This is a genomic window from Streptomyces sp. SID12501, from assembly GCF_010550245.1.
Classification (GTDB): domain Bacteria; phylum Actinomycetota; class Actinomycetes; order Streptomycetales; family Streptomycetaceae; genus Streptomyces.
In genome coordinates, this window is sequence record NZ_JAAGLU010000003.1 from 57183 (window position 1) to 113145 (window position 55963).

The following is a 55963-nucleotide window of genomic DNA, read 5'->3' on the forward strand; positions in this document are numbered from 1 at the left end:
TCAACTCCCGTAATTTTCAGCTCTGTTGATGACTTGTTGTTGATGACTTGCTGTTGCTGACCGCCCTTGATGACCTGCTCCTGAACGCGCACCGCTCGCGTCATCCACCACCCCCGCCCAGCAACCCGTCCGCCAGCCCGATCACCACGGGCAGTACGCCGACCGCGATGAACGCGGGGAGGAAGCACAGCCCCACCGGCGCGGTGACCATGACGGCCGCCCGCCGGGCCCGTTCCGTCGCCGTGCGACCCCAGTCGGCGCGGGTGTCCGCGGCCAGGCGTGCGACGGGCCCGGCCGCCGGTACGCCCGACTCGTCGGCCCGCTCCAGCAGCCTCGCGAGGGAGCCGGCTCCCGGTATCGACGCCAGCCTCCGCCAGGCTTCGGCCGGTTCGCCGCCGAGCCGCACCTCTGCCGCACCCCGCGCCAGCGCCTCCCCGACCGGTCCCGCCAACGCCTCGCCCACCGCCTGGGCAGCGACCACCGGGCCGGCGCCGGCCGCGATACAGGCGGCCAGCAGATCGGCGGCGAGAGGGAGTTGCCGGGCCGCCTCGGCACCGTCGACGTCCGGCGCCGCACCACCGGCCGCCCGCTGCAGTCGCCACCGCCACAGCCCGACCCCGGCGACCAGCCCCACCAGGACACCGGCCACGCCGCCGACCAGCACCCATCCGGCACTCACCGCACCCGCCACGGGCAGCCACTGCCGTACGGCACCCCTCGCCGCGAACCACCGTCCCGCCAGACCGCGTTCCCGCTCCCCCTCCAGCGCGAGCAGCCGGGCCAGCCGCCGGCGCACCCTCCGTTCACGCCGTACCGTCTCGATCCACCGCAGCAGCCACCCGAGGGTCAGCGCGACCCCCAGCACCACCCCCAGCCTGTGGAAAACCTCCGCACTCACGCCGACTCCCTTCTCCAGCCACGCTCGACAGCCGTACCGCGACGGCCTCCGTCATCCACTCGCCCGGCCCTCATGCCGCCTCAGCTCCCCGCACGATCCGCAGCGCCCACCACAGGCCCACGCCCTCCAGCACCCCACCGACCAGCAGGCAGCCCAGTCCGGCGCCGGTGTGCAGCAGCACGCGCAGGGGGTCGGCGCCCAGTGCCGTGCCCAGGACGAGCCCCAGCACCGGCAGGCCCGCGAGCATCACCGCCGTCGACCGGGCGCCCGCCAACTGGGCGCGCAGGTCAGCACGCTGGTCCCGGTCGGCACGCAGGGCTCCTTCGAGGCGGTCCAGTCCGGCCGCGAGTCCGGCGCCCTGGTCCACGGCCACCCGCCAGCACGCCGCGAGGCCCAACAGCCCCTCAGCACCCGGTTGTCGGGCCGCCGCTGCGAGCGCCCGGGGGACATCACCGCCGAACCGTGCCGCCGCCAGCACCGACGCCTGTGCCTCACCGAGGCCGGCGGAGTCGCGTGCCGCCCGCAGCAGCGCCTCCCCCGGCTGCCGCCCGGCGCGCACCTCACCGGCGAGCGCCCCGCACAGCGCGATCACCTCGTCGCCCCGCCGCTCCTCCGCCCGCCGCACCTCAGCGGCCAGCCTGACCCGGCGCAGCAGCGGCACCCCGGCGGCGCCCACCAGCGCCGGTACGACGGAGGCACCCAGCAGCGCCACCACCAGCCCGACGGCCACCGACCACCACTCGGCCCGCAACCTCCGGCGCAGTCGCCGCAGTTCACCGGCCGCCCGTTCCCACGGAGGCGGCCCGGTCCCCATAGCTCCGCCCCCGGCGAGCAGCAACTCCGCCCGCCGCGCTCCCGGATACCGCCCGCCCAGCAGCCAGCAGACCGCCCCGACGCACATCCCGGCCGCGCCCACCGCCAGCCCTCCCATCCCCGTCACGAGCCTTCACTCCCCTGCCTCTTGTCGCCGCCGACGCGGAGCAGCCCCCGCAGCCGCTCCCAACCCCGCTCGTACGCGAACGCCTCTTCGCCCCACCGCAGGGCCGGCACCGTCACCACCAGTCCCGAGGGGTCCCGCTCCAGCACATGCACCTCGGCGATCCGGCGCCGCCCGGCCCGGTCGCGGACGAGATGCAGGACCACCGACAGCGCCGCCGCCAACTGGCTGTGCAGTGCGGCCCGGTCGAGCCCCGCGGCCGTACCCAGCGCCTCCAGCCGCGCCGGTACGTCCGCGGCGGCGTTCGCGTGGACCGTCCCGCAACCGCTGTGACCTGTATTCAGGGCAGCAAGCAGATGCACGACCTCGGGCCCCCGAACCTCCCCGACCGCCAACCGGTCGGGCCGCATCCGCAGCGCCTGCCGCACGAGGTCCTCGAGCGTGACCAAGCCCGCGCCCTCCTGGTTGGCGGGTCTGGTCTCCAGTCGCACGACGTGCGGATGGTCTGGCCGCAGCTCCGCCGAGTCCTCGGCGAGCACGATCCGCTCGCCAGGGCCGACCAGCCCCAACAACGCGCTCAGGAGAGTTGTTTTGCCGCATCCCGTGCCGCCGCTGATCAGGAAGGACAGCTGGGCGTCGAGCAGTGCCCGAAGTACCCGGTCGCCACCCGGCGGCACCGTCCCCGCGGCCATCAGCTCGTCCAGGGTGAACGCGCGCGGCCGTACCACCCGCAGCGACAGGCAGGTGCAGCCGACGGCCACCGGGGGCAGTACCGCGTGCAGACGGGTCCCGTCGGGCAGCCTGGCGTCGACCCACGGCCGGGCGTCGTCGAGCCGCCGTCCGGCCACCGCGGCGAGACGCTGCGCGAGCCGTCGTACGGCGCCCGCGTCCGGGAAGGAGACGGCGGTCAGTTCCAGTCCGCCGCCCCGGTCCACCCACACGCGGTCGGGGGCCGCCACCAGCACATCGGTGACCCTCGGATCGGCGAGCAGCGCCTCCAGCGGGCCGGTGCCGACCAGCTCCGACCTCAACCGCTCGGCGGCGCCCAGCACTTCGGCGTCCCCGAGCACCCGCCCCTGCTCCCGCAGGGCCTGCGCCACGCGCGCGGGTGTCGCCTCGGCCCCGCTCTCGGCCAGCCACTGCCGTACGCTGTCCAGCAGCCCTGTGGACGCCCCCGGCCCCTCGTCCCGGCGCACGCCGTTCATACGCTGCCCGCCTCGGCCAGCGCCCGCTCCCAGAACATCGTGCAGAACCGGGCAAGTGGTCCGCGTGCGGCCGCTCCCGGCGGCGCCTTGCCCTCGTGCGGGCGTGACAGGGCCGATTCGACGGGTACCTCGCCGGCCAGGGGCAGGTTGAGCAGCCGGGCCACCTCGTGGTCGTCCAGTCCCGGCGTGTACGGCCCCCGTACCGCCACGCGCAGGTCGCGCAGGACCATGCCGACGGCGGACGCCACCCGGCCGGCCGCCGCGACGGCACGCAGTTCGCCCGGGACCACCAGGATCCCGACGTCCAGTTGGGCGAGAACTTCAGCGACGCCGTCGTCGATGCGCCGCGGGAGGTCGACGACGACCGCGCCGCCGCGCCGTCTGGCCGCGGCCAGCACCGCCCGTACGGCCTGGGGCGGGACGGCCACGCAGTCTCCGCGGTCCCAGCTCAGCACCCTCAGGGAGTGCAGTTTCGGCAGTGACTCCTCCAGGGCGCCGCCGCCGACCCGGCCTCGTGAGGCGGCGAAGGCCGGCCAGCGAAGTCCGTCGGCCGTCTCCCCACCGAGGAGTACGTCGAGTCCGCCGCCCAGTGGATCCGCGTCCACGAGCAGGGTGCGCAGTCCCTCGCGCGCCGAGGTGACCGCGAGCGCGCAGGCCAGCGTGGACGCTCCGGCCCCGCCCCGGCCTCCGATGACGCCGACGGTGAGCGCGGGCCTGCCGACGCCCTCGGCGACGTCGGCGATCCGGTCGACGAGCCACTGCTCGCCGTCGGGCAGCATCAGGACGTGGTCGGCGCCGATCTCGACGGCCCGCCGCCAGACCCCGGAGTCGTCCTGGTCCCGCCCGACCAGTACCACTCCACGGCGGCGCGCGGCCCCGCGCACCCGCCGCACGGCGTCGTCGCCGACGAGGACGAGCGGTGCGGCCTCCCAGCCGCCGCCTCGCTCGGGCACCCCGTGGTGCACTTCGGGTGTGGCACCGGCCGCCGCGCACAGGCGCAGCAGGTCGTCCAGCAGGTCTGCGTCCTCGGTGACGATCAGCGGTCCGCTCTGCCGTCCCCCGGCCGCGGGCTGATCGTTGTCGTGTGTGATGGCTCCCGCCATGTTTTCCGGCCCCCTTCGCTATATGAACGGCCGACAGAAACCGGCCGAACGCGTCCGGCAAACGGAACCGGCCACGAACTGGCCGCCGACGGGACGCGCTGGAATCACGGTGCAGCGAGGACGGAAATCGTGTGGATCTTGGTCGAAATCTGTGGACAACTCGGCGGTTGTGAATATCGCTCTCACCCAAACAGGTGACCGCTGTACGACTTTCCACAGAGCAGCACTTCAGTTACCCACAGTGACAGGAGGCGGGCATGCGAAAGAGGCGGCCGGAGCCGCCTCGGACGGCACCACGGCCGCGAAGATTATGCTTGGGGAGAAAGAAAACCCACCCGGACATGCGACGACCCCCGCCGGGGGGGAGAGCGGGGGTCGTCCCCACGGTTCGACTCGGGGGGGAGGAGCCGGACCGGGTTAGCACGGTCGCGAACGATCCGTGACTTCCATGGTGTACCCGAGGGCCCTCTCAGGCAAACCCACGCGCAGTACCTTACGCCGAATGGTGGGCGCCTATGCTCAGCCTCGTGGAAAACCACTCCTTGCCCCGCACAGCCGCCTTCTTCGACCTGGACAAGACGGTCATTGCGAAGTCGAGCACGCTCACGTTCAGCAAGTCGTTCTACCAAGGCGGCCTGATCAACCGCAGGGCCGTCTTGCGTACCGCATATGCCCAGTTCGTGTTCCTGGCGGGCGGTGCCGACCATGACCAGATGGAGCGCATGCGCGAGTACCTGTCCGCGCTGTGCCGCGGCTGGAACGTCCAGCAGGTCAAGGAGATCGTCGCCGAGACACTGCACGACCTGATCGACCCGATCATCTACGACGAGGCGGCCTCCCTCATCGAGGAGCACCACACCGCCGGCCGTGACGTGGTCATCGTGTCCACGTCGGGCGCGGAGGTGGTCGAGCCGATCGGCGAACTGCTCGGCGCGGACCGGGTGGTGGCCACACGCATGGTCGTCGGCGACGACGGCTGCTTCACGGGCGAGGTGGAGTACTACGCGTACGGGCCCACCAAGGCCGAGGCGATCAAGGAACTGGCCAAGTCCGAGGGGTACGACCTCGCGCGCTGCTACGCGTACAGCGACAGCGTCACCGACGTCCCCATGCTGTCGTCCGTGGGCCATCCGCACGCCGTGAACCCGGACCGCGCACTGCGCCGGGAAGCGATCGCCCGCGGGTGGACGATCCTGGACTTCCACCGCCCGGTCAGGCTGAAGCAGCGCCTGCCCGCGCTCTCCGTACCGCCGCGTCCGGCCCTGGTGGCGGCCGCCGCCATAGGCGCGGCGGCCGCCACGGCGGGTCTCGTCTGGTACGCGAGCAGGCGCCGCCCGACGGTCGTCTGAGCCGCCCATCCCGCCCCACCCAGGGCCATCCGGCACACCAGCGCCCGATTCACTCCCGTTTGAGGACAAAAGTAAAGAAGTGCAGTCAGGGCTTCCGCTTGCCCGGGTCCAGGAGTAGAAAGGACTCAACGGCCCGCGAGACCAAGGACATCCGAAAGGATCACCCTAATAACGCATTTGGCCCCACGGACCTAGCATGAGCACTGGGCACCCACGCGACGTCGACCCGTCGATTACGGGCCAGCCGCACCAGGTGACGGGCCTTGTTCCCGACCTGATGGGCAATACTCCGAGGACGCTTGGTAACCCGGGTGGACATGCTGGCGGCGGTACGAATCCTCGTACCGCCGCATCCCGTTGAAGGCCCTCCGCGGAGGGCCTTTTCGCTTCTCTTCGCCGCCTTTTTCTACGCCGCCCCGCGTTGCAGTGCCTCACACACGGCCACCGATTCACGCGCGCCGAGTTCGATCGCCCGGCCGCAGTGGGTGATCCACGCACCCATGCCCTCCGGAGTACCGGAGACATAGCCGTCGAGTGCCGCCAGATAGGCCGCGCGGCCCGGTTCGGCGTGGCCGACCTCGGCCGGGCACACGGACTTCGGGTCGAGGCCGCTGCCGACCAGGACGATCCGCTCGGCCGCGCGCGCGACGAGGCCGTTGTGGGAGCCGAAGGGGCGCAGGGCGAGGAGTTCGCCGTGCACGACGGCGGCCGTGACCGGGGCGGGGGCCGAGCCTCCCGCGATGATCAGTTCCGCGAGTCCCTCCAGCCGTCCGGACACCTCGGCCGCGCTCGGCAGCGGCAGTTCGACCATCGGTTCGTCGACCGGCTCACCGTCCTGCCGCGGGCGCCCCACCTCGTCGCCCGTGCCCGCGGCGGCGACCAGATGCAGCCGGGCCAGCACGCGCAGCGGCGACTGGCGCCAGATGGACAGGAGTTGGCCCGCCTCCGCGGTCAGCCGGAGGGCCGCGCCGACGACCCGGGCCTCGTCGTCACCGCTGAAGTCGGTGCGCCGGCGTACCTCTTCGAGGGCCCAGTCGGCACCGGAGAGGGCCGCGGAACCTCGTGCACCGCGCAGTGCCGCCTCGCCGGTGATCTCGTTGCTGCGCCGCCGCATGATGCGATGCCCGTAGACCCGGTCCACGGCCTTGCGCACGGACTCCACGGTGTCGGCCACCCCGGGCAGCGACCCCAGGGCCGCGAGCGGGTCGGCGGTCGCGCCTGTCGTACTCATGAGTACGACCCTACGCACTCCGCGAAGCCGACCCACGAAGGAGTGGACTTCCTCACGCCACCTGGACACCCATGGCGGTCACCCCACTACCGTTAGTGAACATGAAAATTGCTTTCGTCGGGAAGGGCGGCAGCGGCAAGACCACGCTGTCCTCCCTGTTCGTCCGCCATCTCGCGGCCTCCGGGGCGCCGGTCCTCGCCATCGACGCCGACATCAACCAGCACCTGGGCGCCGCACTCGGCCTCCACGACGCCGAAGCAGCCGCGATGCCCGCGATGGGCGAGCGGATGGAGCTGATCAAGGAGTACCTCCGCGGCACGAACCCCCGCATCGCCTGCGCCGACGCGATGATCAAGACGACACCATCCGGCGAGGGCTCACGGCTGCTGCGGATCCAGGAGACCAATCCGGTGTACGACGCCTGCGCGCGGCCGGTGGAACTCGACGGCGGCGCCGTCCGTTTGATGGTCACCGGCCCGTTCACCGAGGCCGATCTCGGAGTGGCCTGCTACCACTCCAAGACGGGAGCGGTGGAGCTGTGCCTGAACCATCTCGTCGACGGCCCGAGCGAGTATGTCGTCGTCGACATGACCGCGGGCTCCGACTCCTTCGCGTCCGGCCTGTTCACCCGCTTCGACATCACGTTCCTCGTCGCCGAACCGACCCGGAAGGGAGTCTCCGTCTATCGCCAGTACAAGGAGTACGCCCAGGACTTCGGGGTCGCCCTGAAGGTCGTCGGCAACAAGGTGCAGGGGCAGGACGACCTCGACTTCCTCCGCGCCGAGGTCGGGGACGATCTCCTGGAAACGGTCGGGCACTCGGACTGGGTGCGCGCCCTGGAGAAGGGCCGGTCCTCCAGGTTCGAGTTCCTGGAGGACACCAACCGCCGTTCCCTGCGCCGGCTGCACACGGCCGTCGACGCCACGTACGAGCTGCGCGACTGGGAGCGCTACACACACCAGATGGTCCACTTCCACCTGAAGAACGCCCACTCCTGGGCCAATGCCCGCACCGGGGTCGACCTGGCGGCCCAGGTCGACCCCGGCTTCGTACTGCGTGAGGAGCTGGCGGCAACTACAGCGCCCCGATAGGGGCGCGGGGAACTGCGCGACCAGCCCCCACCCACCCGCACTCGACGAACCGCCCCGAACGCCGCGCCCAGAACGACCCGCACCCGGCGGAGCGCTACCGCTTGGCCGCCGGAGCCCCCGGTACCCCCTTGGGCGCCGGCGCCGGGCGCCCCGCCAGGAAGGTCTTCCAGCCCTCCTTCGGAGCCTCACCGACCCCGAGCGTGCGCATCTTCGCCAGCGTCTGCGGATCCTGCACGTCCAACCAGTCGGCCAGCTGCCGGAAGGAGACGCACCGGACGTCGGCCTTCGTGCAGACGCGTTCGATGACCTCCTCGACGGCACGCATATAGACGCCGCCGTTCCAGGACTCGAAGTGGTTACCGATGAGCAGGGGCGCGCGGTTGCCGTCGTGGGCGCGCTCGAAGCCCTTGAGGAGGCCGTCGCGGAACTGGTCGCCCCAGTACTCGTGCCGGCTCTCGTCGCCCGCACGCGCACCGGACTGGTTCATGTAGAAGTTGTAGTCCATGGTCAGCGTCTCGAAGCTGCGGCCGGGGACCGGGACGAGCTGCATGGACAGGTCCCACAGGCCCTGCTTCTTCGCGGGCCAGACCTGGTCGTTGACACCGCTCGTGTCATAGCGGAAGCCCAGTTCGCGGGCCGCGCTCATGAAGTTCTTCTGCCCTTCCAGGCAGGGCGTACGGCCGCCTACGAGTTCCTTCTCGTAGTCGAAGGGCAGCGGGGACGCCTTCTTCATGCCCGTGGTGGTCTTCCAGGACTTCACGAAACGTTTCGCCTGGGCGATCTCGTCCTTCCAGTCCTCCACCGACCACTCGCCGACCCCGCCCCCGCTGCCGCAGAAGTGGCCGTTGAAGTGGGTGCCGATCTCGCCGCCCTCCAGCCAGGCGAGCCGCAGCTGCTTCACGGTGTCGGCGATGCCCTGCTCGTCGTTGAAGCCGATGTCGGAGCTGCCCGGCGAGTGCTGAGGCGGCTCGTAGAGGTCGCGCTTGTCCTCCGGGAGCATGTACACGCCGCTCAGGAAGTACGTCATCGTCGCCTTGTTGGCCTTGGCCACCTTGCGGAAGCGGGAGAACAGCCGCTGACTGTCCTCACCCGCGCCGTCCCAGGAGAAGACGACGAACTGGGGCGGCTTCTGGCCGGGCTTGAGGCGTTCGGGCCTGGGCTGGTAGGGCTGGGCTCCGGTGTACGCGGTGGAGCCGTCGCCGATCAGCCGGACCGCGCTCTTGGGCGCCGGGGCCGGCGCCGCCTTCTTCGCGCCGTGCGCGCCTTCCTTCGCACCGGAGGAGCCGGTGGTTCCCGCTCCGCAGCCGGCGAGTGACGCGGCACAGGCCGCGACGGCCACGACGCCCGCGGCGATCTTCTTGGTGACGGCCATGTCCGCCCACCTCTTCCTTGGTTCGGGCCGGCGCTTTCGGGCGCGGCGCCGTCAAGGTCACACGAAGACCAAGAAGGAATTAGTACGACAAGCCGATCAAAAGTTCAGTTCACTCACCAGAGTGATCTATTAACCCATTTGCCCCGAAAATACATACACGTACTTTACTGTGCATTACGATCCATTTACCGAGCGTTGAAAATCCCGCCGCTTGCACGCCGTGACCCACGGCCGCGACCCGACCCCCCGCCATCGACGGGGGGACCACCTGTTCCGCGACCGCGCTGCCCCGGAGGAGACGGGAAACATGTCTGCCTGCGTCCCCACTCGCGCCCCCGAACCGACTCGGACGGAGCGCATGCACCAGCCCCACAGCCCCCCACCGTCACCGCCACCGCCGACCCCGCCCCGCCGCCTCCGTATCGCGGGCGCCGATGTGTCGGCCTCGATCTCGGTCTTCCTGATCGCCCTGCCCCTCTCCCTGGGCATCGCCCTCGCCACCGGCGCCCCGCTCCAGGCCGGACTGGTCGCCGCCGCCGTCGGCGGACTCGTCGCCGGACGGCTCGGCGGCTCCCCGCTACAGGTCAGCGGCCCCGCCGCCGGGCTCACCGTCGTCACCGCCGAACTCATCCAACGGTACGGATGGCGTACGACCTGCGCCATCACCGTCCTCGCCGGGCTCGCCCAACTCGGCCTCGGCTGCCTGCGCGTGGCCCGCACGGCACTCGCCGTCAGCCCCGCCGTCGTCCACGGCATGCTCGCCGGGATCGGCGTGACCATCGCCGTCGCCCAGCTGCACATCGTCCTCGGGGGTACGCCGGAGAGCTCGGTCCTCGACAACGTCCGCGCACTGCCCGCCCAGTTGGCCGGCCTGCAGCCCGCTGCCGTGTCGATGAGTGTGCTGACCCTGACCCTGCTGCTGACCTGGCCGCGGCTTCCCGGCCGGGCGGGGAGCGTGCTGCGCAAGGTGCCGGCCGCACTCGTCGCCGTCAGCGGCGCCACACTCACCGCCTCGCTCGCCGGGCTGACCCTGCCCAAGGTCGACCTGCCGTCCTGGCGCAGCCACGCGCTGGCCGGGCTGCCCGAAGGGCCCGTGCTCGGCGTCGCCGCCGCCGTGCTCACCGTCACGCTGGTGTGCAGCGTGCAGTCGCTGCTCGGCGCGGTCGCCGTGGACAAACTGGTGGCCTCCCGCCCCGACCTGCTGGCCGGAGGGGCCGGGCGGCCGGGAGCCTCGGCCCGCGTCGGCCGCTCCGACCTGAACCGTGAACTGCTCGGCCAGGGCGCCGCCAACGTCGTGTCCGGGGTGCTCGGCGGACTGCCGGTCGCGGGTGTGGCCGTGCGGAGTTCGGCGAATGTGCAAGCCGGTGCCGTGAGCCGGAACTCCACGATGCTGCACGGCGTTTTCGTAGTAGTCGCCGCGCTGCTGATGGTTCCGATCCTGGAGCTGATCCCGCTCGCCTCACTCGCCGCCCTGGTGATGGCCGTCGGCATCCAGATGGTGTCCCTGAACCACATTCGCACGGTGACCCGCCACCGCGAGGTTTTGGTCTACGTGGTGACGACCCTGGGCGTCGTCGTCTTCGGCGTCCTCGAAGGAGTGCTGTTGGGCGTCGCGGTCGCCGTCGCCGTCGCCCTCAACCGCCTCGCCCGTACCCGGATCACCTATGAAGTGAGAAACGACGAGACCGAGACAGGGGGAATCCATTACGTACACGTCCGAGGACAGTTGACGTTCCTCGCGGTGCCCCGGCTCAGCCGCACCCTGCACCTCGTACCCCCGGGGGCCCACGCCGTCGTGGAGTTGGACGGCTCGTTCATGGACCACGCGGCGTACGAATCCCTGCACCACTGGCAGAACACGCACACCGCGCAGGGCGGCACCGTCGAGGTGACCGGCCGGGCGGGGACACGTATCGCCGAGCCCGCCGACGCCTCCGACTGCCGTTGCCGGCCCTGGACACCCTGGCGCAACCACCAGTGCGAGGGCCCGGAGTCCGGACCGGGGCGCGGGGAGACGGCGGACAGGTTCGGCGGGGAGAGCGGGTGGACCGGTTCCTTCGGCTCGCCCGACCCGGCAGGCCCGGCCGACTCCGCGGGATCGTCCGGTGCCGTCGAGCCGAGCGGGCAGCAACTGGCGCGCGGTATCAGCGCGTTCCAGCGGAACACCGCGCCGCTGGTGCGCGGGGAGCTGGCCAGGCTGGCGCGTGAGGGGCAGCAGCCCTCACAGCTGTTCCTGACGTGTGCCGACTCGCGCCTCGTCACGTCGATGATCACCTCCAGTGGTCCCGGCGACCTGTTCGTCGTACGGAACGTCGGCAACCTGGTGCCGCGGCCCGGCGAGCAGAGCGGGGACGACTCGGTGGCGGCGGCGATCGAGTACGCGGTGGACGTGCTGAAGGTGCGGTCCATCACGCTGTGCGGGCACTCCGGGTGCGGGGCCATGCAGGCGCTGCTGAACATGGAGCCCGACGGGGCGCAGACGCCGCTGAGGCGGTGGCTGCGGCACGGGCTGCCGAGTCTGGAGCGGATGGCCGCGACGGACCGGCCCTGGACGCGGCTCGCCGGGCGGGCGCCCGCAGACGCGGTCGAGCAGCTCTGCCTGACCAATGTGGTCCAGCAGTTGGAGCACCTGAGGGCGCACGAGTCGGTGGCGCGGGCGCTGCGGGAGGGCGCGCTCGATCTGCACGGGATGTATTTCCACGTGGGTGAGGCGCAGGCGTATCTGCTCACCGGGGCGGTGGGCGGGGACGAGGTGTTCGATCATGTGCGGGCGGCCGGACTGCCCGCCTGACGGGGAGGGGTGAACCGGGCGACCATCACGTACGTGACCTTGGCTGTGCCCCTCGCGAAGAGGGGCACCGACGGAGGAGACCTGAGAAGGACTCAAAGGTCTAAACCAATTTTCCGTCGGCCCTTGTCAGCGGACCCCCCGGTCTGATGAGCTGTGGCCTGGGACACAACGGCCGCCCCGGCAAAGCACCGCAAGGGAGATGTCGTGAGCAACGAAAGCCTGGCCAACCTGCTCAAGGAAGAGCGCAGGTTCGCGCCACCCGCCGAGCTGGCCGCAAACGCCAACGTCACGGCGGAGGCGTACGAACAGGCCAAGGCTGACCGGCTCGGCTTCTGGGCCGCGCAGGCCCGCCGCCTGACCTGGGCCACCGAGCCGACCGAGACGCTGGACTGGTCGAACCCGCCGTTCGCCAAGTGGTTCAAGGACGGCAGCCTCAACGTCGCGTACAACTGCGTCGACCGGCATGTCGAGGCGGGCAATGGCGACCGGGTCGCCATCCACTTCGAGGGGGAGCCCGGTGACAGCCGGGCGATCACCTACGCCGAGCTCAAGGACGAGGTCTCCAAGGCCGCCAACGCCCTGATGGAGCTGGGAGTCGAGAAGGGCGACCGGGTCGCCGTCTACATGCCGATGATCCCGGAGACGGCGATCGCGATGCTGGCGTGTGCCCGGATCGGCGCCGCGCACAGTGTCGTCTTCGGCGGGTTCTCCGCGGACGCGCTGGCCACCCGCATCCAGGATGCCGACGCCAAGATCGTCATCACCACCGACGGCGGCTACCGGCGCGGCAAGCCGTCCGCGCTCAAGCCCGCCGTCGACGCGGCCGTCGAGCGTGTCGACAACGTGGAGCACGTGCTCGTCGTCCGCCGTACCGGGCAGGACGTCGAGTGGCACGAAGGCCGGGACGTGTGGTGGCACGAGGTCGTCGAGCGGCAGAGCTCCGAGCACACGCCCGAGGCGTTCGAGGCCGAGCAGCCGCTGTTCATCCTCTACACCTCCGGTACGACGGGTAAGCCCAAGGGCATCCTGCACACCTCCGGCGGCTACCTCACCCAGGCCGCCTACACCCACCACGCCGTCTTCGACCTCAAGCCGGAGACCGACGTCTACTGGTGCACGGCCGACGTCGGCTGGGTCACCGGGCACTCGTACATCGTGTACGGGCCGCTGGCCAACGGCGCTACCCAGGTGATGTACGAGGGGACGCCGGACACCCCGCACCAGGGGCGCTTCTGGGAGATCATCCAGAAGTACGGGGTGACGATCCTCTACACGGCGCCGACCGCGATCCGTACGTTCATGAAGTGGGGCGACGACATCCCCGCCAAGTTCGACCTCTCCTCCCTCCGGGTGCTGGGGTCGGTGGGCGAGCCGATCAACCCCGAGGCGTGGATCTGGTACCGCAAGCACATCGGCGGCGACGTGACGCCCATCGTCGACACCTGGTGGCAGACCGAGACCGGCGCCATGATGATCTCTCCGCTGCCCGGTGTGACCGAGACCAAGCCGGGGTCCGCGCAGCGGGCGCTGCCCGGGATCTCGGCGACCGTCGTCGACGACGAGGCGCGCGAAGTGCCCAACGGGGGCGGCGGCTACCTCGTGCTGACCGAGCCGTGGCCGTCCATGCTGCGCACCATCTGGGGCGACGACCAGCGGTTCCTCGACACGTACTGGTCCCGGTTCGAGGGCAAGTACTTCGCGGGTGACGGCGCCAAGAAGGACGACGACGGCGACATCTGGCTGCTCGGGCGCGTGGACGACGTCATGCTCGTCTCCGGGCACAACATCTCCACCACCGAGGTCGAGTCCGCCCTTGTCTCGCACCCGTCCGTCGCCGAAGCGGCCGTGGTGGGTGCCGCCGACGAGACGACCGGGCAGGCCATCGTCGCCTTCGTCATTTTGCGCGGCACCGCCACCGAGACCGACGGCCTCGTCGGCGAACTGCGCAAGCACGTCGGTGACGTCCTCGGCCCGATCGCCAAGCCCAAGCGCATCCTGCCGGTCGCGGAGCTCCCCAAGACGCGCTCCGGAAAGATCATGCGCCGCCTGCTGCGCGACGTCGCCGAGAACCGGGAACTGGGTGACGTGACGACCCTGACCGACTCCACCGTCATGGACCTCATCCAGACGAAGCTGCCCTCGGCCGGCAGCGAGGACTAGAAGAGGACCGGAAGAGGACCAGAGACCGACAAGAGGTCGACGAGAGATCTGCGAGAGGGGTTCCTCTGGGCGGCGCATCCCGCGCACCTTGGGTAGGCTAAAGATCGCGTCAAAAACGCGACAGGATCCGCGAGGATCGCCAAGGTGCGCCGGGAAGTCTGGTCGGCATGCGTTCCGTGCTGCCCACCGACCGGAGGACTCCCCGTGGCCGCCCCCCGTACCGCCAGCCGCAAGCTCCTCGGACGGCTCTCGCTGCCCGAGCGGACGTACGTCGCGGACGCCCTGCGGACCGAGACCGTCGGCGGGGTGCTGCTGCTCGTCGCCGCGATCACCGCACTGATCTGGGCGAACACCCCGATCAAGGACAGCTACGAGGCAGTCCTCGGCTTCCACGTCGGGCCCGCCGCCCTCGGGCTCGACCTCTCCCTCCAGCACTGGGCCGCCGACGGACTGCTCGCGGTCTTCTTCTTCGTCGCCGGCATCGAACTCAAGCGCGAACTCGTCGCCGGTGATCTGCGTGACCCGAGGGCCGCCGTACTGCCCGTCGTCGCCGCCCTGTGCGGCATGGCCGTACCGGCGCTCGTCTACACCCTCACCAACGTCACCGGCGGCGGTTCGCTCGCCGGCTGGGCAGTGCCCACGGCCACCGACATCGCCTTCGCGCTCGCCGTGCTCGCCGTCATCGGTACGTCCCTGCCGAGCGCCCTGCGCGCGTTCCTGCTGACGCTCGCCGTCGTGGACGACCTCTTCGCCATCCTGATCATCGCGGTCTTCTTCACCGACGACCTGAACTTCGCCGCGCTCGGCGGTGCGATCGTCGGCCTCGTCGTCTTCTGGCTGCTGCTGCGCAAGGGCGTACGCGGGTGGTACGTGTACGTCCCGCTCGCGCTGGTCATCTGGGGGCTGATGTACAACAGCGGCATCCACGCCACCATCGCCGGTGTCTCGATGGGCCTGATGCTGCGGTGCACGACCCGGACCGAGAACGGGGAGAAGCACTCGCCCGGCGAGCACGTCGAGCATCTGGTGCGCCCCTTGTCCGCCGGGCTCGCCGTGCCGCTGTTCGCCCTGTTCAGTGCGGGTGTCTCGGTGTCCGGCGGGGTGCTGGGAGACGTGTTCACGCAGCCCGAGACGCTCGGGGTCGTGCTCGGGCTCGTCATCGGGAAGACACTCGGGATCTTCTGCGGGACCTGGCTGACGGCACGTTTCACCCGCGCCTCGCTCAGCGACGACCTCGCCTGGGCCGACGTCTTCGCCGTCGCCTCGCTCGCCGGGATCGGGTTCACCGTCTCGCTGCTGATCGGTGAACTCGCGTTCGACGGCGACCCCGCGCTCACCGACGGGGTCAAGGCCGCCGTCCTGTCCGGCTCGCTCATCGCCGCGACCGCCGCGACCGTACTGCTGAAGATGCGAAACGCCAGGTACCGCAAGCTCTGGGAGGCGGAGGAACGCGACGACGACCTCGACGGCATCCCCGACATCTACGAGGAGCACGATCCGGCGTACCACCTGCGCATGGCCGACATCCACGAGGGGAAGGCGGCGGAACACCGACGCATCGCCGGGCTCAAGGCCGCCGAACTGGAGGCCGCCGAGCGGGACCGGCTTGCCGAAGTGGTGGGCGGGGCGGGCGACGAGGGTGACGGTCCGGCATGATCTGACACGTAGACGTCAGACATGCGGCCGGACACCCGGTCAGGTGCGTACGCCCGGCGCGTACGTTCAGGCATCCGAGCAGGACGACCAACACAACAGGGAGATCTCGATGAGCGCACCCGACGGCAGCCCGGTCGGCGCCGAACGCAGCATCGGCCAGTTGTTCGCCTCGGCGACGACCGAGATGTCCGCGCTGGTGCACGACGAGATCGCGCTGGCGAAAGCCCAGCTCAAGCAGGACGTGAAGCGCGGCGTGACGAGCGGCGGCGCGTTCACGGTGGCCGCCGCCGTACTGGTGTTCTCCCTGCCGATGCTCAACTTCGCGCTGGCGTACGCCATTCGGACCTGGAGCGACTGGAACCTCGCGGTCTGCTTCCTGCTGTCGTTCGCCGCGAACGTCCTCCTCACCGTCCTCCTGGTGCTGGTCGGCGTCGTCTTCGCGAAGAAGGCCAAGAAGGGCAAGGGCCCGCAGAAGGTCGCCGCGTCCATGAAGGAGACGGCGGGCGTCCTCCAGAACGCCAAGCCGCACCCCCGGCCCGCCCCGGTAAGTGACGCGGTCGAGGTTGTGGCACGCTCGTCCTCATGACGGACCCCGCCACACCCTCGGCGCAACCCGCCTCGGCCGTACGGCTCGATCTTCCCGGTGGGCGCGAAGTGATCCACCGGGATGTCGCCGCGAACGGCGCCCGGTTCCACATCGCCGAGGTGGGCGACGGACCGCTGGTCATGCTCGTGCACGGGTTCCCGCAGTTCTGGTGGACGTGGCGGCATCAGCTGACCGCCCTCGCCGACGCCGGCTTCCGGGCCGTCGCCATGGACCTGCGGGGCGTGGGCGGCAGCGACCGTACGCCCCGGGGTTACGACACCGCGAACCTCGCCCTCGACATCACGGGCGTCGTCCGGTCCCTGGGTGAACCCGACGCCGCGCTGGTCGGCCACGACCTGGGCGGATACCTGGCGTGGACGGCCGCGGTGATGCGCCCCAAGCTGGTACGACGGCTCGTGGTCGCCTCGATGCCCCACCCCCGGCGCTGGCGCTCGGCGATGCTCTCCGACGTCAAGCAGACGGCCGCCAGCTCCTACATCTGGGGGTTCCAGCGGCCCTGGCTCCCCGAGCGGCAGCTCATCGCGGACGACGGGGCGCTCGTCGGGCGGCTGATCCGGGACTGGTCGGGCCCGCGGCTGCCCGACGACGAGGCGGTGGAGGCGTACCGCAGGGCCATGTGCATCCCGTCCACCGCGCACTGCGCGATCGAGCCGTACCGCTGGATGGTCCGCTCGATGGCCCGTCCGGACGGCATCCAGTTCAACCGGCGAATGAAGCGGCCGGTGCGGGTGCCGACGCTCCATCTGCACGGCTCACTCGATCCGGTACTGCGCACCCGCAGTGCGGCCGGCTCCGGGGAGTACGTCGAAGCGCCGTACCGCTGGCGCCTGTTCGACGGGCTGGGACACTTCCCGCACGAGGAGGATCCGGTCGCGTTCTCGACGGAACTGGTCAACTGGCTGAAGGACCCCGAACCGGACCGGTGACCGGGCAGGGGGGAGGGTGCCGGCACGCCCGGTATCCGAGAACTGGAACAGGTGTACTACGAACAGCCAGTTGCCCGGTGCATAGGCCGATTGGGGGCCCGTGGGGCGGTTATCGACCTTGGGGCAGGGGCAGACGTCGGGGTATGGGCTGGACGCACGACTACAGTGACGCCGCACGCAATCGCCGCTCGGGCCACGGTCCGAGCTCCCACCAGGGAGGTTCCCCGCATATCGCGGGGACCGATCTGAGGGTGGGAATCCCGCGCATCCTGCGCCGTCGGGCCCTCTGGGTCTCGATGCGCCTGCGCCACCCCCGCCCCTGAGCCCGTAAGGGCTTCAGAGCGCGCAACTGTCGCTGTCCACCTGCTGGTTGGCGGTGCGCCCCTGGGCGATGTCCTCCTGGATCTCGTCCGCCGTGAGCGCGTAACCGGTGTTCGGGTCGTCGAGGGACTTCGCGAAGACCACGCCGTACACCTTGCCGTCGGGCGTGAGCAGGGGGCCACCGGAGTTGCCCTGACGGACGGTCGCGAACAGTGAGTAGACATCGCGGCGGACCGTGCCGCGGTGGTAGATGTCCGGGCCGTTCGCCGTGATGCGACCACGCACGCGCGCGGGACGGACGTCGTACGAACCGTTCTCCGGGTAACCGGCGACGATCGCGCTCTTCCCGCTGTTCGCGTCCTCGGTCGCGAACTTCAGCACGGGCGCGCGCAGATCGGGTACGTCGAGTACGGCGATGTCGCGCTCCCAGTCGTAGAGGACGACCGTCGCGTCGTACTTCCTGCCCTCGCCGCCCACCTGGACGGTGGGCTCGTCCACACCGCCGACCACGTGTGCGTTGGTCATCACGCGCCGATCGCCGAAGACGAAGCCGGTGCCCTCCAGGACCTTGCCGCAGCTCTGGGCGGTGCCCATGACCTTGACGATCGAACGCTGGGCGTTGACGGCGACCGCGCTGTTGGCGAGCGCGGGGTCGGGCGGATCGACGTCCTTGATGGGCTCGTTGGAGAACGGGCTGAAGACCTGCGGGAAGCCGTTCTGCGCGAGGACCGAGGTGAAGTCCTTGAACCAGTTGTCGGCATCGGAGGGCAGCACCTCCGACACACCTGCCAGCACCTTGGAGCCGCGGACCTCCTTGCCCACCGTGGGCATCGTGGTCTGCGCGAGGGCGGCGCCGATCAGCCAGGCGACCAGGAGCATCGCGACGACGTTGACGAGGGCCCCGCCGGTCGCGTCGAGGGCGCGGGCGGGCGACCAGGTGATGAATCGGCGCAGCTTGTTGCCGAGGTGAGTGGTCAGGGCCTGGCCGACGGAGGCGCAGACGATCACGATGACGACCGCGACGATGGCGGCGGTCGTACTCACCTCGGCCTCGTCGGTCACGCCGTCCCAGACGACGGGCAGCAGATAGACGGCGACGAGACCGCCGCCCAGGAAGCCGGTCACCGACAGGATGCCGACGACGAACCCCTGGCGGTAGCCCACGATCGCGAACCACACGGCGGCGACCAGCAACAAGATGTCCAGCACGTTCACAAGGGCCACCCTGTCACGCGCGCCAGTCCAGCGGGACCTGCTTGTTTCTGTCCCAGGGGCGCTCCCAGCCCGAGTAGTGCATCAGCCGGTCGATGATCCCGGCCGTGAAGCCCCATACGAGGGCCGATTCGACCAGAAATGCCGGACCCTTGTGGCCGCTTGGGTGCACGGCGGTCGCACGGTTGGCCGGATCCGTGAGATCCGCCACGGGGACCGTGAACACCCGGGCCGTCTCGTTCGGGTCGACGACCCCGACCGGCGTCGGCTCTCGCCACCAGCCCAGCACCGGCGTGACGACGAAGCCGCTCACCGGGATGTAGAGCTTGGGCAGCACACCGAAGAGCTGGACGCCGGCCGGATCGAGCCCCGTCTCCTCCTCGGCCTCGCGCAGCGCGGCCCGCAGCGGACCGTCGCCCTGCGGATCGCCGTCCTCGGGATCGAGGGCCCCGCCGGGGAAGGAGGGCTGGCCGGCGTGGGAGCGCAGCGAAGTGGCCCGCTCCATGAGCAGCAGCTCGGGCCCGCCGCCGCCATCGCCGCCGTCGCCGCCCTCGTGGCCGGCCTTCCCCTCGCCCTCTCCGAAGAGGATCAGTACGGCCGACTGGCGGCCGGCGCCGTCCTCGGGCGGCAGGAAGCGGCTCAGCTGGAGCGGCTCGACCGTCTCGACGGCGTGCACCATCGGATCGAGCCAGCCGGGCAAGCCGTCCTTGCTGAGCGTTGCCTCGCCGCCCTGTGTGTTGCTCGCGCGCGTCACCGCCACCCCCGTTCTGCTGCTTCCAACGCCTGCGGCTGCCCTGTTGGTTCCGTCGATGCCGGATGGCTCCCGGGCATCGCCTCGCACCTCGCCCCGGGCCTCATCCGGCCGCCGGCGGCGACGCCGGGATGCCGCCCGCGTCGAGATAGGCCTGCGGCGGGTTCAGCCGCTGGCCGGGGAAGCCGCCCTTCTCGTACTTCAGGAGCTTGTGTGCCTTCTCCGGGTCCGTCTCGCCCTCCCCGTACGCCGGGCAGAGCGGGGCGAGCGGGCAGGCGCCGCAGGCGGGCTTGCGGGCGTGGCAGATACGGCGGCCGTGGAAGATCACGTGGTGCGAGAGCATCGTCCAGTCACTCTTGGGGAAGAGCGTGCCGACGGCGGCCTCGATCTTGTCCGGGTCCTTCTCCGCCGTCCACTGCCAGCGGTGCACCAGCCGCTGGAAGTGCGTGTCCACGGTGATGCCGGGGCGTCCGAAGGCGTTGCCGAGCACGACGAAGGCCGTCTTGCGGCCCACACCGGGGAGTTTGACGAGGTCTTCGAGGCGGCCGGGCACCTCGCCGCCGAACTCCTCCGACAGGGCCTTGGACAGCCCTATGACGGACCTGGTCTTGGCCCGGAAGAAGCCGGTCGGGCGCAGGATCTCCTCGACCTCCTCGGGGTTGGCGGCGGCCAGGTCCTCGGGGGTGGGGTACTTGGCGAAGAGGGCGGGGGTCGTCTGATTGACCCTCAGGTCGGTCGTCTGGGCCGACAGGACCGTGGCTACGAGCAGTTGGAAGGAGTTCTCGAAGTCCAGCTCGGGGTGGGCGTACGGATAGACCTCGGCGAGCTCCCGGTCGATCCGGCGAGCACGCCGGACGAGCGCGGTGTGCGACTCGTCGCGGGGCGGCTTCGGGGCGGCGACCTTGGAAGCGGGGTTCGGGGCGGCGACCTTGGAGACGCCCGTCTTGGGGGCGGCTGCTCTGGCGACGCCAGCCTTGGAGGCGCCAGCCTTGGAGGCGCCAGCCTTGGAGGCGCCAGCCTTGGAGGTGGCTGTCCTGGAGGTGGCCGTCCCGGAGGTGGCCGTCCCGGAGGTGGCCGTCCTGGAGGTGGCCGTCTTGGAAGCAGTGGCTTTGGAGACGGGCTTGGCGGCAGCCGACTTCGCGGGGGCGGCCTTCTTGGTCGCGACCGCCTTCGTCGCGACCTTCTTGGTCACGGCCGACTGCTTCGCGACCGCCTTCGTCACGGCCGGCTTCTTCGCCGCCGCGGAGGCAACCCCCTTCGCCGGTGCGGCCTTCTTCACCGTCCCGGCCGACCGTGCGGCCTGCTTCTCCGGGGGGCCCTTCACGTCCGTCCCACCCGCCTCGGTCGTCCCTGTCACCTTCTTGGCGGCTTTCTCCACCGACATCACCTCTGCCGCTTTCTCCGCATTCCGACCCCCACCCGCACCCTGTTCGCCCACAGCGGAATCAAGCCTGGGGGTCACCTGCTCAGCCCCCTTGGCCTGTGCTCTCACCGGCGATTTGGACACCCGGCCAGCCTAGAGCCCGGCACTGACATCCGCCCCGGACCCTGGAGATCGGCGCCCAATTGGCCCCCTGCCACACTGATCGGGAGACCCGTGCGGCATCCTTGTGACAGATCACACTGTTTGGACCGTCCGGCAAGATGGGGAACACGGTCCCCGTTAACCGGGGAGCAAGATCCCCTGAGCAGGTCGACAAGGAGAGAACTCGTGGACGACGTTCTGCGGCGCGCCCCGCTCTTCGCGGCGCTGGATGACGAGCAGGCCGCGGAGCTCCGCGCCTCCATGAGTGAGGTGACTCTCGCGCGCGGTGACGCCCTGTTCCACGAGGGCGACCCGGGTGACCGGCTCTACGTGGTCACCGAGGGCAAGGTCAAGCTCCACCGCACGTCCCCGGACGGGCGCGAGAACATGCTGGCCGTCCTCGGCCCCGGCGAGCTGATCGGCGAGCTGTCGCTGTTCGACCCGGGCCCGCGCACCGCCACGGCCACCGCACTGACCGAGGTCAAGCTGCTCGGCCTCGGCCACGGCGACCTCCAGCCCTGGCTGAACGCCCGCCCCGAGGTGGCCGCCGCGCTCCTGCGCGCTGTCGCCCGGCGCCTGCGCAAGACCAACGACCAGATGTCCGACCTGGTCTTCTCCGACGTGCCGGGCCGTGTCGCGCGTGCCCTGCTCGACCTCTCGCGCCGCTTCGGCGTGCAGTCGGAGGAGGGCATCCACGTCGTGCACGACCTGACCCAGGAGGAGCTGGCCCAGCTCGTCGGCGCCTCCCGCGAGACGGTCAACAAGGCGCTCGCCGACTTCGCGGGCCGCGGCTGGCTGCGCCTGGAGGCGCGGGCCGTGATCCTGCTGGACGTGGAGCGCCTCGCGAAGCGTTCGCGCTAGCCGGGAGCCGTCCGTACACGTGAGAGGGGCCCTGCCGCACGGCGGGGCCCCTCTCACATTTCAACGGGTTCACCGGGGCGGGGTCCGTGCGGTGACGAGAACACGTGCTGAACGGAAGCAAGGGGTGGGTCGGATGCACCAGGACAGAGCGCCCGAGTCGGTCTGGGCGGCGGCGCCGGAGCCCGCGAAGCGCCGGTTGCGCCTGTTCCGCCGGGACCCGGAGGCACAGACGCTGTGGCAGTCGGAGTTCGAGCAGCAGGACCTCGGCGAGCCGCTCGGTCTGTGGGCGACGGACGAGGCGGTGGCCCTGGCCCGCTTCGACCGCGTGACGGCGTACGCACCGGCGACCGGTGAGCCCCTCTGGACCTGGCAGCCGCCGGGCCGGGACGTGATCGTCAGGGTGTCCCAGGACACCCAGAACGGCCTGGGTGTCGTCCTGCACCACGACGACGGCGAGCCGGCCGCCACGCACGTCCGCCTCACCGCCCTCGCTCTCGGCTCCGGGGCCGTGGCCTGGTCGCGCGAGCAGGCGAAGGACCAGCTGGGACAGGTCGGCACCGACCACGCGCGCGAGGTGGCGATCGGCGGCGGCCGGACAGCGACCGTCTCCAGCCGGGAGGCGGACGCGCCGCCGGTCGTCCGGTGTCTCGACACGCGCACCGGCGCCGTCCAGTGGGAGCGGTCGCTCCCGGACCAGTGGGGCGACGGGTTCTCCGTCCTGGCGACGGACCCGCCGGTCCTGTCCGTCCGCGACGACGGCAAGCGCTCCCGCCCCCGGCTGTACGTGGTCCGCGAGGACGGCCAGTGGCACGTCGAACTTCCCGGCGGATACAAGGACTTCGGGCCCGCGGTCGCCGTCGTCGGCGACACGCTCGCCGTCGGACTGGAACCGGACGAACCCGCCGACGACGAGAAGAGCGCCGACACGCTCCTGCGCGCCTACTCCGTCCAGACCGGCGACCAGCTCTGGGAGTGGCGTGTGGATCACGGCCGTACGCTCCATCCTCTGGCCCACCGCGGGTACTTCCTGGTGGGCAACGGCTACGGCAGCCGCGTGACCGTCCTCGACCCCGCCGACGGCCGGGTCGTCGCGGAGCGCAGGTTCCCCGGCTTCAGCTACCGGGCACGGTACGCGGCCTGGAGCGACCGCCTGGCCGTGGTCTGCCACGCGGTGAGCGAGACCCGCCGTCTGCGCGTGTTCCGCTGGAGGTGACGTGACGTACGGGGTGTCGGCGCGCCCGGGGCTGGACGAGCACGGGTTCATCGCGCGTGAGGGCTCCCTCGCGCGCGTGCCGCCCGCTTTCCGGCCCGTCGTCGGCGCGGCCCGCGACCGGGTCGTCGACGTCTTCGGGGCGCGGCTGCACAGCGCGTACGTCTACGGGTCGATCCCGCGCGGCACCGCGCGCGTGGGCCGCAGCGACCTGGACCTTCTCCTCGTCCTGCGTGAGGAGCCCACGGAGGCTGACCGGGCGGCGGCCCGCGCGCTGGACGCGGCTCTCGACGACGAGTTCGAGCAGATCGACGGCTCCGGCACGCTGCTGGCCTCGCGGGCACAGGCGCTGAGTGACCTGGAGAGGCACGACCTGGGCTGGTTCGTGGCCTGCCTCTGCACGCCCCTACTCGGCGAGGACCTGGCCGGGCACCTGCCCCGCTACCGTCCCGACTCCCTCCTCGCCCGCGAGACCAACGGCGATCTGGCCCTGTGCCTCCCGCGCTGGCGACGCCAGATCGCCGAGGCGACCGCCCCGGGGGCTCCTCCGGGGGCGGTACGCGCACGCGTGCGGGGCATCTCGCGCCGCCTGGTGCGTACGGGCTTCACTCTCGTCATGCCGCGCTGGGAAGGCTGGACCAGCGATCTGTACGAGATGGCCGAGGCATTCGCCGCGTACTACCCGGAGTGGGGCCAGCCCATGAGGGAGGTGGCGGCGCTGGGTCACGAGCCGACGGACGACCCGGCCGTCCTGCGGTCGTTCCTGCGCTCGCACGTCGAGGAGCTGGGCCCGTGGCTCGCCGGGGAGTACACGCGCGTGCACGGCGTCAAGGCGCCCAGGCCCGAACCCGAATAGGGGCCCGGGCCGGGGCTAGATGAGGCCGTGGTCGCGGAGGTACTCCAGCTGGGCGCGTACGGACAGTTCGGCGGCCGGCCACAGGGAGCGGTCCACGTCCGCGTACACGTGGGCGACGACCTCAGCGGGGCCGGTGTAGCCGTTCTCGACCGCCGTCTCGATCTGGGCGAGCCGGTGGGCGCGATGGGCGAGGTAGAACTCGACAGCGCCCTGGGCGTCGTCCAGGACGGGGCCGTGGCCCGGCAGGACGGTCCGGACGCCGTCGTCCACCGTCAGGGACCTGAGCCGCCGCAGGGAGTCCAGATAGTCCCCCAGGCGGCCGTCAGGATGGGCCACCAAGGTCGTTCCGCGCCCCAGGACGGTGTCTCCGGTCAGGACGGCCTGATCGGCCGGGAGATGGAAGCACAGCGAGTCCGCGGTGTGCCCCGGCGTCGGTACGACCCTCAGCTCCAGCCCGCCGACGGTCACGACGTCCCCGTGCCCGAGGCCCTCGTCCCCCAGTCGCAGCGCCGGATCGAGCGCCCGCACGTGCGTCCCCGTGAGTTCGGCGAACCTTCCGGCGCCCTCCGCGTGGTCCGGATGCCCGTGTGTGAGCAGCGTCAGCGCGACCCGCTTGCCGGCCTTCCCCACGGTGTCGACGACATGCTTGAGGTGTACGTCGTCCAGGGGTCCCGGGTCGACGACGACGGCCAGTTCGGAATCCGGCTCGGAGACGATCCAGGTGTTCGTTCCGTCGAGGGTCATCGCGGAGGCGTTGGGCGCGAGGACGTTGACCGCGCGCGCGGTGGCGGGTCCCGAGAGAACCCCGCCGCGCGGCTGGCCGGGGAGAGCGGCGGCTTCGGTCATGCGGGGGCTCCGCCGATCCGGATGTGCTTGGTGAACTCGTCGTGCCCGGGCCAGGCGAGCACGATCTCGCCGTCCTCCAGGCTGGCCCTGGCCAGGACAGGGGCGATGTCGCGCTCCAGAGCCCCGGCGAGGGCCCCGGCCGCGCTGTCGTACGGTGCCAGCGCGCGCAGGGTCGCGATCGTGGGCGGCATCATCAGCAGCTCGCCCCTGTCGTACCCGGCTGCCGCGTCGGCCGGTTCGATCCACACCGTGCGGTCCGCCTCCGTGGAGGCGTTCCGGGTGCGCTGGCCCTGCGGGAGCGCGGCGACGAAGAACCAGGTGTCGTAGCGGCGGGACTCGAACTCCGGGGTGATCCAGCGCGCCCACGCCCCGAGGAGGTCCGAGCGGAGCACCAGCCCGCGGCGGTCCAGGAACTCGGCGAAGGACAGTTCCCGGGCGACCAGGGCGGCGCGGTCCGCCTCCCAGTCGTCGCCCGTGGTGTCGCCGACCACGGAATCGGCGGCCGGGCCCGCGAGCAGCACGCCCGCCTCCTCGTACGTCTCCCGTACGGCGGCGCAGACGACCGCCTGTGCGGACGTCTCGTCGGTGCCCAGGCCCAGCCGGGACGCCCACCACGCGCGCGTGGGGCCCGCCCAGCGGATCAGGTGGTCGTCGTCGCGCGGGTCGACCCCGCCGCCCGGATACGCGTACGCGCCCCCGGCGAAGGCCATGGAGGCGCGTCTGCGCAGCATGTGGACGACGGGGCCGGCATCGGTGTCCTTCAGGAGCATGACGGTGGCCGCGCGCCTGGGAGTGACCGGGGTGAGGGTGCCTTCGGCGAGCCCGCGGATGAGGTCCGGCCACTCCGGTGGGTACCACTGCCCGTTTGCCATGGGCGGAGGCTATCCGGTGGTGGGCGCATGTTCGAGGCCCCGGGGACGTCCGACAGGCCGGGGGTGTCTCCTCACCCCCGTTTACGCCTCCGTCAGCTCCACCTGGACCTCGACCTCGACAGGCGCGTCGAGTGGCAGTACCGCCACGCCGACCGCGCTGCGGGCGTGGACGCCCTTGTCGCCCAGTACCTCGCCGAGGAGTTCGCTCGCGCCGTTGACGACCCCGGGCTGGCCCGTGAAGTCGGGTGCCGAGGCGACGAAGCCGACGACCTTCACGACGCGAGCGATCCGGTCGAGGTCACCGGCGACCGACTTGACCGCCGCGAGCGCGTTCAGCGCACACGTACGGGCCAGTTGTTTGGCCTCCTCGGGCGTGACCTCCGCGCCCACCTTGCCGGTGACCGGGAGTTTCCCGTCCACCATGGGCAGCTGGCCCGAGGTGTACACGTACACCCCGGACTGCACGGCGGGCTGGTACGCGGCCAGCGGCGGCACGACCGGGGGCAGCGTCAGCCCCAGTTCGGCGAGGCGCGCCTCGACCGCGCTCACGCCTTCTCCCGCTTCAGGTACGCCACGAGCTGCTCGGGGTTGTTCGGCCCGGGCACGACCTGGACGAGCTCCCAGCCGTCCTCGCCCCAGGTATCCAGAATCTGCTTCGTGGCGTGAACGAGCAGCGGCACAGTTGAATATTCCCACGAACGACGGTTACTTTCAGACATGGCAACATCCCAGGTGGTTAGCGGCATGAATCTTCACGTCGCAGGCTATACGCGCCAGTCCTACAGACGGGCCAACGGGAGTGAGGCGAGCTCTGCCGGCCAGCGGAACGCCAACCAGGCACGCTTCGAGTCATTCGCTGCCGAGTCGGCACGACAGGGCCGTGAGGCCACCTGGTGTGACCACTACGAGGACGTCGGTATCTCCGCATACAGCAGAACCCAGCGGCCCGACTTCGAGCGGCTGTTGCGTGACTGCCGCACAGGCCGGATCAACGTGGTCATCGTCTACGACATCAGCCGCCTGTCTCGGCTCGAACCGCTCGACGCCATGCCCATCGTGAACGAACTCCAGTCGCTGGGCGTGACCATCGTGTCCGTCACTGAAGGCACATTCCGGCCTGGCGACACCATGGACCTGATCCACCTGATTGTCCGGCTCGACGGAGCGCACCAGGAGTCGAAGAACAAGTCAGCGGCTGTTCGGGACGCCGCTGCGCTGGCTCGCTCACTGGGTGGCTACGTGGGAGGCAAGGCCCCCTACGGCAGACGACTGCGCCAGGAGACCCGAACTGCACCAGGCGGTAAGCCTGTTGCGATCCAGACCCTCGTAACCGAGCCTGCCGAAGCCGAGGCGATCCGGCGCATGGTCAAGGCCCTGCTCGTCGGCAGCAACTCTGTGCACTCGGTCTGCTCGACGCTGAATGCCGAAGGTGTGCCCACACTCGGCGCATCCCGGGGCAAGAAAACAGCAGACTCCGCCTGGCACCCCAAGACCCTGATCCGCTTGCTCCGCCACCCGCACATCGCCGGCTTCGACGCAGACACCGTGTACGGGCCAACGGGCAGGGCTACCGGGCACCGGCTACGGCGGGACACGGAGGGCAAGCCTGTACACGCGTGGGACCCGATCCTGCCGGAGGCCGAGTGGTTCGCCCTGCAGGAGTGGCTCGATGACCGGCCCGTCCGCGTGAACGAGCACCGGACCACGGCGCTGCTGACGTCCATGAGCGTGCTGGCCTGCTCGTGCGGCTGCTCCATGAGCGCGAACAACTCGGCCCGGCCGTCCTACTTCTGTAACCGGCCGGCAGGCAAGCCGCTCCGCACCGATGCCCCTGGGGACCACCAGGGTCGTAGCTACATCTCGCGTACCGCCCTTGATGACCACGTGGTCCGCAGCATCTTCGCGCTCATCGCTGCCACTGAGCGGGACAGCGAATCGCGCGACATCCTGGAGCGAGTGGCTGCCCACTACGCGGAGGTCAACGAGACGCCCGAGACAGCGCAGGAGCGAAGCGCGTTGCTCCATGACCGGGCCGACGCGCTGCGCGCCCTGAACCAGCTGTACGAGGACCGGAAACTGTATGAAGGCGACCCCATCGGCCGGTCACGCTGGCAGGCAGATGTGCGGACCCGACAGGAGCGCTTGCGCGCCGCCGACAGCAGGCTGGAAGCACTGGGGCAGGCCGGCTCGCTGGTGCTTCCACTGGGCGAGTGGACGGCCTGCGATGCCCCGGCGAACGAGGGGGATCCACTGGGATCCGGTAGCTGGTGGGAGTCAGCGACACTGGCCGACCGACGATCCTTCGTGTCGCTGTTCTGCAAGCGGATCACGGTGCGGAAAGCGCTGCCGACAGAGAAGAGCAGAGGGAGCAAGGCAAAGGCGGTGGTCGAGCCGCGCGTGTCTATCGAGTGGGTGTGAGCAGCCGCAGAACGCAGCCGAGTCCCGGAGAAACTCCTGTGCCCCGGTCGAAGTTGCCGGCCTCACCGTTGAGCCGAACAACGTGGCACCGGCATTCATGACATTGAACGTGTCATCAGAATGGCATGTTCCCACTTGGTCATGGGGCGGACTTCAGTCGCTGTCACAAGACGCCTGGTACACACGTTGTCCACAGCCACCTGCGTAGCTTCGGGCCGGACTGGTTAACCTCGGATACGTGAGCAGGTTCCAGGTCGTCAGCGGTAAGGGCGGGACCGGAAAGACCACGGTCGCCGCAGCGCTCTCGCTCGCCCTCGCCACCGAGGGGAAGCGCACGCTTCTCGTCGAGGTCGAGGGCAGGCAGGGCATCGCGCAGCTCTTCGAGACAGAAGTGCTGCCTTATGAGGAGCGGAAGATCGCCGTCGCTCCCGGGGGCGGGGAGGTGTTTGCCCTTGCCATCGACCCCGAGCAGGCGTTGCTGGACTACCTCCAGATGTTCTACAAGCTCGGGAGCGCCGGCCGTGCCCTGAAGAAACTCGGCGCGATCGACTTCGCCACCACCGTCGCCCCCGGGATCAGGGACGTCCTCCTGACCGGCAAGGCGTGCGAGGCGGTCCGCCGGAAGGACAAGAGCGGGCGGTTCGTCTACGACCACGTCGTGATGGACGCCCCGCCGACCGGCCGCATCACCCGTTTCCTGAACGTCAACGACGAGGTGGCCGGCCTCGCGAAGATCGGCCCGATACACAACCAGGCGCAGGCCGTGATGCGCGTGCTCAAGTCGGCGGAGACGGCGGTGCACCTGGTGACGCTGCTGGAGGAGATGCCCGTCCAGGAGACCGCGGACGGTATCGCCGAGCTGCGGGCGGCGAAGCTGCCGGTGGGGCGGATCATCGTCAACATGGTGCGGCCCGAGGTTTTGGACGAGGCCGAGCTGGAACTCGTACGAGCGGCTCCGCGCGGCGCGCTCGCGCGGTCGCTGTCGGCCGCCGGACTCGGCGGGGCGCGGCGCGGCGGGAACGCCGAGAAGCTGGTGGACCCCCTGCTGACCCAGGCCGAGGAGTACGCGGAGCGGTATGCACTGGAGCACGAACAGCGTTCCGTGCTGGGCGAGTTGCAGTTGCCGATGCACGAACTGCCGCTGTTCACCGAGGGTATGGACCTTGCAGGTCTCTACCAACTGGCCCACGAGCTGCGGAAGCAGAGGATGTCATGAGTCCGGACCAGCACGACACCGCTTCCCGCCATGGTCTGTTCCCCGCGCGCGTGCTCGAGGTGGATCCACTGATCGACGATCCGGACACGCGGATCGTGGTGTGCTGCGGGGCCGGCGGGGTCGGTAAGACGACCACCGCGGCGGCACTCGGGCTGCGCGCCGCCGAGCGGGGACGGAAGGTGGTCGTACTCACCATCGACCCGGCCCGCAGGCTCGCCCAGTCCATGGGCATCGACTCGCTCGACAACGTGCCGCGGCGGGTCAAGGGCGTCGAAGGCGGCGGCGAACTGCACGCCATGATGCTCGACATGAAGCGGACGTTCGACGAGATCGTCGAGGCGCACGCCGACGGTGAGCGGGCCGCCGCGATCCTCGCCAACCCCTTCTACCAGTCGCTCTCGGCGGGCTTCGCGGGCACGCAGGAGTACATGGCGATGGAGAAGCTGGGGCAGCTGCGGGCGCGCGACGAATGGGACCTCATCGTCGTCGACACACCTCCGTCCCGGTCCGCGCTGGACTTCCTGGACGCCCCGAAGCGGCTCGGTTCGTTCCTCGACGGCAGGCTGATCCGGCTGCTGACTGCGCCGGCGAAGCTCGGCGGGCGCGCGGGAATGAAGTTCCTGAACGTCGGGATGTCGATGATGACGGGCACCCTGGGCAAGCTCCTGGGCGGCCAACTCCTCAAGGACGTCCAGACGTTCGTGGCCGCGATGGACACCACCTTCGGTGGTTTCCGTACCCGCGCCGACGCCACGTACCAGTTGCTTCAGGCGCCCGGCACGGCGTTCCTCGTGGTGGCGGCCCCGGAGCGGGACGCGCTGCGCGAGGCCGCGTACTTCGTGGAACGGCTGGCCGCGGAGGACATGCCGCTCGCCGGACTGGTGCTCAACCGGGTCCACGGCAGCGGCGCCGCCCAGCTGTCGGCCGAGCGTGCGCTCGCCGCCGCGGAAAATCTTGAAGAGCCCCGCATTGTCGATCAGGAGGACGGGAAAGCTGGACTTCGTAACTCTCCCGACACGTACGGCAGTTCAGACCGGCCAGATCATCCGGATCGCTCAGACGTCGAAGAACACGTCGAAGGCCCCCCCACCGCCACCGACAGTGACCAGACCGCCGCCCCGAGTGAACCCAGCGTCCAACAACTCACCGCAGGCCTGCTCCGACTGCACGCCGACCGTATGCAGCTGCTCTCCCGCGAGCAGCGCACACGCGACCGCTTCACCGCGCGCCACCCGGAGGTGGCGGTGACCGAGGTCGCCGCACTGCCCGGCGACGTACATGACCTCGCGGGCCTGCGGAACATCGGAAACCGGCTCGCGACCGAACGGCCGGAGCTGCCGACGCTTCCGGAGCTGTCAAAGCATTCCGGAGACGAGTGACTGACGACGAGTGATGACCGGGACGGCGGTGACCGACCGAGACGGCTCAGCCCACCGCCAAGTAGTTCTCGTACACCTCTTCCTCATCGAGGGGCAGGATTCCCGCCCCTCGCTCGTACTCCGTACGCGCTGTTTCGAGCAGCCGACGCCACGAGGTGACGGTGGGACGCCTGCGCAGCAGTGCGCGGCGCTCCCGCTCCGTCATTCCTCCCCACACGCCGAACTCGACGCGGTTGTCGAGCGCATCAGCCAGGCATTCCGTGCGTACCGGACATCCGGTGCACACTGCCTTGGCCCTGTTCTGCGCTGCTCCTTGAACAAACAGTTCATCCGGATCGGTAGTGCGGCAGGCCGCCTGCGCACTCCAGTCGGTAACCCAGCCCATACCGGCGCCGTCCTCTCCCGAATCGAGGCTCCCCCACGGCGGCAGCGGCATATTCACCGCCGCCAGTTGAGGACGTTACGGAAGGAGGGCACAGCGCAACACCCCCTTCGGGCCCAATCTTGAATGGCCCGAACGGACTATGGGTAAGCGGCAGATCACCCGGGGGAGTGAGCGACCGACATGCGCGACTATCCAGATGAAGCGGGAGGTTTCGGTTGAGTCACAACGGACACCACGTGACACACGAGGCGGATCCGGGCACGTACTCCACAAAAAAATCCAAAAAAAGTTGGACTACATCCGAACCGTTTCGGGTCTCACGGACGTATTGATACGTGACCTCACTGCTGTGACAGTTGTGAAGAGCTTAGGCCAAGGCCTGTACGTGTGTCCGGCGAATGAGAACGTAGGCTGCCCTCATGCCAAACAAGCGCTCGGGCGGTGGCCTGTCGGTAATCCAGCAGGCCTCCAAGTTCCTCGGTGTCAGCGTGCTCGCGGGAGCCGTCATGGCGGGCATCGCCCTGCCCGCCGCAGGTGCGCTCGGCCTCGCGGCCAAGGGTTCGGTCGAGGGATTCGACGAGATCCCGGCCAACCTGAAGCGCCCGCCGCTCAGCCAGCGCACCACGATCCTGGACGCCAAGGGCGGCCAGCTCGCGACGGTCTACTCGCGTGACCGCACGGTCGTCGAGCTCAAGGACATCTCGCCGTACATGCAGAAGGCGATCGTCGCGATCGAGGACTCCCGGTTCTACGAGCACGGCGCGATCGACCTCAAGGGCGTCCTGCGGGCGCTCAACAAGAACGCGCAGAGCGGTGGCGTCGCGGAGGGCGCCTCCACGCTCACGCAGCAGTACGTGAAGAACGTCTTCGTGGAGGAGGCCGGCGACGACCCGACGAAGGTCGCGCAGGCCCAGCAGCAGACGATCGGCCGCAAGATCAAGGAACTGAAGTTCGCGATCCAGGTCGAGGAGGAGCTGGGCAAGAAGAAGATCCTCGAGAACTACCTGAACATCACGTTCTTCGGCCAGCAGGCCTACGGCGTCGAGGCCGGCGCCCGCCGCTACTTCTCCAAGTCCGCGAAGGACCTCACCCTCGCCCAGTCGGCCCTCCTGGCAGGCATCGTCCAGTCGCCGACCCGGTACGACCCGGTGAACGACCCGGCGGAGGCCACCAAGCGCCGCAACACCGTGCTCCAGCGCATGGCGGAGGTCGGCGACATCTCCGAGCAGGAGGCCGCCGCCGCCAAGGAGAAGCCGCTCGGCCTGAAGGTCAGCCAGCCCAAGAACGGCTGCATCGCGGCGGTCAAGGGCGCGGGCTTCTTCTGCAAGTACGTCGAGAAGGAGTTCCTCGCCAACCCGGTCTTCGGCAAGACGCGCGAGGCCCGGACGAAGATCTGGAACCAGGGCGGCCTGACCATCCGTACGACGCTGGACCCGCAGTCCCAGGCGTCCGTGCAGGCGTCGATCAAGGAGCACGTGTACAAGTCGGACAAGGTGGCGACGGCTGTCACGCTGGTCGAGCCGGGCACCGGCAAGATCCTCGGCATGGGCCAGTCGAAGCCGTACGGCTACGGCAAGAACGAGACCGAGATCAACTACTCGGTCGGCAGCGACCGGGGCGGCTCCAACTTCGGCTTCCCGACCGGTTCGACGTTCAAGCCGTTCGTGGCGGCGGCTGCCCTGGAGGAGGGCCGCCCGGCGATCCAGGAGTACTCGGCGCCGTACGAGATGGAGTACCCGAGCCCGGTCCAGACGTGCAGCGGCAGTCCGTGGACCAACCAGGAGAACGCGAAGGTCGAGAACGAGAGCGAGTCGGAGAAGGGCCCGTACCGCCTGCGCAAGGCGATGGAGCTGTCGGTCAACACCTACTTCGTGCAGATGATCTCCGACATCGGCCTGTGCCCGGTGGTCAAGATGACCGACGCGCTGCACGTGACCCAGGGCAACGGCGACAAGCTGCCCGAGGTGCCCGCCATCGCCCTGGGTTCCAAGGGCATCTCCCCGCTGACGATGGCGAGCGCGTACGCGGCCTTCGCCTCCCGTGGCACGTACTGCACGCCGATCGCCATCGAGTCGATCACGCAGAAGGCCAACGGTGGGCAGAAGTCGCTGGCGGTCCCGAAGTCGACGTGCACGCGCGCGATGTCGGAGACCACCGCGGACACGATCAACACCCTGCTCCAGGGCGTCGTCGACTCCGGCACCGGTCAGTCGGCCGGCCTCACCGACGGCCGCGACAACGCCGGTAAGACGGGTACGACGGACGAGCGCAAGAACGCCTGGTTCGTCGGCTACACCCCGACCCTGTCCGGCGCCGTCTGGGTCGGCAGCGCCATGCAGAACGTGAAGATGCGCAACATCACGATCGGCGGCGTCTGGAACGAACTCGTCTTCGGCGGCAAGGTCCCGGGGCCCATCTGGAAGGACGCCATGACCGGCGCCCTCGCGGGCAAGGACTCCGGGAACTTCAACTTCGTCCCCATCATCGAACCGCCCGTCCAGAAGCCGGACGACAACGACGGTGACACCGGGGACGACAACGGCAACAACAACGGCGGCACGACGGACGGCGACAACGACAACGGCGGCAACACGACGTTCCCGACGCCGACCTTCTCCATCCCGGAGAACCTCTTCCAGGGCACGAGCAACGGAAACGACAACGGGGGCGGCCGGGGCTGACGCCCGGACCCCTACGAACTCCAGGCGTAATCGCGCCGGTTGGACAACGTGGGCACTCTCTCGGCGGGGCACCGTGACCTGGTTACGGTGCCCCGCCGTCGCCGCTTCACCGTCGGCCCGCCCACGTCGGCGGCCACCAGCGAACGACCGAGCCGGCGCCACGAAGGTGGCGCCGGCTGACGTACTCCACAGCTGTGGACCGAAGAACACTCAGGGAACCGAGAGCGCTAAGGGGACTGAGGATACTGAGCGCACTCAGCCGGCGAGGAGCCTCTTCACGGCGGCGGCGACCCGGCCGCCCTCGGCGAGGCCCGCGACCTTCGGGTTCACGATCTTCATGACCTGGCCCATGGCACGCGGCCCCTCGGCACCGGCCGCCTTCGCCTCCTCGACGGCCTGGGCGACGATCCGGTTCAGCTCCTCGTCGTCGAGCTGCTTGGGCAGGTAGGCGGCGAGGAGCACGCCCTCCGCCTTCTCGCGCTCGGCCTGCTCGGGGCGGTTGCCCTGAGCGAAGGCGTCGGCGGCCTCGCGGCGCTTCTTCGCCTCACGGGTGATCACCTTGGTGACCTCCTCGTCGGAGAGTTCGCGCTTCTCCTTGCCGGAGACCTCTTCCTGGGTGATCGCGGTGAGGGTGAGCCGGAGCGTCGAGGAGCGGAGCTCGTCGCGCTCCTTGATGGCGGCGTTGAGGTCTTCCCTGAGCTTCGACTTGAGCGTGGTCATGGGATCGATTGTCGCAGGTACGGGAAGGGCACCGCCCGTGGATTTCCACCGTCGCTGCGCGCCTGACACGATGGGAGCATGCGCGCGCGATACGCAGTACCCCTGGGAATCACGGCGGTTGCCGCCGCCGGCCTCGTCTACTCGGCGGGTTTCGAGACCCGCTCCTTCCGCCTGCGACGGGTGACCGTGCCGGTGCTGCCCGCGGGCATGCGCCCCCTGCGCGTGCTCCAGGTCTCCGACATCCACATGGTCGGCGGGCAGTACAAGAAGCAGCGCTGGCTGCGCTCCCTGGCCGGCCTGCGCCCCGACTTCGTGATCAACACGGGCGACAACCTGTCCGACCCGGAGGGCGTGCCCGAGGTGCTGGACGCACTCGGCCCGCTGATGGAGTTCCCGGGCGCGTACGTCTTCGGCTCGAACGACTACTACGGCCCCAAACCCCGTAACCCCGCCCGCTACCTGCTCGAGAAGACCCAGGGCAAACACGGGCTCAACGGCAACCCGCCCGCGGTCGACGTGGTCCACAACCCGTGGGAGGACCTGCGCGACGGCTTCGACACGGCGGGCTGGCTGAACCTGACGAACACCCGCGGCACGCTGAAGATCGACGGCATGTCGGTGGAGCTGACCGGTCTGGACGACCCGCACATCAAGCGGGACCGGTACGCGCAGGTGGCCGGCGGCCCGTCCAGGACGGCTGACTTCTCGATGGCCGTCGTCCACGCCCCCTACCTCCGGGTCCTGGACGCGTTCACCGCGGACTCGTACCCGCTGACCCTGGCCGGCCACACGCACGGCGGCCAGCTGTGCATCCCCTTCTACGGCGCCCTGGTCACCAACTGCGACCTCGACACCGACCGCGTGAAGGGCCTGTCGACACACACGGCGGAGGGCCGGACGTCGTACCTCCACGTCTCCGCCGGCTGCGGCGCCAACCGCTACACGCCGGTACGGTTCGCCTGCCCGCCGGAGGCGACACTGCTGACGCTGGCCGCGCGAGGCTGACGCTGACGGCGCGGGCGTAACCCACACAGACCGCCCGGATCGCCCCATTTGCCCGGCCGTCCTAGCGTGAGGGCATGACCGCCCCGATACCCAGGGACATCCCGGACCTCCCCGCGCTCCCGGGCGGACCGGCCCTCCTCTCCTCCCCCGTCCCCGCCACGGCGGTGGTGACGCCGATACGCCGCCCCGTGACGGCGGCCTTCCGCCTCCTCACCGCCGCCACGGCGGCCACCGCCGTGACAGCCGAACTGCTCCTCGGCAGCCCACTCCACGTCCTGAGCCGGTTCACGATCCAGAGCAGCATCCTGCTGACCCTGGTCATGACCGTCTCGGCCCGCCGCGCCTGGACAGCCCGCCGCCCCCTGCCCGCCACCCTGACGGGCGCGGCGCTCCTGTACGTCGTGATCGGCGCCCTGGTCCATCACCTGCTGGTGACCAACCCGTCGAGCCCGTTCGCCACACCGTCTCCGCCGACAGGCTGGCACGTCATCACCGACCAGATCCTGCATACGGCGATCCCGATCGCGGCACTCGTGAACCTGCTGCTCATGACCGCCTCCGGCCACCTGCACCTGCGTCAGGCGGCACCGTGGCTCCTGTACCCCCTGGCGTACCTGGCCTTCTCCCTGGCCCGAGGCGAACTGCTCCTCCCGGGCACGCCGAACCGCTATCTGTACGGCTTCCTCGACGTGGAGGAACACGGCTACAAGAGCGTCCTGGGCAACGCCCTCCTCCTCGGCCTCGCCTTCTACGCCCTTGCCGTCCTCCTCGTAACCGTCGACCACATCCGCCCGAACCCCGTCCACCACCGCGTCAAAACCGGATTTCGCCTGGGGCCACCCGTGGGCTAAAGTAAACGACGTCGCCGCGACAAGCAGGACAAGCAGCGACATCGGGGTGTAGCGCAGCTTGGCAGCGCGCTTCGTTCGGGACGAAGAGGTCGTGGGTTCAAATCCCGCCACCCCGACACAGGTCAGAGGCCCATTCGCTTGATCGCGAATGGGCCTCTGTCGTGCTCGGGGGGCCAAACGAGAAGAACCCCACTGTGGGACTGCTAACCCTCTGCGCCCGTCCTCTGCACGTTGCCCGAGACCGGTGGACCGCTCCGCTCAGGCGCCCGCTCGCCACGATGGCGGCCAACTCGCGCGCTCAGCGATGACCCCACCCGGAACTTGCAGGCCTGTCCGTGCTTTGTCGTAAAAGGTTTCCCTGGCCCCCCGATACTCGCGATATGCCTGTTCCCACTTGGCCGCGTCCCCGGCAAGACGGCCCCGCGCCATCCACTCCAGATGCCACACCGTCTCGTTCAGCTTGCGGACCGCAGTGGCTGTGGCGGGATCAGCCAGTAGGCGGAGCGGTTCCGTCATGGCGGCACGCTTCGCCTCCGCTTTTGCTGCCTGCTCCAGCGCATCGTTCGTAGGCTCCACGGGAGTGGGATCTTCAGTCAACCCTTGATGTGCAGCCAGCCTCTGGTAAGCGACAACGCACTCCTTGATTGCCTGCCCGTAATCGCTGTACGCCTGCAAGAGCAACCCGTCCCACCGAGCCCCGTGCTCCCTTCGCCAGCGGGTCCGCTCGTTCAGCATCCCCACCAGGTACGACAGGACTGCACCCAGCACGACTCCGATCAAGGTCGAGAACTCGTTCCCCACCGATCTCCCTAAATGATGGCGTCACCTCTTCAGCGACACCTCACCATCAGGCTGTGGAGGAGCAGCGTCGCTCAAACCACCGGGCCTCCCCCACCATCAGCAAAGATCTCGTCCATCGCTTCCGCTCCCTGCGTGATCACCGGGCGGAGTTGCTTGCGGTACACCGCTTCCGTGGTCGCCTGACTGCTGTGACCGACCAAAAGCGCGATGCGTTCCAACGGGATGCCATGGTCCGAGAGCAGCGACACGAAGCTGTGCCGCAGCTCCCGCGGGGTCCACTCCGGTTTCAGTCCCGCTTTCTTGACGATGGCCTTGAAGTCGCGCCGAACGTTGGCCGCATCTAGCGGCTCGCCGGTCCGGGTCGTGAAGACACGGCCGGTCGGGTCCCACTCCTTCCCCTTCGACGTGCGTTCCTTCTTCTGCAATCTCAGGTGCTCTTCGAGCACGTCGACCACCTGATTCGGGAGAGCGATGGTCCGCCGGCTCTTCCTGGTCTTTGTCTCTCCGTGCTTGCGCACCGAGCGCCACACCGCGACGTGCGGCGGAACGTCGCCCTTCGTCTCCAGGAAGACGTGATCCCAGGTGAGAGGCCGCGCCTCTTCCGTACGAACGCCGCTGAGCAGCGAGAGCACGAGGTACGCGTACAGCCGTGACGGCCGTGCGGCAATGAGCACCGCTTTGGCCTCGTCCAAGTTCAGTGCCTTGCTCGGTCGACCGGGGCGCCCTTCCGGTGCGGTGACGAGAAGGGCCACGTTGCGCGCTGCCTTGTCCCGGCGCTGAGCGTGCGCGGTGGACCGGCGCAGGATGGCGAGCAGGTCGCGCAGGCTTCGCGTCGCGAGGAATTCGGCCCTGTCGTCCAACCAGTCATCGACGTCGTCCGCGCTGAGTTCCTTCAGCTTGGCCTTGCCGATGAACGGGATCAGGTGCTTGTTCGCCATCGAGCGGTTCTTGCCGATGGTGCCCTTCTCGTCGCGCCCCTTGAGTCCGCGCTCCAACCAGTCGTTCACCGCGTCCGCCACGGTGTAGTTGGCCGGCGCCTTAACGCCGGTCTGTACCTCCTTTTTCAAGTCCCGGATCTTGTTGCGGACTTCGGTCTTCGTCTTGCCGTACACCTTCGGTCGACGGCGCTTACCGTTCGGGGCGTGCCCCAAAGAAACGGCGCCCACAAAGCTCTTCTTCGCGGGGTCCCAATAGATCGTGTCCGCACCGTGTCCCGCCTTGGTGGCGCGTTTCGGGGTCTCAGTCATGCTGCGTTGTGCCTCCATAGGACAGGGCCGCGCCCCGGGAGGACGCGGCCCTGTTGTGGTGGGTGGTTGGGAGTTCAGGCGGTGGCTCTTGCCTCGCGCTTGAGAAGTTCGACGTACTCCGCGATGTAGTCAGGCGGCACGAGTCGACGTCGACCGATGCGAACGGTCTGGAGTCTTCCGAGCCGTATCTCCTCGTAGACCATCGAGCGGCCGATCCGGAGAACTATCGCGGCCTCTTCGGGCCGGTAGAGGAGTTGTTCAGCAGACGCAACGGCGGTGCTCATGCGGCGGTGCCTCCTCGGCAGGGAGTCAGGGGCGGTGGCCCCCTTCCTGTCAGGTCCGCTACTTCCGCTACCTCCGCTACCGCCCTGTTCAGGGGCATGATCGTGGTAGCGGATATGGGCAGCGGTAGCGGATGGAGCCGCTACCGGCCCCGGGATCGTGGCCGCGGGGCGGGTAGCGGACGGGCGGCGCGGTAGCGGATGCGGAGTGCCGATCCGCTACCGGTTTTAGTGCTCTGGCCTGCCCGGTAGCGGAGGTAGCGGAAGTAGCGCACTTTCCGCGGGGGGAGGGCAGTAGCGTTGCCACGCGTCGTGAAGATCGGACGCGTAATAGCCCTTCATGACGCTTCCGCCGGCCTTGATGTTGCGGGCCGCGATCGGCGAGTTGTCCGCGGTCATGTACTCGCGCAGCATCCGTGAGAGGCCGCGGGCATCAAGCGGCTTGCCGCTCATGTCCGCCCACGGCGCCTCTTCGAGGCTGTGCAGCCTGTCGAGGATGGCGACGGTGGGCAGACGGTCGATGCCGTTGAGCACGTAGTCGCGCAGGTCGATCAACAGACGGATTCCGACGCTGCCCTTGTCACTGGTCTTGGCCGCGTTCACCAGCTCGATGCACGCAGCACGGGCCCGCTCCGGCCACGTGCCGCCCGCCGCGTCGGCCACGGCGAGCAAGGGCTCCCATACGTCCGCGGGCCGGTCGCTGATGCCCTCCGGAAGCTCCGGGAACACTCCATCGACCAGGTGGCGGATGGACTGCGCCCAATTGGCGAGCCGGTCGCGCAGTTCGTGTCCTTCCTTCTCGTGGATGCGCTGACGGAACGGTTCGACCTGCTCGTTCGGTGCGCGGCGCCGCATCCGAACAATGACCGAGCGAGTCAGGATCGTGTCGGGCAGCGAGCCAAGCCCGGCGACCGCGACCCCGCAGAACGACGGGAACTCCTGTACCTGCTGATTGGAGCCGTCGCCCACACAGCGCCACATGACGCCAGAGCGTCGGTGGCCTGCGTTCAGGAAGCCCCGGAGCTGTTCGTTCTCTCCGGCCTTGGGCCCGAAGACCGTATCGATCTCGTCGAACAGGATCGTCGGCCGTCCCTCCATCCCGGACACCGCGCGGAACAGTGCGGACGCGGATGCGTTGACCGCGACCATCGGTTGCGGCACGAGGGTTTCCACGATCTCCAGAGCGCGAGACTTGCCCGACCCCGGCTCCGGCGACAGGAACGCGAGCCGCGGTGTGGAGTCGAAGCAGTCGAGCAGGTGCGCGTGCGCGTCCCACAGAGTCACGGCGACGTACGCGGCTTCGAGCGGGAAGATGTTGAAGCGTCGGTGGAAGGCTTCCACCTCATCGAGCAGTGCGGAGCCGTCCATGACGGGTGCCGGCGAGTTGGCGCTCATGCCGCCTGCCTCCCTTCCTGGTTGATGCGGAGCGGACATACGTCGCGGTGTGCGCTGTGGTCGTCAATCAGGGCAAGCACCTTCGTGTGACCGACGGCGCTGCGGTCCCTGCCGCACAGGCACTTCGAGGTGGCGGTCGGTACGGCGCGACCGGGTGCGGAGATGCGCAGCCATGCGACCGGGTACCGCCCATCTCCCTGCTGCGAGTCAGGGCCAACAGCAGTGCGGACGCCCTTGCGGGCGGCGCCTATCGGCTCGCCCACGGCCAGACCGAGCGCGGCTTGTGCGGCGGCGCGCGGGCCGGAGTGGGGAGCGGGAAGGCTCTTCAGGAGGGGGCGAGTAGGGGCGCTCATGCCGCCCTCCGGTGCTGGTTTCGAGCAATCGACCAATTCAGACCGCTGCGAATGGTCGCCTCACACGATCGCGGCGAGAGACCAGCCTGCTCCCCCGCCCACTGAAGAGCCTCTTCCACCTGCTCCCTGGGAAGGTCGCCCGACGCGATGAACCGCCCCAAGGCTCGCGCCGCCCGGAGCAACGTGGCGTTGCGCTCGCCCTCCGGTGCCGTGCGAACGCTCGCGGTTTCCGCATTCAGGCCCGCTGCCGCGTAGCGAGAGGCTCGTACAGCCGATGGTGCAGCCGTCAGTGCCCGCGATGACTGACGGACCGTCAAGCGGGCACACAGCCAGTCCGGCAGGGGCGCGGGCGGTGCGTCGTTGACGATCGCGTAGGCGCCACCGCTGGTGATGCTGCCGGGCGCAACGACGTAACCGCCCCACGCCCGGGTGTCGATGCGCTTACCGAGCCGTCCAGCCGTGTTGCCGAGCCGGACACCGGGCGGCGCCGCGAAGTACAGGTGGACCCCGCCGCCCGCGGTCCGCACCGTGCGCGTGGTGGGGACGGCATGCCCGGCGCGCTCGCAGAGCGCCGTGAAGGTCGTCACGCCGTTAGGCGTGTCCGTACTGCACTTGCGCTTGGGCATGTCGAGGTCGACTACAACCAGCCCGGATGGACCGGTCGCAATGCCGACGTTGAACGGGAGGTCGCCCCATGCCCGGCGGATGCGGTCCGGGTCGATCGTGGCGCGCTCTTCCCACTTGCGGTGACCGCCGGCGCAGTCTCCGATGCCGGGACATACGTCCTCCCCGTGGAGGGCAGGGCGCTTGTCACCGGGGCGCAGAGGGAGGACGGCCCATCCTCGCTCGGCAGCGTCCAGTGCGGCGTACAGAAGATGGCGGTTCATGCGGCCACCGCCAATCCGCTCGATGGGGTGGCAAGGGCCGGACGGCTCTCGCCGAATGCCGGTCGGTGGGTCATGCTGGAGGTCTCCTGTGTTCTGTTGGAGGGACAGGGAGAACCGAGGCGGCGCGGTCTTGTGGTGAGAGGCGCCGCCTCGGGCATTGCTACTGGTGCTTGGCCCAGTGGGCGTATTCCTGGCGGACGTAGCCGCGCGATTCGGCGGCGGCCCTCGGGTACGCGGCCCGAATCGGTCCGCTCGGGTGTCCGCCGCTGTTGTCGCGGTCGTGGTCGACGAACCGGCGGGCCGCTTGGGTGGCCGCCGTGTCGGCGTCGCTGGTGATGCCTGCCTGTTCGTCGTGCAGCGCGATGCGGTCCAGCAGTGCCGCTTTGCGCAGCCAGTATTCGCGGCCGTCGTCGCCGTTGAACGGCAGGTCAATGACGGTCCTGGCGGTGCGGGCGGTCCATGCGATCTCGCGGACGATGCTCGGGGCGAACGCGTAGGCCGCTTCCGGGGTGGGCCACGGGCCCTGTTCGGCGCGGTGGTCGACATGGGCGTAGAGGCGGGTGCGCTTGCCGTCGCGGGCGGGTTCGACGGTGACGGTGCCGGTCGCGAAAGTGGTGTCCAGCGCGGCGACGATGCGGTTGGTGTCGGCCGGGTCACAGATGATGCGGATCTCGAACACGGTGGTCCTCTCAGTGATCAGAACGGGGGTTCGGTGCTGTAGCAGCCGCACGTGCGTGAGCGGGTGCCGCAAGCCGGGCAGGCCCGCCGGATGCGGAGCCAGCGCGGGCTGTGAGGCAGCCACACGAACCGCAGCGGCAGGAACGGGGCGCACACGCAGGCGTCGTAGTCCGGCTCGTCCTCCCCGTACACCGCACCGATCACGTCTCCCTCGCCGCCGCAGTACGGGCAGTTGGGGTCCGGGAGACGGTGCAGGGCGAGGATCGGGCGCGGGCCGCGCGGGCGCCCTCCGACGGGGTGGGAGACCCATCCCGCGTGGTGGCGGACGGCGAGGCGGTGGCGGGCGAGGAGCCGGGCGATCACGCGGACTCCCTCTGCACAGTGGGGAGTTGGGGCAGTCCTGCGCGTTCCAGGGCGGTGGGGTCGAAGCCGGGGAGGGTGGCGCGGGTGACGAGTGCCTGTGCGAGGGCTTCGGCGTAGGCGGCGCCGCTGCGGGCGACTTCGATCTGGGTGGTGGCGCGCAGGGTTTCGACGCGTTCGACGTGCGCGTATTCCTCGCGCCGGTCGCTCGTGTCGCGTTCGTGGGTGATCTGGTCGCGGCGGTCGGTGCGCCAGTAGCGGGCGGCGAGTCCGTAGGCGCCCGCGGTGGCCAACGACCACAGCAACAGCGGCAACGGCAGACCATCCGCGTATCCGGCGACCCCGGCGAAGGCGAGCGCACCGGACGCGGCGAACGCGGTCCCCACGAGCACCGAGTCTCCGGTGCTGTTGCCGGCGGCCACCCCCGCGGCGGCGGCACCGAGGGCCAGGGACGTCATCAGCACGGCGTTGCCGACGCTGTGTTCAGCGCCGTTGGCGTTCCAGATCCGGGCCAGTGCGAGCACGGTGGTGGTGGCGATGGCGGGCGCTGCCTTGGGTGCGGCGAGGGCGAGCCAGTGCCGGGCGATGATCGGTTCGTTCACGGCGGGACTCCTCACAGGTGCTGGACGGCGTCGAGGACGGCGGCGGCGAGTTCGTTGATGGGTCCGGAGGCGCCGGTGGAGGCGAGGAAGAACCCGAACCCGGCGGCGACGAATGCGGAGCCGTAGCCGAGGGTGTTGGAGCGCAGGAGGAAGAACAGGACCAGGCCGAACAGGGCGACCAGGGAGACGGTGACGGCCATCGGTTATCCCTTCGGGGCGGGCCGCGTGGCAGCGGCGGGGGTGTTGGTGCCGGTGCGGTAGATGCGGGCGGCGCGGTTGTAGAGCCAGCGGCCGATGCGGATGCGTTTGCCGTGGCCCTTGCAGCGGCGGCACGGCTTGCCGCGCTTGAGGCGTCCCTTGCGGTCGGTCTTGAGCGCGTGGCCCATGCCGGAGCACTTGCGGCAGTCGCCGAACGGCGAGGCCGCACACAGACCGCTGTAACCGAGCGTGACAGTGAGCAGGCAGGCGATAGCAAGGGCTATGGGGGTCATCGGGGACCCTCCAGGCGGGTTTTCGGGGTTTTCGCAGGTGGGGTGCTATCCGCTAGATCCCAGATGGGATGCGGTTTGGGGTGCTAGCGGGGGTGCTACCGATAGCGGGTCACCCCGCTACCGGTAGCGTCCATCCGGGGTCAGGCGGCGCCCCGGTTTTCGTCACGCTGCGCAATCGCGGTGGTGAGGTCGTCGCGGGCGATGCCGCGGCGGGTGGTGCGCTCACCGTCGTCGGTGGTCCCGGCCACACCGTTGGTCTTGATGCCGTGCGGCTTCAGCGCGCTGGTGACGTTCTCGCCCTTCCAGCCGCCGTAGACCTCCGGGCGCAATTCGGCGAGCCGGGCGGCGATCCGCTCGTTCCACACCCGGTTCTCGGAGACGGGCACGACCGCAGCGACGTCGGCAAGCAGGTCGTAGGACGGCCCGGCCGTCGTGTCGGCGTCCTCCCCAAGCGCGTGCCCGGACAGGGTGCCTTCTGCCTTGCGCAGGGCGAGGGCGCGCTGGGCGATGGCGTGGGTGGCGTTGTCGTCCAGGTAGGCGGTGCGCACCACGGTCGGCAGCGGGTTAGCGCCCCCGAGGTAACCGTTACCGGCATCGATCTCCGGGCGGAAAGCGGTGGCCCGCACCCCGCTCTTGTAGGCGGACGTGCCCAGGATCATGTCGTTCTCGACCTGACCCGCGACACGGAGGCAAAAGCGGATGGACACGTTGCCGCTGATCCCGGTCGGCAGCGAGTCCTTGTCGGGGCGCTGCGTGGCCAGCACCAGAATCACACCCAGCGCACGACCGAGCTTGATGATGAACTCGGCATCCTCACCCGCCTGTTTGCCGTACTTGGAGTGGGCGAACAGGTTCTGGCATTCGTCGAACACGGCGAGCAGCGGCCACAGCTTGAGCGAGCGCTTGTCGGCGATGGAGCGGGTGATGCGCTTGTCGGGGCACAGGTCCCGCGGCAGCTTCTTGATGACGCCCGCGCGGCGCATGACTTCCTCGCGCAGCAGTTTGAGGGAGTCGGCCGCGTACTTGATGGAGTCGTCGTCGATGCCGGAGACGAACCGGTGGCTGACGCATTCGAGGGAGTCCAGGTCACCGGTGCCCTTGTTCTCGTGCAGCCACAGTTCCACGCTCGGATCCAGTGCCGCACCGCACGCCAGCACGCGCACGGAGGCGGTCTTGCCCTGTCCGGGCTGCGAGCCGATCAGTACGTTGTGCTGGATCAGGGGCACCGACTGAGCACGCCCTCGCGGGTCCAGGCCGAACGGCACCCGCTTGAAGACGTCGTGCCGGCGGGCGCCGGCGAGCTGCCACTTGACGATGCCGGTCTTGGACAGGTCCCGGTCCCCCACCCACAGGATCAGGCGTCCCTCGTGCTCGTTGGGGTCGGCGTCCGGCCACACACAGCCCAGCGGGCGGCGCAGACCGGACGCGAGACGGGCGCGCCGGTCGGCGACGTCGGCGACGGTCACTCCGAGGGGGAGGTCGATGTCTGCGCGCCAGCCCGGGCCCTCGCGGGTGATCGGGGCGACGAACCGGATACCGTCCTGCCCCTTGGCGACGGCGGACGCGATTTGGCCGATGCCGATGGACGCCATGGCCTTGACCACGATGTCGCTGGTCAGCTTCTGCACCTCGGTCTTGATGACCGCCCGCGTGGCGAGCGGCGCATCCGCCGGCGCCCCCGCCCACCCGAAGCCGAGCACCGCCACCACAGCGGCGATGTACTGGGTGAGCGGCTGCGCCCCGAACACCAGGAACAGACCGGCGACCAGGGCCAGCACGCCCGCGAGGACAGTCACGACAACGCGCAGCCGTACCCGGCGGTCCCGCTGCCGCGACAGCTTCAGGTACTCGTCCACCCGCTCGTGCGTGGCGGTGTACTGGCGCAGTGCCTCACCCTCGCCGTCCACGGCCCAACGCCCCACCCCACCCAGGGTGTTGAGCGCGCCGCGCGGTGAGCGCCAGACCAGCTTGGGCAGGTAGACGAACGGCACGCGCACTGCGTGGAAGGCGACGGTGTGCCAGGCGTGCCCGGCCAGCCAGCCGAGCGCTTCCTTGAACTCCGCACGCGACTTCACCCACGCGGGGAAGACGTCCATCCGCTTGGAATGCTTGATGCGGTCGATGACACCGGGGCCGGACACCGTCGGCACCTTCTGGTCGACCAGAGCTGACGGCGAGTCGCCCGACTCGGTCGGCTCCGAGTCGGCCGACGCGGACGGGACGGAGTCGGGGGTCGGGTCGGCCGACGGGTCGGGGGTCGGGTCGGCCGACGGGTCGGGGGTCGGGTCGGCCGACTCGGTACGGGCCGACCGTGCCTTGCCGAGGTCGACCACGTCGCCCCCGGAGTCGGCCGACGGGTCGCCGGTCATCTCCGTTTCGAGTCGGTTGAACAGTTCATTGTCGTCGGGCTGGTTCACTGGGAGAGTCCTTCTCTCGGGAGGGAAGCGGGGTCCGGCCGTCGCTGTAGGAGGTGGGCGGACGGACCCCGCCAAGGGCGGTTACTGTGCGGGCATGGGTGGGGGATCACAGACCAGGACACGGCCGTGCCGGTGGTGCCGCGAGCCGGTCGTGCAGCCGCGAAATCGGTGGCGCAGACGGCGCTATTGCAGCAAGGCGCACCGCAGAAGAGGCCGGCCGTGACCTCACCACCAACCGGACGACTTCTTCGCCGCCTTGGCGGCGGCGGCCTCGTTCACGATCCGCTGCCGCTCCTTCTCGAACGCGGCTATCTCCGCGGCGAGCCGAGTTGCGGCCGAACTCCACGCGGTTTCCAGCTTTCGTTCGGCGCGCGTGGTGCTCCGACCGCGCACGACGCGGACGGACCCGCCGACCGTGGCACGGATGATCGCGCGCCGTTCCGAGCCGGTCAGCGGCCACATCTCGTACTCACGGACCGCTGTGAGCTTGCGGGTGGCCAACTGGATTTCACGGTCAACGCGGCGGGTGTTGGGCTTGCCCATGGTCAGGTACTCCTCGGGAACGTGTGGCCGGCGGGCGGGTAGACGGGCACGGACCGGTCGGTCAGCAGGCCTTCCATGACCACTGACTCAAAGTCGGCGGCCAGCTCGGTGCGGGGCTCGTGCTGGAAGGCGAGGTCGGCCGCGTCCAGGAGCCACGTGGTGCGGGCGTTGTCATCACTGGGGGACTCGGACCACTTCACTGGGAACCTCCCTGTTCAGAGACGTGAGCGGGGGTGTCGGGGAAGGCGCACAGGATGCACATGCCGAGCGAGGTCGGCAGGCAGTAGCTGTAGATCACGTGGCACTTCGGGCAGGTGCGGCGGGCGAGCATCGCCAGGGCGAGCGCACCCCACTTGCGCGAGGTCATCGGCCGCACCGGGCGGGCGAGGTCGACGCGGTAGAGGTAGGAGACCTGTACCCCCGCCTTGCGGCCCCGGTGGCGGCGCATCACCTGCGCCGCCACCGGCTGACCGCCCGGCCTCAGCCCGCGCTCACGCAACTGCCGACGGGTCGCGTAGCCGTCCGGGGCCAGCCGCCACGGAAACGTGGGCACCCCGTACTGACTACCGGTCGGGTCGTAGCACTTGGCGAACGTCACGGACGTCATGCCGCCACCGCCACCACGGGCGCATCTGTGCGGGCGCCGCGTCGGCCGGACCGGCGCCCGGCGACCGTGGCGAACAACCGTCCCAGCCCCGCCCGCCGCAATCCGGCACGGCCCTGCTTCGCCGCGTACATCGCCTCATCCGCCCTGCGCAGCAGACCGGACAGGTCATCAGCGGGGAAGTCACAGGCACGTACCCAGCCGAGTGAGACGGTGGTGTGCACGTCCGGGTTGTGGCCGTCGGCTGGCCGGGCGAGCACTCCGTGGAGCACCGTGAGCAGATCGGCAGCGGTGCCGTGGTCGTCGATGAGGACGGCGGCGAACTCATCGCCCCCGAGCCGTCCGGCGACCCCGGACCGGCCGACGTGGTGGGCGAGCCGGTCCGCAGTCGCCTTCAACAGCACGTCCCCGGCGGCATGCCCGAAGGTGTCGTTGATGTGCTTGAAGCGGTCGACGTCGGCGAGCACGACGACCGCACGCGGGTCCTTGAGCAGGGCCGTGGCGCGCTGGGTGAACCCGTCGCGGGTCCGTAACCTCGTGAGCGGATCACGCCGTGCGGTGCTCAGCCGGGCGTGCAGGCATCGCACGTGCAGTGCCCACCCCGCGGCAAGCGGCAGAACGGTCGGCAGGATGGTGGTCAGGGTGTTCATGCCGCCACCCCTTCGGTGCTGTCGGCGTTGCCGTCGACGGGGTGCAGGTGCGGGCCGTCGGCACGTTCGGCGAGCAACAGGTCCCGCAGCACACGGGAGTTGGCGGCTGAGCAGTGCAGCGTGGTGCGGATGGCTTCGGCGTTGACCGCGTCGTCTTTCCAGTCGGCCGTAGCCGTACGGGCTTCGGCGAGCAGCTCCGCAGGAGTCCGCGCCGCCCGGCCGGTCTTGCCCTTGGGTGCCTGGGGAGCGCGCTTGCGCGGCGCCTTGGGCGTCTCCTGCTTCGGCGGCTCCCGGGCCGGAGCCTTCGGCGGCACAGGTGCCATGTACTCAGCGGCCGGAGCCAGTTCACCCAGCTTCAACAGCACCCGCTCGGGGCGGGGTGTCTTGGAGCGCCACTTGCGGCCGTGCTGTTCGCGCAGGTGGGCGCGGGCCAACTGGCGTTCCCGCTCACGGCCCAGCGCCACCGAGTAGGAGGTGACCTCCCACAGCGTCATGCGCCGCCACAGACCGAACGTCGACAGCGGGGCGAGCAGCCACCGGGAGAACCGGATCTTCTCCATCCGACGGCCGGTGACGGCGCCGATGCGGGACGCGTAGACGTGCGCGGCGACCTCGGACAGGACCACCCACAGCAAGGGCATGGTGCCGTGGGCGAGCTTCGCGGACAGGGAGTGCCCGGCCGCGATGTTCAGCCAGCACGTCACCCCGGTCAGCACCCACGGCACGAACCGCACCCAGCCCAAGGGCATGTCCGTACGGATCAGCAGCAGGAACGCCGCGGTGAACACCGGAATCGCGGCGTCGATGCCGACAGGCAGCATCCAAGGGGAGTCGAACCCCCATCGGGCGCCGGCCGTCGACACGGCCTCGAACGACGACGCGAGACCAAGTCCGCCGACTCCGGCCGCGAGCACCGCGACCGTGCCCAACAGGATCTTCTCGGGTTTCGACAGTGGCGGCACCTCCGGACGTCCGGCGGTGGCTGTCGTCTCGGGGGTAGGGGTCTGGGAGGTCACTGCCCCTCACCACCCTGCGAGGCACGAAGCTGCGCGTTCATCAGTTCCGCCTGCACGTCCGCCACCTGACCGGCGACGATCCGCTCGTAGACGGCCTGACCTTCCAGGAACATGCGGTCGTCGAAGTTCAGCCCGTCGCTCATGCCGCGGCCCCCTTGCGGGAGTTGCCGCGGCGGCCGGCGAACCGGGCCAGGGGGATGACGTCGAACAGCTCGGGGTGCGCGTCGACGACCTCGGCCGCGATGCGGATCAGGTCGTCGGGAAGCTCCGGGTTCTCAGCGAGGATGTCGCGCGCCGCGTCCAGACGGGCCGCGCGCTCCATCTCGCTCTCGCCCTCCACCCCGAGCCACAGCTCAACCGGGGTACCCAGAGCCAGTTCGATGAAGTCGTTTGTCGAGACGGCCTGATGGCCGCCGATGTAGGTACGCAAGACAGCTCTCCTGATGTGGGAGGGACAGACAGATGCCGGGCGGTCGTGGCCTGGTGGTGAGAGGCGATCGCTCGGGGTGTGCGACCCAAAGCCGCAGATGCGGCGGGGTAGTGCCCCGGCCGGGAGTCGAACCCGGCCCGTAGACCGTCGGGGCTGTGTGGTCTCTCATTCGGGGACGCGGCTGCCGGTTCAAGGAACAGCTCGCTAGGGCCCCGTTGTAGGCAGAGACCTTCTGCCATCCGGACTGCCAAGGGATCGCCTGAAACAGACGACTGTCCGGTGCCCTCCCCCCGTCCAATGCGGGGCTCCTGGTCGTGCGGTCTTGCAGGTCAAGCGCTTACGGGTACAGCCGGCTGAGCCCTTCCGGGCTTGTCGTACTAACTTGTAACAGCATGTACTAGCACGAGCCACGGCGCAAGAGGTCGCCACAGATTCGTGCTAGGTCGTACTAGGGGTGGGTACGCTCGATGGCGTGATGAGCGCTGAAATCTCGAAAGACGACCCAAGGCCAGAGTCCGAGCAGGCGGCCGACATCCTGCGGCAAGAGATCCTGCGTGGTGACATCAAGCCCGGAGGGCATGTGGGCTCCGTGCGAGACTTGACCGAACGGTTCAAGATCTCGGGAATGACAGTGCAGCGGGCCCTTGCGATCCTCCGTGAGGATGGGCTCATCATGACGACGTCGCGGGGCAGCTATGCCCGCGACCCGGAGCAGGCCGGTGAAGGCAGCGGAACCGACGCGGTTGTCGACGTTCCCGAAGTGCTGCGCCGGCTCGAACATCTCACCTCCCAAGTCTCGGAACTTCGCGGCAGGGTCGAAGCTCTCGAAAGTCGCTCCGAACCGGGTGGTGCGTGATCTGCAACCAGCATGCGTGGAACGGGAGTTGTGAGGTAAGTGACAGCCCGGGGACGGCAGAGCAGGGGAGGGGACATGCCCGGTGACACCCCCCTGTCACCTTCCCTGTCCCCCCGGCTCGCGCGCGAGACTCGGAGCAGGTACTCGGAGGAGGGCGCATGACCGACGACAGGCCCGCATGGGCGCGACGGATCGCGGCTGAACGCGCGGCGCGCGACTGGTCGCAGCGTGACGCAGTCAGGGCTCTACGGGCGCACGCTCCGACGGAGCTGCCGGCGGAAGACAGCATGATCCGCCAGTGGAAGCGCTGGGAGTCCGGCCAGACACCGAACGACTTCTACCAACCGATCATCGCGGCGCTGTTCGGCACGGTGACACACGCGCTCTTCCCTGCGCCATCACGGCGCGATGGGGACAGGGAGATCTTGGCGGCGAGCGGAATGGAGACGCTGGAGATCGTGAGCCGCCTCAACCGGTCCGACGTCGACAACTCCACGCTCGATGCTCTGCGGATCACGGCCGACCGGCTCAGCTCGGAGTATCCGTTCATGCCGAGCGAGCAGCTCCTGATCGAGGGACGGCAGTGGCTCCGCCGCGTCGTCGACCGTCACAAGAAGAGCCTCACGCTCGCGCAGCACCGCGAGGTTCTCGCGCTGTCCGGTTGGCTCGCACTACTGGTCGGCTGTGTCGAGTACGACACGGGCGCCCGCCACGCTGCCGAGTCAACGCGACAGGCCGCGCTCTCGCTCGCGACCGAAGCTGAGCACGCAGAGGTCGCCGGGTGGGCTCATGAGATGCGGGCATGGTTCGCCCTCACAACCGGCGACTACCGCGGCGTCATCGCCGCATCGCGGGCCGGAGCGGAAGCGGCGCCGCATCACGGCGTGGCTGTGCAGCTCGCAGCTCAGGAAGCCAAGGCATGGGCACGGCTCGGGGACCGCCGGCAAGTTGAGGTCGCGCTGGACAAGGGGCGACGGATGCTCGAAGCGATGCCGTACCCGGAGAACCTGGATAACCACTTCGTGGTGGACCCTGCCAAGTTCGACTTCTATGCAATGGACTGCTACCGCCTGGTCGGCGAGGACCAACTAGCCCGCACGCTCGCCGAAGAGGTGCTAAGGGCAGGAACAGACTTCGACGGCATCGAGCGCTCGCCGATGCGCAACGCTGAGGCCCGCGTCACTCTGGGTGTCACCGCAGCACGTGAAGGCGACTTGGAGCAGGCACTCATCATGGGTGAGCGCGCCCTCGAAGGGGACCGGCAGTCGGTACCGTCGCTCATCATGACCAGCCGCGAACTTGCCGCAGAGATGCGGCGCCGGTATAGCTCCGAGCCAGCGGCACAGAACTACCTTGCTCGGCTTCATTCACTCGCCGAGCAAAGGCCTGGATTCATGCCTCGCTGAGACTCCAACAGGTGAAACCAAGGCGCCGTCGCGCAACTAAAGTGGCAGCCTTCATTTCGATGGCATCGCCTTCCCCAATGTATCGAGAATTCTAGCCGACGAATCACTCCGTGGCGCAACCAGAGCCAAGACTGCCGCCACAATCAACGTCAGCCGAATACTGTCAGCAATTTTGTCCTGCCCAGAAATTGGCGGCACCAAAGGAAGTATGATCGCAGCAGCAATCAGCAGCACCACCGGAAAAACATGCTTGATTGCAATCTTGATCCGCTCCTTACGGACGACATCAGGCGCACCTTCCAGCAATTTGCTGCGATCATTGACAAGCAGGGCTTGAGTGCCACTCGTGAGCGAAAGGGCTACCTTCTCAAAGTCGCTCGCACTTGAAGCACACACGATCACCTTCTTGTGCTGACGAACTACGTGGGCCACCTTCAACGCTTCAACCGAAGTCTGCGAGAACAAATCAGGGTGCCAGCGGCCAATACGATGAGTCAGCGATAGCTCAGACTGAACCGTCCGTGCAAGATATTCGAGTTCCATGACAACATCGCGCGAAACCTGAGGATAGTGCCATTTCGATTGACTCCTCGAAACCAATGCTGCAGCATCCAGCATGGCCAATGCGGCGGCGATGTGAGTGCAGTCAGGTCGAACGAGCCTCGGCCCCACAGCCTTGCGATAGATCGACAAAATTGCGAATCCACTAAGAAGGAATGCCAGCGGAAACGCTGCCGCTCCGGTTACGAAAGTTGGCCATGCGGCTCCCACTAGCGGGTAAACAACAACCGAAGAGATATAAGCTACGAGATTCAAGAACATGAATATTCGCGCAACGCTCGACCTTCGACGCTTTCCGCGAATCCTTCTTATCACCCGCGGCACCAGGATAGTGAAAATAAGTAGACCCGAGAGCCCACCTACAATCAATCCACTTGAATCAGTTCTCGAATTTGAATTCTCAAACCATACTTGAGCAAGAAAAGCAAGAAAACACGCCAGTGTAAGTGTACTGAAAAAGATCAAGCGCATCCGACGGTGCACAAAATATTGATACGGTGCACGCGCGAAACAAACATTGCGTCTCACCGATTTTCGGAAAGTGCGACGCTGTACCGAATCCAGGCCGGGCAGCTCATCGACTGCCGCGCATGCTTCATTGACTGCCCTGCGGTAAGCCGCAATCGCACTTGGTTTCACGGAATCAGACCTTCTTCCATTGATGCTCTAATCAGTAAGCGGCTGGCCGCCAGAGAAATTAAAGCAGGATTTAGCTCGATCCGCTGGGAAATTGACAGGTATCGTCGATACGGCGCCACGCCCTTCATCGGCCCCTGGGAGCATGCATGCCACAGTTCTCTCGGCATCAACAGGCAGCACGATCAGGCCTCCCTCTCCTCTGCGCGCCGTCGGCAAGCAGGGGGCCAAACAGGGGGCCAAACGGTGCAGCCGCACGAGGACCGTCCCGGACAGTGATGGACAGTCCCGGAGCCGAACGAGCAGCCCTGATAGCGTGGTTGCCACGTCACGAGGGCCCTTGACCGCGTTCGGGACGAAGAGGTCGTGGGTTCAAATCCCGCCACCCCGACAGTAAAACGCCAGATCAGGGGCTTGATCCGCATCGCGGGTCGGGCCCCTGAGTGGTTTCTGGAGATCGCTTGGGAGAAATCTGGGAGAAGATCTTGGTCGGCTTCTCCCAGGAGCAGTCTCCGGTGCCGCAGGAACAGCGGCGCTCGCGCGCCCGATGACCTGCGCATTCGCGAATCCGGGGCTCGTAGCTGACCAGTAACACCCGTGCGGGCCACCCCAACAGTCGTTAGGAACGCCGCATATGGCAGGTCACCGCTCAGCTCCTTCTCACAACCGGGCCCGTGCGCTCGCCCAGCGGGTACGTGCGTTAAGGGAAGACCGTGGGTGGACGCGGGAACGGCTGGCGAAGGAGGCAGGCATCGCCATCGGAACGCTGGGCCGTCTGGAGAGCGAGGGAGCGATCCAGCCAGGTTTCCTGACCGTTGGCGCGGTGGCCGAGGCTCTTGCGGTCTCTCTCGATGATCTGTTCCGGGCGACCCAGGTCCCGGCCGTCACGCCCGGCCTTTGGTCCGCCGGATACGAAGGCCGGGACATCGACTCGTTCGTCGCCTCGCTCGTCGACAGCCACATCGGTGTCGTGGCGGACGTACGGCTCACGCCGATCAGCCGTAAGAAGGGCTTCAGCAAGACCCGCCTCGGAGATGCCCTGGCGGAGGCCGGTATCGAGTACACGCACCTGCGTGGCCTGGGCAATCCGAAGGACAACAGAGAGCCCTTCTGGGACGGCCGCCTCGAAGTAGGGCGGGCACGCTTCCGTGGCCTGCTGCAGTCCGAGGAGGCGCAGTCCGACCTTGACCGCCTCGCGGAACACGCCCGGCAGTCGCGGGTGGCGGTGCTGTGCTTCGAGAAGGACGAGAGCCGCTGCCACCGGCAGGTCGTCCTGGAGACGGTTCGCAAGCGGGCCACCGTGCCGGTAGTTCCCCTGGCCTGACTTCACCCCTCGCTCCTGGACGCGCTCTTGCCCGTAGCGCATGCCTCTCCTCCAATCATCAGATCGGGAGATCTGTGGAGGGGGCAACCACGGGATCAGGGAGTCGACAACGCGCACGGATCATGATCACGGTCAAGACATACCCGGAGTTGTCCAACAAGTACCGGGAGACCAGCTGTGTGGCAGGCATACGTCTGGATGAGGGTGCGCCTCGGCATGTGCGCCTGTTTCCCGTCCCCTTCCGGCTCCTGCGGGAGGAAGACCAGTTCCGGAAGTACTCGATCATCGAGGTCGATGTCGAGTCCCACGGCAGGCGGGACTCACGGCCCGAGAGCCTGCGGCCGGACTTCAGCACCCTCAGGATCGTGGGTGCCGTACCGCCGGGCGGCGACTGGAAGCAGCGGTACAAGTACGTCGAGCCACTCGTCGCACCATCCCTCTGCGCGATCAAACGGGATCAAGCTCAACGCGGCACCTCGCTCGGCGTCTTCCGGCCCGCCGAGGCAAGCTTTCGGCTGATATCTGCCGAGCCCTGGCCTGCGTCCAAGGCTGCGCTGGCCGATCAACTGGATCTCCTGGAGCAGGACTTGGCCCCACTGGAGTGGCTGCCGCTGGAGTTCCGCTACCGGTTCCGCTGCGCGGACAACACCTGCCCGACGCATGACATGTCGTTGAAGGACTGGGAGGCCGGCGCGTCATACCGCAAGTTCCTCCGTAAGTACGGCGAGCGTGCCGTACAGGACAAGCTGCGAGAGCGCTGGTACGACTCGATCTTCACCCGTGATCGCGCAGTCCACTTCTTCGTCGGCAACATCGCGGCCCACCCCAGGACGTTCATGCTGCTGGGCGTGTTCTACCCGAAGGCGCATGTGGTCGAGTACGTGCAGGACAGCCTGTTCGGCGTTTGACGACGTGTCACCCCCTGGTCCCCGCGACTGGCGCTCCCGGAAGATCCTTCATCTCGTGCCGCGAAGCCCGGATCTTGGACGAGCCCGAGGCTAATGTTGTGCGCCTTGTGTCGGCGCGTGCGCAGCCCGGGAGTTGTGGTTGCCGACGGGCGCACGCGCCGCAGGGGGCGATCATCGACCAGGGGGGCAAGTGGAGCCCGGGCGACGGGCCTCTCGCTGTACGGCATGGGGCTCCGCCTGCCGCTCGCGGACCGGGAGCTGTCGCCAGCTGATGGGGCATCATGCGGCTCGCCCGGGTCAGAATCGACTCCCGCAGGGTCATCAGCCCGCTCAGGCCGATCCGGATGATGGCCATGCTCGAGATAGAAGTTCCCGGCGGGCGTGACCTGCACCTGGACGGCCCCGCCACCGCGCTTGACCGTCACCAACGCGCGGTCTCGCAACGCGTACACCGAACTCCACTCACTCGCGCCCCGCGCATCAAGCCCCTCACCGGCCGCGAGCCGGCCGAGAAGTGCCCGCTGCCGATCGTTCAAAGGAGACCACCGATGCATGGACCCAGCCCACACCGGGCATGGGCGGCCCGCAACAACTCGTACGAGTGACACCACACCTGGAAAGCCGTCCAGAGCAAGCAGAACGGTCTCCAGCGTGCCGAACTCTGCTGGTTGCCGCCCGGATGTCAGTGGCGTGGGCCACCATGGATACCGCGCAGTCATGACGAACCGTGGGGGGAACCGCATGACCACTGACGAGCCGCAATCCGGGCTCCCCATCAATGGGTACCGACCTGTGGCCCGGTCTGGCGGTCTGGACGGACCGCGACTGCGGCTGAGGCCGGGCGACGAGTTCAGCACGTGGTCGCGGCGAACGCGGCGCGGTCCCCGATGATGTCCACCGTCGGCATCGGGCCCACGAGGGAACGGAGTGCGCCGACGGGCACGGACGCCGAGCGCGCCAGGTTGGCAGCCCGGGACGTGGACCCTCCGGGCGAGAGTGCCCGCATGACCGTACGGAACAAGAAGCCCTTCCCATACGTCGTCCGCGCATGCGGCATCGCCGGAGACGAGACGGCGACAAGG

General features: G+C 69.1%; 57 protein-coding genes and 1 tRNA gene. 22 read left to right on the forward strand and 36 right to left on the reverse strand.

Translation table 11 applies throughout. The annotated features are described in order from the left end of the window. Positions 1-100: 100 nt before the first annotated feature. From G3I71_RS03725 to ssd, 4 genes are all read right to left on the reverse strand, one after another. Positions 101-898, reverse strand: coding sequence for a type II secretion system F family protein (locus G3I71_RS03725; protein WP_164312463.1), 798 nt, complete (start codon positions 896-898; stop codon positions 101-103). 70 nt (positions 899-968) lie between these two features. Next, the gene (locus G3I71_RS03730; protein WP_203729327.1) at positions 969-1829 is read right to left on the reverse strand and encodes a type II secretion system F family protein; all 861 of its coding nucleotides are present in this window, start codon (positions 1827-1829) and stop codon (positions 969-971) included. A gap of 5 nt (positions 1830-1834) precedes the next feature. After that, positions 1835-3040: a TadA family conjugal transfer-associated ATPase gene (locus G3I71_RS03735; RefSeq protein WP_164312465.1), complete on the reverse strand. Its 1206-nt coding sequence runs from the start codon at positions 3038-3040 to the stop codon at positions 1835-1837. After that, a complete protein-coding gene (gene ssd / locus G3I71_RS03740) occupies positions 3037-4143 on the reverse strand; it encodes a septum site-determining protein Ssd (protein WP_164312466.1) in 1107 nt (368 codons plus the stop codon). Before ssd ends, G3I71_RS03735 begins: the two co-directional genes overlap by 4 nt. Positions 4144-4658: 515 nt before the next feature. On the opposite strand from ssd, the gene G3I71_RS03745 reads away from it, so the two are divergent. Beyond that, positions 4659-5492, forward strand: coding sequence for an HAD family phosphatase (locus tag G3I71_RS03745; RefSeq protein ID WP_164312467.1), 834 nt, complete (start codon positions 4659-4661; stop codon positions 5490-5492). Positions 5493-5898: 406 nt separating this feature from the next. On the opposite strand, the gene G3I71_RS03750 is transcribed toward G3I71_RS03745, so the two are convergent. Then, positions 5899-6723, reverse strand: coding sequence for a Fic family protein (locus G3I71_RS03750; protein ID WP_164312468.1), 825 nt, complete (start codon positions 6721-6723; stop codon positions 5899-5901). Positions 6724-6824: 101 nt separating this feature from the next. Between G3I71_RS03750 and G3I71_RS03755 the strand changes: the two genes are divergently transcribed. Next, positions 6825-7814 (forward strand): ATP-binding protein, encoded by a 990-nt coding sequence (locus G3I71_RS03755; protein ID WP_164312469.1) that lies wholly within the window; start codon positions 6825-6827, stop codon positions 7812-7814. 94 nt (positions 7815-7908) lie between these two features. Here the strand turns inward: G3I71_RS03755 and G3I71_RS03760 are convergent, their stop codons facing one another. After that, complete coding sequence (locus G3I71_RS03760) at positions 7909-9186, reverse strand: hypothetical protein (RefSeq protein ID WP_164312470.1); 1278 nt, start codon at positions 9184-9186, stop codon at positions 7909-7911. Positions 9187-9493: 307 nt separating this feature from the next. Between G3I71_RS03760 and G3I71_RS03765 the strand changes: the two genes are divergently transcribed. From G3I71_RS03765 to G3I71_RS50835, 6 genes are all read left to right on the forward strand, one after another. After that, positions 9494-11977, forward strand: a complete 2484-nt coding sequence (locus G3I71_RS03765) for a SulP family inorganic anion transporter (protein WP_164312471.1) — start codon at positions 9494-9496, stop codon at positions 11975-11977. 204 nt (positions 11978-12181) lie between these two features. Continuing rightward, entirely contained in the window at positions 12182-14137 is a 1956-nt protein-coding gene (gene acs, locus G3I71_RS03770; RefSeq protein ID WP_343242837.1) for an acetate--CoA ligase, read from the forward strand. A 204-nt stretch (positions 14138-14341) separates the two neighbouring features. Next, the gene (gene nhaA, locus G3I71_RS03775; RefSeq protein WP_164312473.1) at positions 14342-15793 is read left to right on the forward strand and encodes a Na+/H+ antiporter NhaA; all 1452 of its coding nucleotides are present in this window, start codon (positions 14342-14344) and stop codon (positions 15791-15793) included. Between the two features lie 109 nt (positions 15794-15902). Beyond that, a complete protein-coding gene (locus tag G3I71_RS03780) occupies positions 15903-16379 on the forward strand; it encodes a phage holin family protein (protein WP_164312474.1) in 477 nt (158 codons plus the stop codon). Continuing rightward, the gene (locus tag G3I71_RS03785; protein ID WP_164312475.1) at positions 16376-17326 is read left to right on the forward strand and encodes an alpha/beta fold hydrolase; all 951 of its coding nucleotides are present in this window, start codon (positions 16376-16378) and stop codon (positions 17324-17326) included. Before G3I71_RS03780 ends, G3I71_RS03785 begins: the two co-directional genes overlap by 4 nt. Positions 17327-17469: 143 nt before the next feature. Continuing rightward, the gene (locus G3I71_RS50835) at positions 17470-17649 is read left to right on the forward strand and encodes a hypothetical protein (RefSeq protein WP_164312476.1); all 180 of its coding nucleotides are present in this window, start codon (positions 17470-17472) and stop codon (positions 17647-17649) included. A 13-nt stretch (positions 17650-17662) separates the two neighbouring features. Here the strand turns inward: G3I71_RS50835 and G3I71_RS03795 are convergent, their stop codons facing one another. The 3 genes from G3I71_RS03795 to nth form a co-directional block, all read right to left on the reverse strand. After that, positions 17663-18862 (reverse strand): MarP family serine protease, encoded by a 1200-nt coding sequence (locus G3I71_RS03795; RefSeq protein ID WP_164312477.1) that lies wholly within the window; start codon positions 18860-18862, stop codon positions 17663-17665. 13 nt (positions 18863-18875) lie between these two features. After that, complete coding sequence (locus G3I71_RS03800; RefSeq protein WP_164312478.1) at positions 18876-19613, reverse strand: CoA pyrophosphatase; 738 nt, start codon at positions 19611-19613, stop codon at positions 18876-18878. A gap of 100 nt (positions 19614-19713) precedes the next feature. Continuing rightward, entirely contained in the window at positions 19714-20802 is a 1089-nt protein-coding gene (nth, locus tag G3I71_RS03805; RefSeq protein ID WP_164312689.1) for an endonuclease III, read from the reverse strand. A 519-nt stretch (positions 20803-21321) separates the two neighbouring features. Between nth and G3I71_RS03810 the strand changes: the two genes are divergently transcribed. The 3 genes from G3I71_RS03810 to G3I71_RS03820 all read left to right on the forward strand — a co-directional run bounded on the left by G3I71_RS03810 (position 21322) and on the right by G3I71_RS03820 (position 24062). Then, a complete protein-coding gene (locus tag G3I71_RS03810) occupies positions 21322-21996 on the forward strand; it encodes a Crp/Fnr family transcriptional regulator (RefSeq protein WP_006382668.1) in 675 nt (224 codons plus the stop codon). Positions 21997-22129: 133 nt separating this feature from the next. Next, positions 22130-23209, forward strand: a complete 1080-nt coding sequence (locus tag G3I71_RS03815) for a PQQ-binding-like beta-propeller repeat protein (RefSeq protein ID WP_164312479.1) — start codon at positions 22130-22132, stop codon at positions 23207-23209. A gap of 1 nt (position 23210) precedes the next feature. Further along, the gene (locus G3I71_RS03820; protein ID WP_343242838.1) at positions 23211-24062 is read left to right on the forward strand and encodes a nucleotidyltransferase domain-containing protein; all 852 of its coding nucleotides are present in this window, start codon (positions 23211-23213) and stop codon (positions 24060-24062) included. A 15-nt stretch (positions 24063-24077) separates the two neighbouring features. Here the strand turns inward: G3I71_RS03820 and G3I71_RS03825 are convergent, their stop codons facing one another. The 4 genes from G3I71_RS03825 to G3I71_RS03840 form a co-directional block, all read right to left on the reverse strand. Then, complete coding sequence (locus G3I71_RS03825) at positions 24078-24908, reverse strand: MBL fold metallo-hydrolase (protein ID WP_164312480.1); 831 nt, start codon at positions 24906-24908, stop codon at positions 24078-24080. After that, on the reverse strand, positions 24905-25780 hold the full coding sequence (locus G3I71_RS03830) for an NUDIX hydrolase (protein WP_164312481.1): 876 nt from the start codon (positions 25778-25780) through the stop codon (positions 24905-24907). Before G3I71_RS03830 ends, G3I71_RS03825 begins: the two co-directional genes overlap by 4 nt. An 81-nt stretch (positions 25781-25861) precedes the next feature. Further along, positions 25862-26329, reverse strand: a complete 468-nt coding sequence (locus G3I71_RS03835; RefSeq protein WP_164312482.1) for a RidA family protein — start codon at positions 26327-26329, stop codon at positions 25862-25864. Next, positions 26326-26499: a DUF4177 domain-containing protein gene (locus G3I71_RS03840; RefSeq protein WP_164312483.1), complete on the reverse strand. Its 174-nt coding sequence runs from the start codon at positions 26497-26499 to the stop codon at positions 26326-26328. The genes G3I71_RS03835 and G3I71_RS03840 overlap by 4 nt, the downstream gene beginning before the upstream one ends. Positions 26500-26524: 25 nt before the next feature. On the opposite strand from G3I71_RS03840, the gene G3I71_RS03845 reads away from it, so the two are divergent. The 3 genes from G3I71_RS03845 (at position 26525) to G3I71_RS03855 (ending at position 30793) form a co-directional block, all read left to right on the forward strand. After that, positions 26525-28198 carry a recombinase family protein gene (locus tag G3I71_RS03845; RefSeq protein ID WP_164312484.1) on the forward strand — a complete coding sequence of 558 codons (1674 nt, stop codon included), beginning with the start codon at positions 26525-26527 and terminating at the stop codon, positions 28196-28198. Positions 28199-28436: 238 nt separating this feature from the next. Then, the gene (locus G3I71_RS03850; protein WP_164312485.1) at positions 28437-29414 is read left to right on the forward strand and encodes an ArsA-related P-loop ATPase; all 978 of its coding nucleotides are present in this window, start codon (positions 28437-28439) and stop codon (positions 29412-29414) included. Further along, entirely contained in the window at positions 29411-30793 is a 1383-nt protein-coding gene (locus G3I71_RS03855) for an ArsA family ATPase (protein ID WP_164312486.1), read from the forward strand. Before G3I71_RS03850 ends, G3I71_RS03855 begins: the two co-directional genes overlap by 4 nt. Before the next feature lie 46 nt (positions 30794-30839). Here the strand turns inward: G3I71_RS03855 and wblA are convergent, their stop codons facing one another. After that, on the reverse strand, positions 30840-31178 hold the full coding sequence (gene wblA, locus G3I71_RS03860) for a transcriptional regulator WblA (RefSeq protein ID WP_053745774.1): 339 nt from the start codon (positions 31176-31178) through the stop codon (positions 30840-30842). A gap of 419 nt (positions 31179-31597) precedes the next feature. Between wblA and G3I71_RS03870 the strand changes: the two genes are divergently transcribed. Then, positions 31598-33859 (forward strand): transglycosylase domain-containing protein, encoded by a 2262-nt coding sequence (locus tag G3I71_RS03870; RefSeq protein ID WP_164312487.1) that lies wholly within the window; start codon positions 31598-31600, stop codon positions 33857-33859. Between the two features lie 255 nt (positions 33860-34114). Here the strand turns inward: G3I71_RS03870 and G3I71_RS03875 are convergent, their stop codons facing one another. After that, the gene (locus tag G3I71_RS03875) at positions 34115-34579 is read right to left on the reverse strand and encodes a GatB/YqeY domain-containing protein (RefSeq protein ID WP_164312488.1); all 465 of its coding nucleotides are present in this window, start codon (positions 34577-34579) and stop codon (positions 34115-34117) included. Between the two features lie 78 nt (positions 34580-34657). Between G3I71_RS03875 and G3I71_RS03880 the strand changes: the two genes are divergently transcribed. The 3 genes from G3I71_RS03880 to G3I71_RS03890 all read left to right on the forward strand — a co-directional run bounded on the left by G3I71_RS03880 (position 34658) and on the right by G3I71_RS03890 (position 36551). Then, positions 34658-35584 (forward strand): metallophosphoesterase, encoded by a 927-nt coding sequence (locus G3I71_RS03880; RefSeq protein ID WP_164312489.1) that lies wholly within the window; start codon positions 34658-34660, stop codon positions 35582-35584. A gap of 74 nt (positions 35585-35658) precedes the next feature. Then, positions 35659-36435: a Pr6Pr family membrane protein gene (locus G3I71_RS03885; RefSeq protein WP_164312490.1), complete on the forward strand. Its 777-nt coding sequence runs from the start codon at positions 35659-35661 to the stop codon at positions 36433-36435. A 42-nt stretch (positions 36436-36477) separates the two neighbouring features. Next, positions 36478-36551 (forward strand) — tRNA-Pro (locus G3I71_RS03890). 142 nt (positions 36552-36693) lie between these two features. On the opposite strand, the gene G3I71_RS03895 is transcribed toward G3I71_RS03890, so the two are convergent. The 19 genes from G3I71_RS03895 to G3I71_RS03985 form a co-directional block, all read right to left on the reverse strand. Continuing rightward, positions 36694-37236, reverse strand: a complete 543-nt coding sequence (locus G3I71_RS03895) for a hypothetical protein (RefSeq protein WP_164312491.1) — start codon at positions 37234-37236, stop codon at positions 36694-36696. Between the two features lie 71 nt (positions 37237-37307). Further along, entirely contained in the window at positions 37308-38483 is a 1176-nt protein-coding gene (gene xerC, locus G3I71_RS03900) for a tyrosine recombinase XerC (RefSeq protein ID WP_164312492.1), read from the reverse strand. A gap of 74 nt (positions 38484-38557) precedes the next feature. Beyond that, positions 38558-38767, reverse strand: coding sequence for a helix-turn-helix domain-containing protein (locus G3I71_RS03905; protein ID WP_164312493.1), 210 nt, complete (start codon positions 38765-38767; stop codon positions 38558-38560). Between the two features lie 225 nt (positions 38768-38992). Then, positions 38993-40159, reverse strand: a complete 1167-nt coding sequence (locus G3I71_RS03910; protein WP_164312494.1) for a DUF3631 domain-containing protein — start codon at positions 40157-40159, stop codon at positions 38993-38995. Next, positions 40156-40512: a hypothetical protein gene (locus G3I71_RS03915; RefSeq protein WP_164312412.1), complete on the reverse strand. Its 357-nt coding sequence runs from the start codon at positions 40510-40512 to the stop codon at positions 40156-40158. Before G3I71_RS03915 ends, G3I71_RS03910 begins: the two co-directional genes overlap by 4 nt. After that, the gene (locus G3I71_RS03920) at positions 40509-41399 is read right to left on the reverse strand and encodes a bifunctional DNA primase/polymerase (RefSeq protein WP_164312495.1); all 891 of its coding nucleotides are present in this window, start codon (positions 41397-41399) and stop codon (positions 40509-40511) included. Before G3I71_RS03920 ends, G3I71_RS03915 begins: the two co-directional genes overlap by 4 nt. Positions 41400-41559: 160 nt before the next feature. Next, positions 41560-42078 carry a hypothetical protein gene (locus G3I71_RS03925; protein WP_164312496.1) on the reverse strand — a complete coding sequence of 173 codons (519 nt, stop codon included), beginning with the start codon at positions 42076-42078 and terminating at the stop codon, positions 41560-41562. 17 nt (positions 42079-42095) lie between these two features. Beyond that, positions 42096-42440, reverse strand: coding sequence for a hypothetical protein (locus G3I71_RS03930; RefSeq protein ID WP_164312497.1), 345 nt, complete (start codon positions 42438-42440; stop codon positions 42096-42098). After that, the gene (locus tag G3I71_RS03935) at positions 42437-43039 is read right to left on the reverse strand and encodes a hypothetical protein (RefSeq protein WP_164312498.1); all 603 of its coding nucleotides are present in this window, start codon (positions 43037-43039) and stop codon (positions 42437-42439) included. The genes G3I71_RS03930 and G3I71_RS03935 overlap by 4 nt, the downstream gene beginning before the upstream one ends. 11 nt (positions 43040-43050) lie before the next feature. Next, complete coding sequence (locus G3I71_RS03940; protein ID WP_164312499.1) at positions 43051-43239, reverse strand: hypothetical protein; 189 nt, start codon at positions 43237-43239, stop codon at positions 43051-43053. Positions 43240-43242: 3 nt separating this feature from the next. After that, complete coding sequence (locus G3I71_RS03945; protein WP_164312500.1) at positions 43243-43530, reverse strand: hypothetical protein; 288 nt, start codon at positions 43528-43530, stop codon at positions 43243-43245. A gap of 140 nt (positions 43531-43670) precedes the next feature. Beyond that, positions 43671-45947, reverse strand: coding sequence for a cell division protein FtsK (locus tag G3I71_RS03950; RefSeq protein ID WP_164312501.1), 2277 nt, complete (start codon positions 45945-45947; stop codon positions 43671-43673). A gap of 225 nt (positions 45948-46172) precedes the next feature. Then, a complete protein-coding gene (locus tag G3I71_RS03955) occupies positions 46173-46490 on the reverse strand; it encodes a hypothetical protein (protein ID WP_164312502.1) in 318 nt (105 codons plus the stop codon). A gap of 2 nt (positions 46491-46492) precedes the next feature. Beyond that, positions 46493-46690 carry a hypothetical protein gene (locus tag G3I71_RS03960; protein WP_164312503.1) on the reverse strand — a complete coding sequence of 66 codons (198 nt, stop codon included), beginning with the start codon at positions 46688-46690 and terminating at the stop codon, positions 46493-46495. Beyond that, positions 46687-47097 (reverse strand): RRQRL motif-containing zinc-binding protein, encoded by a 411-nt coding sequence (locus tag G3I71_RS03965; protein WP_164312504.1) that lies wholly within the window; start codon positions 47095-47097, stop codon positions 46687-46689. Before G3I71_RS03965 ends, G3I71_RS03960 begins: the two co-directional genes overlap by 4 nt. Next, positions 47094-47744 (reverse strand): GGDEF domain-containing protein, encoded by a 651-nt coding sequence (locus tag G3I71_RS03970; protein WP_164312505.1) that lies wholly within the window; start codon positions 47742-47744, stop codon positions 47094-47096. The genes G3I71_RS03965 and G3I71_RS03970 overlap by 4 nt, the downstream gene beginning before the upstream one ends. Then, the gene (locus G3I71_RS03975) at positions 47741-48760 is read right to left on the reverse strand and encodes a DUF2637 domain-containing protein (protein WP_343242839.1); all 1020 of its coding nucleotides are present in this window, start codon (positions 48758-48760) and stop codon (positions 47741-47743) included. The genes G3I71_RS03970 and G3I71_RS03975 overlap by 4 nt, the downstream gene beginning before the upstream one ends. Then, positions 48757-48903 (reverse strand): hypothetical protein, encoded by a 147-nt coding sequence (locus G3I71_RS03980; protein ID WP_164312506.1) that lies wholly within the window; start codon positions 48901-48903, stop codon positions 48757-48759. The genes G3I71_RS03975 and G3I71_RS03980 overlap by 4 nt, the downstream gene beginning before the upstream one ends. Beyond that, the gene (locus G3I71_RS03985; RefSeq protein WP_164312507.1) at positions 48900-49190 is read right to left on the reverse strand and encodes a hypothetical protein; all 291 of its coding nucleotides are present in this window, start codon (positions 49188-49190) and stop codon (positions 48900-48902) included. The genes G3I71_RS03980 and G3I71_RS03985 overlap by 4 nt, the downstream gene beginning before the upstream one ends. A gap of 475 nt (positions 49191-49665) precedes the next feature. Between G3I71_RS03985 and G3I71_RS03990 the strand changes: the two genes are divergently transcribed. Together G3I71_RS03990 and G3I71_RS03995 are read left to right on the forward strand one after the other, a co-directional pair. Continuing rightward, on the forward strand, positions 49666-50046 hold the full coding sequence (locus G3I71_RS03990) for a GntR family transcriptional regulator (RefSeq protein ID WP_143677191.1): 381 nt from the start codon (positions 49666-49668) through the stop codon (positions 50044-50046). Positions 50047-50204: 158 nt separating this feature from the next. Further along, complete coding sequence (locus G3I71_RS03995) at positions 50205-51452, forward strand: XRE family transcriptional regulator (RefSeq protein ID WP_164312509.1); 1248 nt, start codon at positions 50205-50207, stop codon at positions 51450-51452. A 51-nt stretch (positions 51453-51503) separates the two neighbouring features. Here G3I71_RS03995 and G3I71_RS04000 read toward each other — a convergent pair whose 3' ends face one another. Continuing rightward, a complete protein-coding gene (locus G3I71_RS04000; protein ID WP_164312510.1) occupies positions 51504-52652 on the reverse strand; it encodes a hypothetical protein in 1149 nt (382 codons plus the stop codon). 631 nt (positions 52653-53283) lie between these two features. Here G3I71_RS04000 and G3I71_RS04005 point away from each other — a divergent pair. Continuing rightward, positions 53284-53973 (forward strand): DUF488 family protein, encoded by a 690-nt coding sequence (locus G3I71_RS04005; RefSeq protein ID WP_164312511.1) that lies wholly within the window; start codon positions 53284-53286, stop codon positions 53971-53973. A gap of 122 nt (positions 53974-54095) precedes the next feature. Next, positions 54096-54881, forward strand: coding sequence for a hypothetical protein (locus tag G3I71_RS04010; protein ID WP_164312512.1), 786 nt, complete (start codon positions 54096-54098; stop codon positions 54879-54881). 850 nt (positions 54882-55731) lie between these two features. Here the strand turns inward: G3I71_RS04010 and G3I71_RS04015 are convergent. Then, positions 55732-55887 (reverse strand): hypothetical protein, encoded by a 156-nt coding sequence (locus G3I71_RS04015; RefSeq protein WP_164312513.1) that lies wholly within the window; start codon positions 55885-55887, stop codon positions 55732-55734. Positions 55888-55963 lie beyond the last annotated feature (76 nt).

Excerpts from the sequence above, each read along its gene's own strand:
- G3I71_RS03910 (WP_164312494.1), bottom strand. The coding sequence starts at position 40,159 with ATGAGCGCCAACTCGCCGGCACCCGTCATGGACGGCTCCGCACTGCTC.
- G3I71_RS04015 (WP_164312513.1), bottom strand. The coding sequence starts at position 55,887 with ATGCGGGCACTCTCGCCCGGAGGGTCCACGTCCCGGGCTGCCAACCTG.
- G3I71_RS03825 (WP_164312480.1), bottom strand. The coding sequence starts at position 24,908 with ATGACCGAAGCCGCCGCTCTCCCCGGCCAGCCGCGCGGCGGGGTTCTC.
- G3I71_RS03815 (WP_164312479.1), top strand. The coding sequence starts at position 22,130 with ATGCACCAGGACAGAGCGCCCGAGTCGGTCTGGGCGGCGGCGCCGGAG.
- G3I71_RS03915 (WP_164312412.1), bottom strand. The coding sequence starts at position 40,512 with ATGAGCGCCCCTACTCGCCCCCTCCTGAAGAGCCTTCCCGCTCCCCAC.
- G3I71_RS03875 (WP_164312488.1), bottom strand. The coding sequence starts at position 34,579 with ATGACCACGCTCAAGTCGAAGCTCAGGGAAGACCTCAACGCCGCCATC.
- G3I71_RS03760 (WP_164312470.1), bottom strand. The coding sequence starts at position 9,186 with ATGGCCGTCACCAAGAAGATCGCCGCGGGCGTCGTGGCCGTCGCGGCC.
- G3I71_RS04005 (WP_164312511.1), top strand. The coding sequence starts at position 53,284 with ATGGCAGGTCACCGCTCAGCTCCTTCTCACAACCGGGCCCGTGCGCTC.
- G3I71_RS03830 (WP_164312481.1), bottom strand. The coding sequence starts at position 25,780 with ATGGCAAACGGGCAGTGGTACCCACCGGAGTGGCCGGACCTCATCCGC.
- G3I71_RS03735 (WP_164312465.1), bottom strand. The coding sequence starts at position 3,040 with ATGAACGGCGTGCGCCGGGACGAGGGGCCGGGGGCGTCCACAGGGCTG.
- G3I71_RS03730 (WP_203729327.1), bottom strand. The coding sequence starts at position 1,829 with ATGGGAGGGCTGGCGGTGGGCGCGGCCGGGATGTGCGTCGGGGCGGTC.
- G3I71_RS03765 (WP_164312471.1), top strand. The coding sequence starts at position 9,494 with ATGTCTGCCTGCGTCCCCACTCGCGCCCCCGAACCGACTCGGACGGAG.
- G3I71_RS03995 (WP_164312509.1), top strand. The coding sequence starts at position 50,205 with ATGACCGACGACAGGCCCGCATGGGCGCGACGGATCGCGGCTGAACGC.
- G3I71_RS03990 (WP_143677191.1), top strand. The coding sequence starts at position 49,666 with ATGAGCGCTGAAATCTCGAAAGACGACCCAAGGCCAGAGTCCGAGCAG.
- G3I71_RS03920 (WP_164312495.1), bottom strand. The coding sequence starts at position 41,399 with ATGAACCGCCATCTTCTGTACGCCGCACTGGACGCTGCCGAGCGAGGA.
- G3I71_RS03845 (WP_164312484.1), top strand. The coding sequence starts at position 26,525 with ATGAATCTTCACGTCGCAGGCTATACGCGCCAGTCCTACAGACGGGCC.
- G3I71_RS03745 (WP_164312467.1), top strand. The coding sequence starts at position 4,659 with ATGCTCAGCCTCGTGGAAAACCACTCCTTGCCCCGCACAGCCGCCTTC.
- G3I71_RS03785 (WP_164312475.1), top strand. The coding sequence starts at position 16,376 with ATGACGGACCCCGCCACACCCTCGGCGCAACCCGCCTCGGCCGTACGG.
- G3I71_RS03965 (WP_164312504.1), bottom strand. The coding sequence starts at position 47,097 with ATGACGTCCGTGACGTTCGCCAAGTGCTACGACCCGACCGGTAGTCAG.
- G3I71_RS03855 (WP_164312486.1), top strand. The coding sequence starts at position 29,411 with ATGAGTCCGGACCAGCACGACACCGCTTCCCGCCATGGTCTGTTCCCC.
- G3I71_RS03780 (WP_164312474.1), top strand. The coding sequence starts at position 15,903 with ATGAGCGCACCCGACGGCAGCCCGGTCGGCGCCGAACGCAGCATCGGC.
- G3I71_RS03905 (WP_164312493.1), bottom strand. The coding sequence starts at position 38,767 with ATGAGCACCGCCGTTGCGTCTGCTGAACAACTCCTCTACCGGCCCGAA.
- xerC (WP_164312492.1), bottom strand. The coding sequence starts at position 38,483 with ATGACTGAGACCCCGAAACGCGCCACCAAGGCGGGACACGGTGCGGAC.
- G3I71_RS03750 (WP_164312468.1), bottom strand. The coding sequence starts at position 6,723 with ATGAGTACGACAGGCGCGACCGCCGACCCGCTCGCGGCCCTGGGGTCG.
- G3I71_RS03955 (WP_164312502.1), bottom strand. The coding sequence starts at position 46,490 with ATGGGCAAGCCCAACACCCGCCGCGTTGACCGTGAAATCCAGTTGGCC.
- G3I71_RS03970 (WP_164312505.1), bottom strand. The coding sequence starts at position 47,744 with ATGAACACCCTGACCACCATCCTGCCGACCGTTCTGCCGCTTGCCGCG.
- G3I71_RS03880 (WP_164312489.1), top strand. The coding sequence starts at position 34,658 with ATGCGCGCGCGATACGCAGTACCCCTGGGAATCACGGCGGTTGCCGCC.
- G3I71_RS03980 (WP_164312506.1), bottom strand. The coding sequence starts at position 48,903 with ATGAGCGACGGGCTGAACTTCGACGACCGCATGTTCCTGGAAGGTCAG.
- G3I71_RS03840 (WP_164312483.1), bottom strand. The coding sequence starts at position 26,499 with ATGTCTGAAAGTAACCGTCGTTCGTGGGAATATTCAACTGTGCCGCTG.
- G3I71_RS03885 (WP_164312490.1), top strand. The coding sequence starts at position 35,659 with ATGACCGCCCCGATACCCAGGGACATCCCGGACCTCCCCGCGCTCCCG.
- G3I71_RS03945 (WP_164312500.1), bottom strand. The coding sequence starts at position 43,530 with ATGACCCCCATAGCCCTTGCTATCGCCTGCCTGCTCACTGTCACGCTC.
- G3I71_RS50835 (WP_164312476.1), top strand. The coding sequence starts at position 17,470 with ATGGGCTGGACGCACGACTACAGTGACGCCGCACGCAATCGCCGCTCG.
- G3I71_RS03755 (WP_164312469.1), top strand. The coding sequence starts at position 6,825 with ATGAAAATTGCTTTCGTCGGGAAGGGCGGCAGCGGCAAGACCACGCTG.
- wblA (WP_053745774.1), bottom strand. The coding sequence starts at position 31,178 with ATGGGCTGGGTTACCGACTGGAGTGCGCAGGCGGCCTGCCGCACTACC.
- G3I71_RS04010 (WP_164312512.1), top strand. The coding sequence starts at position 54,096 with ATGATCACGGTCAAGACATACCCGGAGTTGTCCAACAAGTACCGGGAG.
- ssd (WP_164312466.1), bottom strand. The coding sequence starts at position 4,143 with ATGGCGGGAGCCATCACACACGACAACGATCAGCCCGCGGCCGGGGGA.
- G3I71_RS03940 (WP_164312499.1), bottom strand. The coding sequence starts at position 43,239 with ATGGCCGTCACCGTCTCCCTGGTCGCCCTGTTCGGCCTGGTCCTGTTC.
- G3I71_RS03870 (WP_164312487.1), top strand. The coding sequence starts at position 31,598 with ATGCCAAACAAGCGCTCGGGCGGTGGCCTGTCGGTAATCCAGCAGGCC.